General features: G+C 42.7%; 53 protein-coding genes and 1 pseudogene (2 of these 54 only partly in view). 25 read left to right on the plus strand and 29 right to left on the minus strand.

Annotated features, from left to right (window positions below; all coding sequences use genetic code 11):
• Nucleotides 1-1,852, plus strand: the 3' portion of a protein-coding gene (locus A587_RS0105785) for an alpha/beta hydrolase family protein (protein WP_017216796.1). The gene continues 44 nt to the left of window position 1, outside the view; the window shows 1,852 of its 1,896 coding nt (coding positions 45-1,896); the start codon falls outside the window, past its left edge; the stop codon is at nt 1,850-1,852.
• Nucleotides 1,853-1,948: 96 nt separating this feature from the next.
• Nucleotides 1,949-2,893, plus strand: a complete 945-nt coding sequence (locus A587_RS0105790; RefSeq protein ID WP_017216797.1) for a hypothetical protein — start codon at nt 1,949-1,951, stop codon at nt 2,891-2,893.
• A gap of 62 nt (nt 2,894-2,955) precedes the next feature.
• Here the strand turns inward: A587_RS0105790 and A587_RS0105795 are convergent, their stop codons facing one another.
• Nucleotides 2,956-4,662, minus strand: a complete 1,707-nt coding sequence (locus A587_RS0105795) for an alkaline phosphatase D family protein (RefSeq protein ID WP_017216798.1) — start codon at nt 4,660-4,662, stop codon at nt 2,956-2,958.
• Between the two features lie 106 nt (nt 4,663-4,768).
• Complete coding sequence (locus A587_RS0105800) at nt 4,769-5,692, minus strand: sensor domain-containing diguanylate cyclase (RefSeq protein ID WP_017216799.1); 924 nt, start codon at nt 5,690-5,692, stop codon at nt 4,769-4,771.
• A 203-nt stretch (nt 5,693-5,895) separates the two neighbouring features.
• Here A587_RS0105800 and A587_RS0105805 point away from each other — a divergent pair, with 203 nt between their 5' ends.
• The 3 genes from A587_RS0105805 to A587_RS0105815 all read left to right on the plus strand — a co-directional run bounded on the left by A587_RS0105805 (nt 5,896) and on the right by A587_RS0105815 (nt 10,755).
• Complete coding sequence (locus tag A587_RS0105805; protein ID WP_017216800.1) at nt 5,896-7,071, plus strand: efflux RND transporter periplasmic adaptor subunit; 1,176 nt, start codon at nt 5,896-5,898, stop codon at nt 7,069-7,071.
• A 2-nt stretch (nt 7,072-7,073) separates the two neighbouring features.
• Nucleotides 7,074-10,247, plus strand: coding sequence for an efflux RND transporter permease subunit (locus A587_RS0105810; RefSeq protein ID WP_017216801.1), 3,174 nt, complete (start codon nt 7,074-7,076; stop codon nt 10,245-10,247).
• 139 nt (nt 10,248-10,386) lie between these two features.
• Nucleotides 10,387-10,755 (plus strand): MliC family protein, encoded by a 369-nt coding sequence (locus A587_RS0105815; protein WP_017216802.1) that lies wholly within the window; start codon nt 10,387-10,389, stop codon nt 10,753-10,755.
• Nucleotides 10,756-10,807: 52 nt separating this feature from the next.
• On the opposite strand, the gene A587_RS0105820 is transcribed toward A587_RS0105815, so the two are convergent.
• From A587_RS0105820 to A587_RS0105905, 18 genes are all read right to left on the minus strand, one after another.
• The gene (locus A587_RS0105820; RefSeq protein WP_017216803.1) at nt 10,808-11,236 is read right to left on the minus strand and encodes a hypothetical protein; all 429 of its coding nucleotides are present in this window, start codon (nt 11,234-11,236) and stop codon (nt 10,808-10,810) included.
• 101 nt (nt 11,237-11,337) lie between these two features.
• Entirely contained in the window at nt 11,338-12,249 is a 912-nt protein-coding gene (gene secF / locus A587_RS0105825) for a protein translocase subunit SecF (protein ID WP_017216804.1), read from the minus strand.
• Between the two features lies 1 nt (nt 12,250).
• Nucleotides 12,251-14,083: a protein translocase subunit SecD gene (gene secD, locus A587_RS0105830; protein WP_017216805.1), complete on the minus strand. Its 1,833-nt coding sequence runs from the start codon at nt 14,081-14,083 to the stop codon at nt 12,251-12,253.
• Between the two features lie 117 nt (nt 14,084-14,200).
• Nucleotides 14,201-14,677, minus strand: coding sequence for a hypothetical protein (locus A587_RS0105835; protein WP_017216806.1), 477 nt, complete (start codon nt 14,675-14,677; stop codon nt 14,201-14,203).
• Between the two features lie 143 nt (nt 14,678-14,820).
• Nucleotides 14,821-15,096, minus strand: coding sequence for an HU family DNA-binding protein (locus tag A587_RS0105840; protein ID WP_010377204.1), 276 nt, complete (start codon nt 15,094-15,096; stop codon nt 14,821-14,823).
• 154 nt (nt 15,097-15,250) lie between these two features.
• The gene (locus A587_RS0105845; protein WP_017216807.1) at nt 15,251-15,775 is read right to left on the minus strand and encodes a DUF2878 family protein; all 525 of its coding nucleotides are present in this window, start codon (nt 15,773-15,775) and stop codon (nt 15,251-15,253) included.
• The gene (locus A587_RS0105850; protein WP_017216808.1) at nt 15,747-17,009 is read right to left on the minus strand and encodes an SAM-dependent methyltransferase; all 1,263 of its coding nucleotides are present in this window, start codon (nt 17,007-17,009) and stop codon (nt 15,747-15,749) included. The genes A587_RS0105845 and A587_RS0105850 overlap by 29 nt, the downstream gene beginning before the upstream one ends.
• Nucleotide 17,010: 1 nt before the next feature.
• Nucleotides 17,011-17,742: a DUF1365 domain-containing protein gene (locus tag A587_RS0105855; protein ID WP_026000890.1), complete on the minus strand. Its 732-nt coding sequence runs from the start codon at nt 17,740-17,742 to the stop codon at nt 17,011-17,013.
• The gene (locus tag A587_RS0105860) at nt 17,739-18,992 is read right to left on the minus strand and encodes an NAD(P)/FAD-dependent oxidoreductase (protein ID WP_017216810.1); all 1,254 of its coding nucleotides are present in this window, start codon (nt 18,990-18,992) and stop codon (nt 17,739-17,741) included. The genes A587_RS0105855 and A587_RS0105860 overlap by 4 nt, the downstream gene beginning before the upstream one ends.
• A complete protein-coding gene (locus tag A587_RS0105865; protein WP_017216811.1) occupies nt 18,985-19,701 on the minus strand; it encodes an SDR family NAD(P)-dependent oxidoreductase in 717 nt (238 codons plus the stop codon). Before A587_RS0105865 ends, A587_RS0105860 begins: the two co-directional genes overlap by 8 nt.
• A complete protein-coding gene (locus A587_RS0105870) occupies nt 19,698-20,123 on the minus strand; it encodes a nuclear transport factor 2 family protein (RefSeq protein ID WP_017216812.1) in 426 nt (141 codons plus the stop codon). The genes A587_RS0105865 and A587_RS0105870 overlap by 4 nt, the downstream gene beginning before the upstream one ends.
• A 6-nt stretch (nt 20,124-20,129) precedes the next feature.
• The gene (gene phrB / locus A587_RS0105875) at nt 20,130-21,509 is read right to left on the minus strand and encodes a deoxyribodipyrimidine photo-lyase (RefSeq protein WP_017216813.1); all 1,380 of its coding nucleotides are present in this window, start codon (nt 21,507-21,509) and stop codon (nt 20,130-20,132) included.
• A gap of 2 nt (nt 21,510-21,511) precedes the next feature.
• Nucleotides 21,512-22,471 carry a YbgA family protein gene (locus tag A587_RS0105880; RefSeq protein WP_017216814.1) on the minus strand — a complete coding sequence of 320 codons (960 nt, stop codon included), beginning with the start codon at nt 22,469-22,471 and terminating at the stop codon, nt 21,512-21,514.
• 15 nt (nt 22,472-22,486) lie between these two features.
• Complete coding sequence (locus A587_RS0105885) at nt 22,487-23,137, minus strand: ChrR family anti-sigma-E factor (protein WP_017216815.1); 651 nt, start codon at nt 23,135-23,137, stop codon at nt 22,487-22,489.
• Nucleotides 23,134-23,754 carry a sigma-70 family RNA polymerase sigma factor gene (locus A587_RS0105890; RefSeq protein ID WP_010377183.1) on the minus strand — a complete coding sequence of 207 codons (621 nt, stop codon included), beginning with the start codon at nt 23,752-23,754 and terminating at the stop codon, nt 23,134-23,136. The genes A587_RS0105885 and A587_RS0105890 overlap by 4 nt, the downstream gene beginning before the upstream one ends.
• Nucleotides 23,755-23,814: 60 nt before the next feature.
• Nucleotides 23,815-24,387: an LON peptidase substrate-binding domain-containing protein gene (locus A587_RS0105895; protein ID WP_010377182.1), complete on the minus strand. Its 573-nt coding sequence runs from the start codon at nt 24,385-24,387 to the stop codon at nt 23,815-23,817.
• 80 nt (nt 24,388-24,467) lie between these two features.
• Nucleotides 24,468-24,788, minus strand: a complete 321-nt coding sequence (locus A587_RS0105900) for an MGMT family protein (protein ID WP_017216816.1) — start codon at nt 24,786-24,788, stop codon at nt 24,468-24,470.
• Entirely contained in the window at nt 24,754-25,668 is a 915-nt protein-coding gene (locus A587_RS0105905; RefSeq protein ID WP_017216817.1) for a LysR family transcriptional regulator, read from the minus strand. Before A587_RS0105905 ends, A587_RS0105900 begins: the two co-directional genes overlap by 35 nt.
• A 100-nt stretch (nt 25,669-25,768) precedes the next feature.
• Between A587_RS0105905 and A587_RS0105910 the strand changes: the two genes are divergently transcribed.
• Nucleotides 25,769-26,848 carry an efflux RND transporter periplasmic adaptor subunit gene (locus A587_RS0105910; RefSeq protein WP_017216818.1) on the plus strand — a complete coding sequence of 360 codons (1,080 nt, stop codon included), beginning with the start codon at nt 25,769-25,771 and terminating at the stop codon, nt 26,846-26,848.
• A 1-nt stretch (nt 26,849) separates the two neighbouring features.
• A complete protein-coding gene (locus A587_RS0105915; RefSeq protein WP_017216819.1) occupies nt 26,850-29,915 on the plus strand; it encodes an efflux RND transporter permease subunit in 3,066 nt (1,021 codons plus the stop codon).
• Between the two features lie 86 nt (nt 29,916-30,001).
• Here the strand turns inward: A587_RS0105915 and rnd are convergent, their stop codons facing one another.
• The 3 genes from rnd to A587_RS0105930 all read right to left on the minus strand — a co-directional run bounded on the left by rnd (nt 30,002) and on the right by A587_RS0105930 (nt 33,927).
• Nucleotides 30,002-31,132 carry a ribonuclease D gene (gene rnd, locus A587_RS0105920; RefSeq protein ID WP_010377171.1) on the minus strand — a complete coding sequence of 377 codons (1,131 nt, stop codon included), beginning with the start codon at nt 31,130-31,132 and terminating at the stop codon, nt 30,002-30,004.
• Between the two features lie 77 nt (nt 31,133-31,209).
• Nucleotides 31,210-32,862: a long-chain-fatty-acid--CoA ligase FadD gene (gene fadD / locus A587_RS0105925; RefSeq protein WP_017216820.1), complete on the minus strand. Its 1,653-nt coding sequence runs from the start codon at nt 32,860-32,862 to the stop codon at nt 31,210-31,212.
• Nucleotides 32,863-33,054: 192 nt separating this feature from the next.
• Nucleotides 33,055-33,927 carry an alpha/beta fold hydrolase gene (locus A587_RS0105930; protein ID WP_017216821.1) on the minus strand — a complete coding sequence of 291 codons (873 nt, stop codon included), beginning with the start codon at nt 33,925-33,927 and terminating at the stop codon, nt 33,055-33,057.
• A 188-nt stretch (nt 33,928-34,115) separates the two neighbouring features.
• On the opposite strand from A587_RS0105930, the gene A587_RS0105935 reads away from it, so the two are divergent.
• Nucleotides 34,116-35,408, plus strand: coding sequence for an alkaline phosphatase (locus A587_RS0105935; protein ID WP_017216822.1), 1,293 nt, complete (start codon nt 34,116-34,118; stop codon nt 35,406-35,408).
• Nucleotides 35,409-35,485: 77 nt separating this feature from the next.
• Here the strand turns inward: A587_RS0105935 and A587_RS0105940 are convergent, their stop codons facing one another.
• The 4 genes from A587_RS0105940 to A587_RS0105955 form a co-directional block, all read right to left on the minus strand.
• Entirely contained in the window at nt 35,486-35,782 is a 297-nt protein-coding gene (locus tag A587_RS0105940) for a hypothetical protein (RefSeq protein WP_017216823.1), read from the minus strand.
• Nucleotides 35,783-35,826: 44 nt separating this feature from the next.
• Nucleotides 35,827-36,513: a tRNA (adenosine(37)-N6)-threonylcarbamoyltransferase complex dimerization subunit type 1 TsaB gene (gene tsaB / locus A587_RS0105945; protein WP_017216824.1), complete on the minus strand. Its 687-nt coding sequence runs from the start codon at nt 36,511-36,513 to the stop codon at nt 35,827-35,829.
• Entirely contained in the window at nt 36,503-38,341 is a 1,839-nt protein-coding gene (locus tag A587_RS0105950; RefSeq protein ID WP_017216825.1) for an ATP-dependent DNA helicase, read from the minus strand. Before A587_RS0105950 ends, tsaB begins: the two co-directional genes overlap by 11 nt.
• Before the next feature lie 333 nt (nt 38,342-38,674).
• Nucleotides 38,675-39,019, minus strand: a complete 345-nt coding sequence (locus tag A587_RS0105955; RefSeq protein WP_017216826.1) for a hypothetical protein — start codon at nt 39,017-39,019, stop codon at nt 38,675-38,677.
• Nucleotides 39,020-39,297: 278 nt separating this feature from the next.
• On the opposite strand from A587_RS0105955, the gene A587_RS0105960 reads away from it, so the two are divergent.
• Nucleotides 39,298-40,302, plus strand: coding sequence for a hypothetical protein (locus A587_RS0105960; protein WP_017216827.1), 1,005 nt, complete (start codon nt 39,298-39,300; stop codon nt 40,300-40,302).
• 92 nt (nt 40,303-40,394) lie between these two features.
• Here the strand turns inward: A587_RS0105960 and A587_RS0105965 are convergent, their stop codons facing one another.
• Nucleotides 40,395-40,643 carry a hypothetical protein gene (locus A587_RS0105965; RefSeq protein ID WP_017216828.1) on the minus strand — a complete coding sequence of 83 codons (249 nt, stop codon included), beginning with the start codon at nt 40,641-40,643 and terminating at the stop codon, nt 40,395-40,397.
• A gap of 336 nt (nt 40,644-40,979) precedes the next feature.
• Between A587_RS0105965 and hisG the strand changes: the two genes are divergently transcribed.
• The 12 genes and pseudogenes from hisG to A587_RS0106025 all read left to right on the plus strand — a co-directional run bounded on the left by hisG (nt 40,980) and on the right by A587_RS0106025 (nt 51,518).
• Nucleotides 40,980-41,879, plus strand: coding sequence for an ATP phosphoribosyltransferase (gene hisG / locus A587_RS0105970; protein WP_017216829.1), 900 nt, complete (start codon nt 40,980-40,982; stop codon nt 41,877-41,879).
• A 4-nt stretch (nt 41,880-41,883) separates the two neighbouring features.
• Entirely contained in the window at nt 41,884-43,179 is a 1,296-nt protein-coding gene (gene hisD / locus A587_RS0105975) for a histidinol dehydrogenase (RefSeq protein WP_017216830.1), read from the plus strand.
• A complete protein-coding gene (gene hisC / locus A587_RS0105980; protein ID WP_017216831.1) occupies nt 43,172-44,239 on the plus strand; it encodes a histidinol-phosphate transaminase in 1,068 nt (355 codons plus the stop codon). Before hisD ends, hisC begins: the two co-directional genes overlap by 8 nt.
• Nucleotides 44,236-45,297, plus strand: a complete 1,062-nt coding sequence (gene hisB, locus A587_RS0105985) for a bifunctional histidinol-phosphatase/imidazoleglycerol-phosphate dehydratase HisB (protein WP_017216832.1) — start codon at nt 44,236-44,238, stop codon at nt 45,295-45,297. Before hisC ends, hisB begins: the two co-directional genes overlap by 4 nt.
• Complete coding sequence (gene hisH / locus A587_RS0105990; protein ID WP_017216833.1) at nt 45,294-45,884, plus strand: imidazole glycerol phosphate synthase subunit HisH; 591 nt, start codon at nt 45,294-45,296, stop codon at nt 45,882-45,884. The genes hisB and hisH overlap by 4 nt, the downstream gene beginning before the upstream one ends.
• 11 nt (nt 45,885-45,895) lie before the next feature.
• Nucleotides 45,896-46,630, plus strand: coding sequence for a 1-(5-phosphoribosyl)-5-[(5-phosphoribosylamino)methylideneamino] imidazole-4-carboxamide isomerase (locus A587_RS0105995; RefSeq protein ID WP_017216834.1), 735 nt, complete (start codon nt 45,896-45,898; stop codon nt 46,628-46,630).
• The gene (gene hisF / locus A587_RS0106000) at nt 46,612-47,385 is read left to right on the plus strand and encodes an imidazole glycerol phosphate synthase subunit HisF (RefSeq protein ID WP_017216835.1); all 774 of its coding nucleotides are present in this window, start codon (nt 46,612-46,614) and stop codon (nt 47,383-47,385) included. The genes A587_RS0105995 and hisF overlap by 19 nt, the downstream gene beginning before the upstream one ends.
• Entirely contained in the window at nt 47,382-47,993 is a 612-nt protein-coding gene (hisIE, locus tag A587_RS0106005; protein ID WP_017216836.1) for a bifunctional phosphoribosyl-AMP cyclohydrolase/phosphoribosyl-ATP diphosphatase HisIE, read from the plus strand. The genes hisF and hisIE overlap by 4 nt, the downstream gene beginning before the upstream one ends.
• 218 nt (nt 47,994-48,211) lie before the next feature.
• Nucleotides 48,212-48,712 (plus strand): hypothetical protein, encoded by a 501-nt coding sequence (locus A587_RS0106010; protein ID WP_017216837.1) that lies wholly within the window; start codon nt 48,212-48,214, stop codon nt 48,710-48,712.
• Between the two features lie 391 nt (nt 48,713-49,103).
• A pseudogene (locus A587_RS23840) lies at nt 49,104-49,895 on the plus strand (dermatopontin-like protein).
• A 117-nt stretch (nt 49,896-50,012) separates the two neighbouring features.
• Nucleotides 50,013-50,774 (plus strand): glycosyltransferase family 25 protein, encoded by a 762-nt coding sequence (locus A587_RS0106020; RefSeq protein ID WP_017216839.1) that lies wholly within the window; start codon nt 50,013-50,015, stop codon nt 50,772-50,774.
• A gap of 195 nt (nt 50,775-50,969) precedes the next feature.
• Nucleotides 50,970-51,518, plus strand: a complete 549-nt coding sequence (locus A587_RS0106025) for a YkvA family protein (protein WP_010377130.1) — start codon at nt 50,970-50,972, stop codon at nt 51,516-51,518.
• A gap of 92 nt (nt 51,519-51,610) precedes the next feature.
• Here A587_RS0106025 and A587_RS0106030 read toward each other — a convergent pair whose 3' ends face one another.
• Entirely contained in the window at nt 51,611-53,389 is a 1,779-nt protein-coding gene (locus tag A587_RS0106030) for a M61 family metallopeptidase (protein ID WP_017216840.1), read from the minus strand.
• Between the two features lie 178 nt (nt 53,390-53,567).
• On the opposite strand from A587_RS0106030, the gene A587_RS0106035 reads away from it, so the two are divergent.
• The 4 genes from A587_RS0106035 to A587_RS0106050 form a co-directional block, all read left to right on the plus strand.
• Nucleotides 53,568-55,100, plus strand: coding sequence for a GGDEF domain-containing protein (locus tag A587_RS0106035; protein ID WP_017216841.1), 1,533 nt, complete (start codon nt 53,568-53,570; stop codon nt 55,098-55,100).
• Between the two features lie 103 nt (nt 55,101-55,203).
• Nucleotides 55,204-56,547: a nucleotide 5'-monophosphate nucleosidase PpnN gene (ppnN, locus tag A587_RS0106040; RefSeq protein WP_010377123.1), complete on the plus strand. Its 1,344-nt coding sequence runs from the start codon at nt 55,204-55,206 to the stop codon at nt 56,545-56,547.
• A 5-nt stretch (nt 56,548-56,552) separates the two neighbouring features.
• The gene (gene xni / locus A587_RS0106045; RefSeq protein WP_010377121.1) at nt 56,553-57,323 is read left to right on the plus strand and encodes a flap endonuclease Xni; all 771 of its coding nucleotides are present in this window, start codon (nt 56,553-56,555) and stop codon (nt 57,321-57,323) included.
• 139 nt (nt 57,324-57,462) lie between these two features.
• Nucleotides 57,463-57,671: the 5' portion of a DUF3192 domain-containing protein gene (locus tag A587_RS0106050; RefSeq protein ID WP_010377120.1), read on the plus strand. Its footprint extends 175 nt past the window's final position; only the first 209 of its 384 coding nucleotides appear in the window; it begins with the start codon at nt 57,463-57,465; its stop codon lies beyond the right edge, outside the window.

Below are 57,671 nucleotides of genomic sequence, written 5' to 3' on the forward strand. Positions count from 1 at the left end.
CTCTGTTAACGCCCAGTTACCCGTAGAGAGTTACGCGCAACTCCCTAATATGAGTAAAGTTTCACTCTCACCCAGTGGTAAAGCAGTTGCGTATTTACAAAATTATGAAGGAAATCTCGTTCTTACTGTTCATGACCTAAAAACGCATAAAAAAAACTATATATTGCAAACTGATAATAAAACGATAGCACTTGGTTGGTACGATTGGGCCAGCGATGACATGCTCTTATTTGGTGCTAATTACACCAAAGTGCAGCGAGGCGTAAAGTACACAACATCTCGTTTATTTAAATTTGATTTAAAAAACCCTACGGATGAATTGATTCAAATCAACCGTGCTTATCGCAATGAAATTCCTGCCCAATTTCAAGACGATGTCATTAGCATACTGCCAGAACAACCAACCAAGATATTGGTACAAACTGACTTCGATATGGCAAACAAGCCGAGCGTTTATATCTTAGACATAGCTAAAGATAGACGCGAGAAAGTTGTTCGAGCAAGAAGAAAAATATCTAGCTGGATAGCCGATCAACAAGGCAATGTAAGAATGGGTTATGGGTTTGAAGGGATCCAAGCTTATTATATGCTCTATGATAACAAAACGAAGGATCTAACCGATTTCTACACTTTTCAGGCTCGTGGCCCAGAAGCTATTCGTATTCTTGGATTTGATAAAGATCCAAATATCATTTTTCTAACCGCACTTCATAATGGTAAAAATGCGCTGTTTAAAGCAGACATTACTAAGCGCCCGCTTTTACCTCAGCTTATTTTCTCCGATCCAGACTATGATTTTGATGGCAGTCTCATTTATTCACACGACGGTAGAGCCATAGGCTTCAGCCATTCCAATCTTGATAACTCGAGAGTCTATTGGGACGAAGACCGCAAACTCCTACAACGCTCACTCAAGGCGGCATTACCAAGCTACGACACCGTTGTAATAAGTATGAGCGCGGATAATAAAAAATACATTGCGTACGGCGATTCTGACCAAGACTCTGGTACGTACCTGATTGGTGACAGGGAAACCAGCTCTTTAGCGGGGTTAGGACGTTTATATCCAGATATTACTGGTGACAATTATTTGGGCAAACAAAGGGTATCGTTTAAAGCCCGTGACGGCCTTGAAATTGAGGGTTACTTAACCCTACCTAAAGCATTCGATGCGGCTGCTCCCACAATCATCTTTCCACACGGTGGACCATACTCTCGCGACTACGCTGGCTTTGATTATTGGTCTGAACTATTGGCAAGCCGAGGCTTTGTGGTTTTCCAACCTAACTTTAGAGGCTCTTTTGGTTATGGCTTTGACTTCTTTAATGAAGCAAATCAAGGTTGGGGAGGAAAGATGCAAGATGACTTACAAGATGCGGCAAACTGGTTGATTGCAGAAAAGTATGCACTCAAAAATAAAATTTGTATAGGTGGTGCGAGTTACGGCGGCTATGCGGCACTAATGGCTGTGGTAAAACATCCTGAAACGTTTCAATGTGCAGCAAGTTTTGCTGGTGTTACAGACTTAGAATCGATAGTCAGTCGAGCGCGCTTTTTCACAAACAAAGAGCTTGTTCGTGACCAATTTGGACAAGATACTGATAAACTTGAGGCACAATCTCCTGTTAACTACGCTAAGCAGATTAACCGCCCCATGTTACTTATTCATGGTGATGACGATAAAGTCGTGCCTGTGAATCATAGTCGTGACATGGCAGATGAACTTGAAGATCATAACAAGAAATTTAAATACATAGAGCTCGAGGATGGCAACCACCATCTGAGTTATCAAGCACATAGAGTGAAGACGCTTACTGAGTTTTTAGCTTTTTTCGAAAAACATCTTAAGTAGTAAAGCGCCGCAATTAGCGGCGTTTTTTATTGAGAGAGCGACTTCTTCTGTCACAGAGTTGATGTATGATAGGGGCTAACATAAAGGAGAATTATTGTGCAGCTCGTTAAATTATTCGTCATGGCAGTGATGCCTATGCTCAGTGTATTTCAGGCCTCGGCTACGTCATTTTTAGTCTTTGGTGATATGCCTTATACGGAGATAGACAGACGCATGCTGATGCCAAATGGTGCACTGCGTGAAAAGGTAAACGATATACAGCATGATTTTATGGTGCACGTAGGTGATATGAAATCCGGTGCTGAGCCCTGTACAGACCAGCTGCTTAAAGATAATTATGCCCTGATCTCAAGTGTGAGTAGCCAACCTTTTGTATTCACGCCCGGCGACAATGATTGGACTGACTGTGACCGCGAAACTCTGAACCCTAGGTTTGATGAGTTAGAAAGATTGGATTTCATCCGTAAACACTTTGCGGTGCAAATACCTAACCTTCCAAAGTTTAAACGTCAGCAAACAGTGCCTGAAAATCAATCTTGGATAGTGGATGATGTGCAGTTTTTAACTTTGCATGTACCTGGCACCAACAATGGTCGCAGACAAATCTTATTATCCGATAAAAAAGTAGTGCACGAAGAGTCTCATCGTCGTGATGTAGAGAATATGAAGTGGTTGGATAGCTTGCTAACACCAAGCCATAAAGCCGCGGTGATATTTCTACAAGCTGACCTGTATCAAAAAGAGAAGCACTCAGGACGTTGTGATAAAAACTCAAAAGCTAAGTGCGATGGTTATCAGTTATATCGAGAGACACTTGAAGAATATGCGGCTCAACTCAGTTATCCGTTGCTGTTGATACATGGAGATACGGGAGAGTTTTGCTTTTCTGAACAGTCAAAGAATTTATGGCGTCTTAACGCCCCTGGCGACTTTCAATATTTAGATATTGCAAAGGTTAAAGTTAAGGGAGGTAAAAAGAAGCCGTTCAAGGTAACCCCCCTTCTTTCGCAAGATAAAATAGCTAAATGCAAGGGACTGTAAAGCCCCTTTACACGCTTTTTACGCTGCTTTACAAGAAGCCTAGCGCGAATTGCTTGCCGTACCTACAGTATAAGCTCGCGCTGTTTGTTGTGACTTTCAAACTGCTCTTGCTTAACTGTATTGACAAAATGCCACTCACTTTCCACCTTCTCTTTTGTGAAATTAAGCGTTAAATAACCACGCTGATGAATATTGGCATATTCAAGATCATCGACTAGTAATTGCAATACCTCAGCGAATTGTAGCGCCTGCTCATCGCCTAATTGCAAGTAATACTCAAGCCCCGGAGAGCTGACAGAAGCTGTCGCATATTCTTGACCACAAATGACTCCGCTTGCATCGCAGAGCTTACCAGACCACGCGTTGTGTGTATCTCCTGCAACGACTACTAAATTTTTATTGGCCGCTTTTGCTGTTTGTAAAATTACTTCTCGTTCAACCGGGTAGCCGTCCCATGCATCCAAATTATAAGGTGCGGTAAACGTGACTCGTGCTTTTTCTTGTTCTGACAACGTTGAGTCACCAGCAAGCATTCTCCCCTTTATTTGAGCTAGCTCTGTTAATTGCGTCGACATTTGTGCAGAAGGGTTGGCAAGAGACATGAGCAGCTCGGCTGGGATCATCATTTTGGTCATCAATACTTGTTGCCCTAAGACTTGCCATTTCGCCGCAGATGTCTTTAAGTTATCTGTGAGCCAAGTCAATTGGTTTACGCCCAATAGCTGTTGTGAAGGCGCGGAGAGATCCGCCTGAAATCCGGCAAAATCCACTTGTCCTGTTGTAGGGTCAATATAGTCTTGATAGTCGAGTGCTTTTGCGCGGCTCTCATGACGAGTATCTAGCATATAAAGTGATAACAAGTCGCCAAATTCAAATTTACGATAGAGGCTCTCAAGTTGATCCTTAACCATCGGACGCACAGGCATCCATTCATAGTAGGCTTGCAGGGCCGCAAGCTTTCGGGCTGTGTACTCCCCTTCTCCTTCGTTATGGTTTTCAGCGCCATCCATGTATGAGTCGTTACATACTTCATGGTCATCCCATACTGCAATAAATGGCGTACTGGCGTGGAGAGCTTGCAGACCAAGGTCCGTACGATATTTTGCGTAGCGACGACGATAATCATTTAATGAAATAATCTCGCTCGCATTATCTGCATCCAGCCCTCGCCCCATGGCGTCGGCATTTTCAGTGGCATACCCACCCATACCATATTCGTATATGTAATCACCTAAATGCAACACAGCGTCTAAATCGCTGCGTTTTGCAGCCTCTGCGTAAACATGAAAGTAACCAGCCGGATAATTTGCACAAGACATGACGGCAAGTTTTACCTGAGTTACATCGTTAACGGGCAAGGTTTTGCATTTACCTATGGGGGAATGCGTTTCCTTAGTGACGAAGCGATAAAAGTAGCGGCTATTTGCAGTCAGGCCATTAAGATCTACTTTAACGGTGTAATCGTTTTTTGCTAATGCGGCGAGCTGGTGGCTTTGTAGTAAGACACCAAAATCTTCAGATTCTGATACTTGTAGAGTGACATCCACACTGTTAGGTGTACCCTCAGGAGTGACTCGCGTCCACAGTATAACGCTATCAGCTAAAGGATCGCCACTTGCGACACCATGGTTAAATGCGACAGCAAAATCGTTGCTTGCAACCGCTTTACTATCACTGCTGCCGCAACCTACTAACGAGACGCTAATTGTCGCTGCGCCAACGCCCATTAATGCACTTTTAATAAAATCTCGACGGGTAAAACTTGCCATTATTATTGTTCCTTAACTGCAAAATGCGCCATATTGGGCGCACTTATCTACTACTTGAAGGAACTAGCTTAGTTAAGCATTATTACAATTTAACGATTGGTCTTAATTAGTGCGGATTTGGAACAACGCGATTTCTGCCACTGCTTTTGGCTTCTAGTAACATCGTATCTGCACGACGAATAATGCTTTCAACGCCAGACTCACCTGCGCCAAATTCTGCAACCCCAAATGAACTGGTAATATCGACCTCTTCACCGACTGCAATTTGAAATGATGCCTGCTCTATCATAATGCGTGCCCGCTCGGCGACTAAGATTGCCCCCTCTAAGCCGGTATTCGGCAGTACCAGAGCAAATTCTTCTCCACCTAGTCGAGCTATTAAATCCGTGTCTCGTAACATTTCTGAGAGTAGCGAGCTTACATGAACCAGCACTATGTCCCCTGCTTCATGGCCAAATTGCTCGTTAATTGCACGGAAATTATCGAGGTCGGTCAGTATCACACTAAATGGTGTTCTGTAACGTTCATATAACCTAATTTGACTGTCAATTTTATCGCTTAGCTGCCTACGACTGGCGACGCCCGTTAATGGATCAGTTTTGGTAATAAAATCAAGTTCTTTACGTAAGTGATCGAGTTCGCTATGCATTGCTTTTGTTGTGGTGATGTTATCTCCGTAGATAACAAAGGCATCATCTTGCAGCGAAAAACATCGTAATCTGAAGAACTCACCGCTTAAGGTATCAATTTCAATTTCTGGATAGTCTAATTCACAGCCGTTGCTTAAGCCTAAAAACCATTCCGTGAGTTCATCGCCGTCGATTCTGTCATCAAACGCATCGTCTGTTTGTGGGTCGAAGATATTACTCAGTGTACGCCCTGTTATGTGAGACGAGGGTTGTCCGATTAGCTTTGTCATTGCTTTATTACAAAATTCAAGAATCGACTTGTTGCTAACAATAGCAACTGCATCGTCACTTTTATTGAGCACGCCACTCAGTAGGGGTTGTAAATGGTTAGCGTTAGACATAATTCAATTCCGTTAGGCTTTTTGTTATTTTAAATCAATCGGGAAGATTTATCTTAGATCTCGCGCAAATCACACAAAAAAGACATTTTGATTTCGTTATTTACATCGATTGATTCTAATTTGACACCAATCATATTCCATTTCACTTATATTTAATGCAACAAATGAAACGTATAGTTACCTCCATACACAAAGGAGGAACTATGTTAAAACCAACGCAACTCGCAACGATTATTTCTGCTTTGCTACTGCTAAGTGCATGTGGCGAAGCTGAGCAGGCAAGCAGTCAAACTCCGCCTCTTCAACCAATTGATGTAGCAGCAACACCGCAAATTAGTATTGCTGATTGGCACACCTATACAACACGCCTCTCTTCTCCAAACGAAGTCGCACTTCGCGCTCGGGTCACAGGTGTGATCAGCTCGGTAAACTTCAAAGAAGGAGATACGGTGCACCAAGGCGATGTTTTATTTGAGCTGGACGATAGAACTTTCTTGGCTGAGGTTGCCAGCCTTGCCGCACAAGTGAAACGTGCCGAAGCAGCCCTTTCGCAAGCAAAAAGTGAGTCAGCGCGTGCGCTTCGTTTAAGCAAGCAAAAAGCGATTTCAACCGAAGAAGTCGATGCCCGTGTTTCGCTTACCGCACAGCGTGAAGCCGAACTAGATGCACTTCGCGCTTCATTTAAAGCAGCTCAGTTAAACTTAGAGTTTAGCAAGATCACAGCACCAATCAGCGGTAAAATTTCATTTGCAGAGGTCACTCAAGGTAACACCATTAGAGCAAACGACACTTTGCTCACTACGATAGTCGCAACCGACAAGATGTATGCGTACTTTGATATCGACGAGCGCACTTGGAATAGCCAGTTTGCATCAGTGACGGAAGGTGAGCCGCTTCCTGTGAAATTACAGCTATTGGGCCGTGAGTCACAGCCAGTCATGGGTGAGCTAGACTTTATTGACAACGCCATTGATGAACACTCCGGAACCCTAAAAGTACGCGCTTCTTTTGATAATCACAGTGGACAATTACGACCTGGCTCGTTTGCGCGAGTGAGTCTTTCATCCGGTGAGCAAAACGATCGAGTATTAATTCCAGACCGCGCCGTGGGTACAGATCTTAAAAATCGTTTTGTTCTTGTCGTCAACGACGCTAATACACTTGAATATCGGCTAATCACACTGGGTAACCGCTATGGCGAATTTCGTGCTGTTGAGTCGGGTTTAGCCGCAGGAGAGCGTATCGCTGTTAATGGTCCTGCGCGTGTAGGACCAGGCATGCCGATAAGCCCAAATTCCGTGACGCTTACCTTGCCAGATAACATTGCCACAGAAGTGGTTGCGATGACGCCAAGCGATTCTTCACAAGGATTAAACTAATAATGAAATTTTCCCATTTTTTCATTAAGCGCCCTATTTTTGCGGCGATGATGTCGCTCGTGATATTAATCGCAGGGGCCATTTCCCTATTTCAGCTTCCCGTGAGCGAGTATCCAGAGGTGGTGCCGCCGACGGTTGTGGTATCTGCAACTTACCCCGGTGCAAACCCAAAAGTCATTGCTGAAACCGTTGCAACGCCACTTGAGCAAGAGATCAATGGTGTTGAGAACATGCTGTATATGTTTTCTCAAGCAACCAGTGATGGTCGTTTAACGCTTACCGTGACTTTTGCACTTGGCACTGACCTTGACCGTGCCCAAGTTCAAGTGCAAAACCGTGTAAATAGCGCTATTCCAAGGTTACCGCAAGAAGTACAACGTTTAGGGGTTGTGGCTGAGAAGGCGTCTCCAGATCTCACTATGGTGGTGCACTTGGTATCGCCAAGTGGCTCGCATGATACAAGCTACCTCTCTAACTATGCCGATATTTATGTCAAAGATCAGATTGCGCGTTTGCCGGGAGTTGGTGATGTAAAGCTATTCGGCGGCGGTAAATACGCGTTGCGGATATGGCTAAACCCCGAGCAATTGGCTGAAAGAAACTTAACCGCAAGCGATGTGGTCCGAGCAATCCAACAACAAAACCGCCAAGTAGCAGCTGGCTCTTTGGGTGCTCAACCCACAACCAATGAAAATCAATTTCAAATTCTGTTAAACGTTAAAGGCCGTTTGGCAGATACCAGTGAATTTGACAATATTATTGTTAGCGTATCGAGCGATGGTGCGATCACCAGACTTAAAGATATTGGTCGAGTTGAGCTTGGACAAGATAACTACGCATTAAGAGCGTTGCTAGATGGTAACGAAGCGGTGGCAATGCCGATTTTTCAGCGTCCTGGCTCTAATGCGATAGAGCTGTCGGATCAGGTGCGTGAAACCATGAAAGAGTTATCCACACGTTTTCCTGAAGGGGTTGAATACGATATCGTTTACGATCCGACAATTTTTGTTCGCGGCTCAATCGATGCGGTAATTTCTACATTATTAGAAGCCATCGTACTTGTGGTATTGGTCGTTATCTTATTCTTGCAAACATGGCGCGCTTCTATTATTCCGCTCGTGGCAGTGCCGGTATCGTTAGTTGGTACCTTTGCCGCAATGCAGTGGCTTGGTGTTTCTATCAATACTTTGTCGTTGTTCGGTTTGGTACTCGCAATCGGTATCGTGGTCGATGATGCCATCGTCGTGGTTGAAAACGTTGAGCGTAATATTGAAAACGGCCTTGCGCCCTTTGAAGCAACTAAACAAGCAATGTCAGAGGTGACAGGCCCTATTATAGCGATTGCGTTGGTGCTTTGTGCGGTGTTTATTCCAACTGCATTTATTACCGGCTTGTCAGGTCAGTTTTACAAACAGTTTGCACTTACGATCACGATTTCGACGCTGATCTCGGCATTTAACTCATTAACATTATCACCAGCGCTAGCTGCACTACTATTAAAGCCGCACGGTGCTAAACCAGACAAACTCACAGTGGTGTTAGATAAATTGTTTGGTCAGTGGTTATTCAAACCGTTTAATCGCTTTTTTGATAAGGCCGCTCACGGCTATGTTGGACTGGTAAAAAAACTTATTAGACTGAGCACCATTGTTTTGGTGGTTTATTTAGGGTTAATTTTTGCTACTACTAAGTTGTTTAGCACCATCCCAGGCGGCTTCATTCCTCAGCAGGACAAACAGTATCTTGTTGCGATTGCCCAGCTGCCAGACGCTGCAAGTTTGGATAGAACAGAAGCCGTTGTACGTGAGATGGAACAAATTGCACTACAGACTCCAGGCGTTTTACATTCCGTGTCTTTCCCTGGGCTTTCAGTAAATGGTTTTACAAACAGCCCAAATAGCGGGATTGTATTTGTTGCCCTAGATAAATTTGAAAATCGCACATCGCCAGAGTTGTATGCGTCGTCAATCGCTGCGCAGCTTAATCAGAAGTTTGCCATCATAGATGAAGCGTTTGTCGCGGTTTTCCCACCGCCACCAATACAAGGGTTAGGCACCACTGGTGGTTTTAAACTGCAAATCGAAGATAGAGCAAACCTTGGCTTTGAGAAGCTATTCTCTGACTTACAAGCAGTGATCGCAAAAGCGCAGCAGCAACCGGAGCTAATGGGACTGTACTCAAGCTTTAGGATCCAAGTACCACAAATGGACATTGATATCGACCGTGAGCAAGCAATGGTACAAGGCGTACCGCTCGAGGAAGTGTTTAATGCATTACAGATCTATTTAGGTTCAATGTACGTCAATGACTTTAACTTATTTGGTCGCACTTATCAGGTTACCGCTCAGGCTGACGCTAATTTTCGCTCAGATCCTGCACAGATTCTGTCTTACAAAGTAAGAAACAACTACGGTCAAATGGTGCCACTTGGCGCGGTACTCAAAGTCACGCCGACAACGGGGCCCGATCGCGTTATGCACTATAACGGGTATCCTACTGCCGAGTTAAATGGCAGCCCTGCGCCCGGATACTCTTCGGACCAAGCACAAATGGCAATTGAAGCGGTGCTAAACGAAACGCTTAGCGAAGGCATGGCATTTGAGTGGACTGAAGTCACCTATCAGCAGATCCTCGCGGGTAACGTGATGGTGTATATCTTCCCTCTTGTTGTACTCTTGGTGTTTATGGTTTTGGCATCGCAATACGAAAGCCTAAAGCTACCATTTGCAATCATTCTCATTGTGCCAATGACCATACTGTCAGCATTGGTTGGAGTGTGGCTAACAGGCGGCGATAATAATATCTTTACCCAGATTGCTCTTATCGTTTTGGTTGCTTTAGCGTGTAAAAACGCAATCCTAATGGTGGAATTTGCCAAAGAAGAGTACGAGCAAGGCAAGACTAATTTGGAGTCAATTATTGAGGCATGTAAACTACGGTTACGTCCTATTTTGATGACGTCGATTGCCTTTACCGCAGGAGTTGTACCTCTGGTACTTGCAACCGGTGCGGGTGCTGAAATGCGCGAAACCATGGGGATTGCAGTATTCTCAGGAATGATAGGGGTTACCTTATTTGGTCTATTGTTTACGCCTATTTTCTTTATGGCGATGACTAAGCGATTATACACGCCAAAAATACGCGAAGCGCAGAGTACTATTCCAGTAAACGATTAATAACTTGTAATCATGTTTAAAGGCCCATTGGGCCTTTTTTATGCTGCTTTTTATTGCCTTGTAACCGCACTATTCACCTTAACTTCATCCGTTTACGCTAAATTATCAGATACCGTCTTTTTCTCGCCGGAGTCTGTTTATGAAATCTCAAATTGCCTTTGCTGCTTTAATTACCGCTGTTCTCAGTGCATGTGGCGAGGACATCTCAAATCGTAAAATTGAGCTTAGTGAAACACTTAGCCGCTATCAATGTGATAATGATTCGGTGATAAAGGTTGACTACAACGACAGTGATAAGGCTACTGTCCATTTTAACGAACAAGTGGTTAAGATGAAGATTGCTCGTTCAGCCAGCGGTGCAAAATATCAAGGTGATGGGTTTGTGTGGTGGACAAAGAATGACGAAGGTATGTTGCTTAGACAGGAAGAAGATAAAAACAACCGCATCATCGCACGTTGCGAGATGCGGCCCAATGAGGCCTTAACAGTGAAGGCGCAATCAAACTGATTATAAATGCTCGTCCCAATAGGCAACGTCACTTATATAGAATTAGGATGTCTTATACCGACAACTTTTCAGGTGTAGCTAAAGTACTTTTTACAAACTCAATGGCAGCGCTTACATCAGCAAATAAAACTTGATCTAATGGCTCTGGCATGCCAATTTCTTTGCGCATTTTTTCAATCTGGCTTTTCGCAATTGCCGACTTCAACACATACGCAGCACTAATACAGCCTAACTGTAAGCAGCGCTTTGCTGTGTTTACCAGTAACTTATAGGCTTCTGGTGTCGCAGCTATGGCCTTTTCGGAATAACTCACGTAACCCCATGTCGAAGAATGGATCTCAGTTCGACATTGCTCTAATGCCCTAGAAAAATAATGGATCATAGACTCATTAATATTTCCTTCGAAACAGGCAAAGAGGATATTTTGCTCGGCCCAGAGGGTTACTTTACCGCACCGAGTTTGATAACTATATTTTGACATTAATCCTTATCCGGCTCCTTTCGAAGTGCGGATTATACATCAGCACGACAAGGTTAAAAAAGAGCAATTGCTACTTTTTTAACCTAAATCGTATATAACGCTTATGGCTCAGCGAGTTGCTGTTTCGCTGCCTCAGATTCTTCTTTTAGGTAGTTGTTAAACGACAAGCCTAAAAACTGCGGTAAAGTTGCGCTAATTGCCAAGGAAGACAAAGTACCAATGAGAATGCCACAACACAACGCCATGGCAAAACTATTAAGTCCTGCGCCGCCTAACCACCATATCGCTAACACCGTTGTGAGCGTCGTTAATGAGGTGATAAGCGTGCGGCTCATTGAATCCTTTATCGCTTGGTCTATGGTATTGCCCACAGGACTGGTTTTCCACTGCTCTTCGAACAAAAGCTCTCTAACTCTGTCACCAATCACAATCGAATCGTTGAGTGAGTAACCAATAATCGCCAGCAGCGCTGCAAGCACGGTTAAGTCAAACTCTACTTGCGTTATTGCAAACAAACCTAGCGTCACAATCACATCATGAAAAAGTGCGATACTTGCAGAGACTGCCAAGCGCCACTCAAATCTAAACGCCAAGTAAATCAATACACTAAGTAATGCGAATATACCTGCAAGGCCACCTTGTTCGATTAACTCATTACCCACCTGCGCACCAAGATAACTGGCGTCTAATACGCTTGCTTGCCATTGTGTTTCAAGTCCTTCTATCCACTGTTTGACGTGTGCTTCATCGGTGGACTCAGGGGTTTGGAAAACTCGCCAGCTACCATCGTTTTGCAGATCAATTCGCGCATCTTGAACACCAAGCTCAGCTAGCTTGTTTTGCATTTCTGTTTGGCTCTTTTGCTTGGGTAAGTCGATAACCGTAACGTAACCGCCGGTAAAGTCTTGGCCTAATACAATGCCTTTTTGGGTGATGGCTATGAGACTTGCAAGGACAAGTAACAATCCAGAAATTAGCCCGACGAATCTTGCCTTTTGCGTTTTACTTGTCATTTTACTTTACGCCTTTACGTGATTTTGAATAAAGAGATTCTGATAACATACCGGAGACGACCACACCAGCGAAAATACTGGTTACTATGCCCAGCGCCAAAGTGATCGCGAACCCTTTTACTGGTCCATAACCGATACCAAGTAAGATAAGAGCAGTTATCATCGTGGTTAAGTTAGCATCGATAATACTCGACATAGCTTGTTGATAACCTTGCTTTAATGCAGTAACCATCCCGATGCCTTTACGTTTTAATTCGCGAACTCGCTCAAAAATAATCACATTGGTGTCGACGGCCATACCGATAGTCAAAACTAGGCCCGCAATGCCGGGTAAGGTAAGCACAACACCAGGAAGCAGCGACATTAATCCAATCAGGCAAACTAAGTTTACCAGTAATGAGGTAATGGCCACTGCGCCTAGCTTGCGATACCATACTGCCATAAACAGCAAAGTCAGGCTTAGCCCTAACGCCAAAGCTTTAAAGCCGCTTTCAATATTCTTTTCGCCCAATGAAGGACCAATGGTTTGCTCTTTCACAATGGTGATTGGTGCGTCAAGAGAACCCGCCCGCAACAATAATGCTAACTCCTGCGCGCGTTCCATTGACTGCATATTGGTAATACTGAATCGGGTATTTAATACTTGTTGAATAGTGGCTACTGAAATCACTTCCGTTTTGCGCTTAATCTCTCCTTTTGTATCCGCGTAATATTCGCTGAATACGGTGGCCATTGGTTTACCAACATTGTTTCTAGAAAATCGGTTTATCTTTTCACCGCCTTGAGAAGATAAGAATAGTTGCACTAAAGGCTTTCCGTATTCGTCTCTTCCTGCTGTTGCGGACTCTATTTCATCCCCGCCAAAAATGGCAACTGGGTCGACTGAAACCAAAGCGCCAGATTTATCCTTTAATTTTTGACCTCCCATTTCTTGTAATGCATGAAATGAAAGCTTTGCTGTTGCGCCGATAATACGTTTGGCTTGTTCTGGGTCTTGCACGCCAGGTAGTTCAATTCGTATATAATTAGTGCCTTGACGTTGTGTAACCGCTTCTGTGATCCCGAGTTCCTCAATACGCGAGCGTAAAGTAGACATCGCTTGGGTCATTAACTGCTTATCGAACTCTGCTTTTTTCGCTTCGGCAAAACGGAAATTCACTTTCGTTAAACTGCCTTGTTTATGAGTTGTACTGGTAAATTGTGGATAGAGCTCGCGCAGTGTCGCAGTAAGCGCAACGAGTTCATTTTGCCCTTGCGCTTTAGCAATGACCTCAACCTGCTCGCCACTGATAACTTGAGGAATAGACAGGTTACGATAACGATTTTTGATCCGTAGGCTATTGGCTTCGTCTGCGAGTGACTGCAGTTTATTTTGCGCCGCTTGTTCTGTGTCCACCTTGAGTACGAACAACACACCGCCGTCCAAGTCTAGTCCTAACTTGATAGGTTTGAGTCCTGTGCTTTCTAACCACTGTGGCATCGTTGAAGCACTAACAACCTTAACACTTAGCTTTGAGTGAGACTCAGCCATATAAGCACGCGCTTCGGCGGTTAGCGTGCGGTTTTCAAGTTCAACTAAATAGCCACCTTGATGAGACTCGATTTGCTTGACTTTGAATCCCTCGCCTTCTAGTTGAGATTTAAGCTCAGGCAGCGACAGAGACACAACCTCGTTACTACTTGCTTGAATTTGAATTAAATTCTTATTGGGATACACGTTTGGTAGTGCACAAAGGATCAACAAGAACACAATAAGCGCAGTAAAAAAACGTTTTGCACGCGCGGTGGCTCCACGAGAGGTTGATGCCCTCGTTGGCGAGTTTATATCTTTCATATTTTTCTCATTATCTATCTGAGCGATACCGATTTGCTAACGAATACTGGCCATACAGACGTTAGGTGCTGGTATCAAAAACTACTATTTGGGTGCTTTATTGGTAGTAGATAATGATTAAGAGGCGAAGTTGAGACTGCCTTTGAAGGTTAAGTTTGCCGGCTTACAGTTGTCGATAAAGCCATTATTTGGCCGAGTATCACACATATACCAAGGTACAGGTTTAGGTCTATTTATGTCATAGACTGAGGCCGGTATATATTTTTCTGCTGCAAGCTCAAATACAAGCGCATATTCGGCTTGTTGTTTAGGATGCAGAAAATAACTAGGGTGGCTAGTACGCTCACGTTCCGGCAATAAGCCCTTTTCGTGATGCGTGGTTTCACCACTGAGCTTTATTGGACTCGCAGGACTTGGCTTACTGGGTAACTGATTGGCGTCAGCGAGGCCCTTTTGGGTGATGTTTTCGAAGCTTGTGCTGTGCGTATCGGGAGTATGGGATAAGTGAGTATCAGGCGTTCCTGTCGCGCACGCAGCAGCTACCCATAACAACATGAGTAATGACATAACGGCGAAAAGGTTAGAACGCTTCATGAAAACTGATTAAACAACTTATTAGATAAAAATACGAGATTGGGGTGATAGTAGCAAATTCAAGATAGCGCTATCAAATATAATGAATATGAGAGGCATAAAAAACCTCCAACTTGGGAGGTTTTTCTTGTCCAGCGAGTGGATTAAGGATTTACTTGGTCTTTTAGGCCTTTACCTGCTTTGAACGAAGGAATATTCGCAGCTGGGATTTGGATTTCAGCGCCAGTTTGTGGGTTACGACCAGTACGCGCAGCGCGCTCTTTTACTGAGAATGTGCCAAAACCAACTAAAGCAACAGAACCGCCATCTTTTAGTGTGTTAGTTACTGCGCCAGTAAACGCTTCTAAAGCACGTGTTGCCGCTGCTTTTGAAATCTCTGCGTCTGCCGCCATCTTTTCAACTAGTTGAGCTTTATTCATTATTAGATTCCTATAACTTTATAATTTGCCTAAGCAAAACCTATGTTTATGCATTTTGCGTTTATGTGCAACCCCAAAATTGCGAAATTCGACGAAATATTTATTATTTTATTGCGTTTCGCCCCGGATCCTGTGGGTTTGTAATCAAACGCTATCAATTTGCTGGCAACTGCGCAAGCTTTGTACCCCATAAAATGCGATTAAAACTCACTATCAGATAGAACCCCACACTCCACAGTGCGCCAAATTCTGGCCAAAAAATGTACCAAGGCATTGAGATAGAAACTACATCAAAGTTAGCTGCACCAAGATAGCTAGGTGGCGCGCAGACCAAAAATACCACTAATAATATCGGCGCTTTGAGCGTTAATAGTTTGGAAAGCGCATTATTTATTGTCAGCACCAATGCTATCCACAAAACCCAAAGCCAAAGCGGAAGTAATTCACTACCTTGGTAATTGATGAGCTGAGTTTTGACCGCAATCAATTCAATGCTCATTCCTATGGCGGAACCTACGAGTGCAAGCACCAAATTGAGACGCTTATTTTGGTGCCCTGCGAGCATGACGAGACAGCCTGCCAACATCAACCAAAGCGCGTCTGCTTGAAAAAATAATGCAGCAAACCAAATACTTTGGAAGAGTAGCGCGTTAGTAATCCAATGTTTGAGTACAGACATTTGACTGGTATCTTGGTTTTCTGGCGACTAAATGCACGGCACTAGTTGCTCTTTGTTTAAACGCCCCTTCGCAGTAGCATAAATAAAATTGCCAAAGGCGATAAAAGCGTTCATCGAAACGTTTGCTATCAAGCGAAGGCCATGCTTTTTCAAACCGAACACGCCAGTCGTATAGCGTTCTAGCATAGTGCAGACCGATATCATGGAGTTCGTGGACAACCATATCGGTGGAATTTACGATTTGTTTGCTCATTTCACTCACGGAAGGAAGACAACCACCAGGGAAAATGTACTGCTGAATGAAATCCGATTGCTTGAGGTAATGCTGGTAACGCTGGCAAGCGATGGTAATGGCTTGAATCAGCATTGCGCCTGTCGGTTTTAGCAAGTCGTTGCATTTGGCAAAAAAGCCCGACAAATATGCGTGTCCAACCGCTTCAATCATTTCAATAGACACCAGCTTGTCGTATTGGCCATCCAATTCACGATAATCTCGTTTTAGTAGTGTGATTTGCTGCTGCAACCCTTCTTTTTCAATCAATGCTTTCACGTACGCATGCTGCTCTTCCGAAATAGTTGTCGTGGTTATATGGCAGCCATAGTTTTTTGCGGCATAGACTGCAAATGCGCCCCAGCCGGTACCAATCTCAACAACTTTGTCAGTTGGCTGAAGATCCAAGCGCTCACAGATCGCGGCTAACTTATGTTGCTGTGCTTCTTCAAGCGATGCCTCCTTTGAAGGATACACGGCACTAGAGTACAGCATTTCTTCACTTAAAAATGATTCATAAAGGTCGTTACCAAGGTCGTAGTGGGCGACAATATTACGCTTTGAACCTTGTTTTGAGTTTTTGTTTTTGAGATGTTTTATCTTATTTGCAATGCCGGAGAAAAATGCAAACTTATTCTCAAAGGCATCCAGCTGAGCTTGGTTTAGGACGAAGATCTCAATCAGTTTGGTTAAATCCGAACAACTCCAGTGACCAAGAATGTAAGATTCGCCAGCTCCGACACTGCCGCCAAGCGCAAATAGCTTATACATTTGCGCTGAATGAACATGAATATCAACGCTTAAACTTGTTTCTGACTCTCCAAAACAGTATTTTTGGTCGCCTTCGACAAGTATCACTTTTCCGGTTTCTAAGGTATTCAACGCGCCAAAAACGAGCTTTTTGTACAATCTATCGAATGTAGAAAGCGAAATTGATGAGGATATTGTCGTGGTATTTTCCATCTTATACTCTTCCGGGGTGCCCAACAAAAGGCACTTTTTTTAAAAATAACTTCAACGCTTGCCAGTAGATACCTTTAGCTATGCTCCATGTCATTGCAGGAAACCGCTTGAGCAATTGATTAATATTTGCTTCATTGAGCTCCTGCTTTTTGAGCGTCATCGTGGCATCAAATAGCAATTCGTCACCTTTTCTGTTTTCAATATGGATTAGCGTATTGCTACCGGGTGGCTTCACTTTCCAATGGTAGTGCATATCCAAATTCATAAAAGGTGATACGTGAAATTGCTTTTTAAAGTTCACTTCTTTATTTAATTCAACTAAATAAAAATGACGCTCGTTCCAAGGCGTATTACTTACTTCAGCGAGCATATGGCTAAAACCGGCACCCTTTTCGTCTTCAAAAAAGTAGAAATTAACCGGACTGAAGTAAAAGCCTAAACAGCGTATTTGCGCCATTAAATATACTTTTGTTTGTGATGAAACGGGTTTGCCTAGCGCATTTGACTTAGCACGTGCGCGATCAACTAAGCTTTCACCTTCTGTGAGAATATAGTCAGCTTGGTTGAACTTAAGCAGCTTTAAGCCGGATGTACCAAACTTCGATGAAATACTACTGAGTGCGTCAAGTTCACCTAAGTCTAGCCACATCATATACATGGGGTAAGAAAAATCATGTTCGGCATGGGCGAATCGCCGATGCCGAACTTTGCCCACCAGTATTGCACTGTTCAAAATGAAATACCCAATTGCTCGGCCACATCTACTGCACTTCTCACACCATCTTCATGAAAGCCGTTGAACCAGTACGCACCGCAAAAATAACTATAGTGTTTACCATCAATGTCGGCTTTACGTTTTTGAGCCGCAATGCTGGTGGTATTGAAAACCGGATGATGATAGACAAAGCGGTTGATCACTTTGTCTTCAGCTATCCCTTCATCATGATTTAACGTGACACAGTATTGATGTTTGGCGTCAAGCCCCTGCAGTATATTCATTTGATAGGTGACGACAGCGGCTTTGTCCGTCGCTTCGTTTAATAAATAGTTCCAACTGGCCCATGCCAGTGGACGTTTTGGCAATAAACGGGTGTCAGTGTGTAGCACCACTGAGTTTGCAGTATAAGGAATTGCACCAAGTATCGCTTGTTCATCCCTCGATGGGGTATTTAGTAATGCTAAAGCCTGATCACTATGACATGCAAAGACTACTTTATCGAAGTACTCATTACTGCCATCTTTGAAGATGATGGTCACACCAGACTCATCACGAACCACTGTCTCGATGTCGGCATTAAGCACAATATTGTCTTTAAATTCTGCCACTAATGGTTGAATGTACTCCCTTGAACCTCCCGGGATAACATACCATTGAGGGCGGTTTGTTATGTCCAAGAGCCCATGATTGAAGAAAAACTGGACAAAGAATTTAGCTTCAAAGTCGAGCATTTCTTTGATACTGGTTGACCAGATAGCGGCGCCCATCGGCAAGATGTAGTGCAGCTTAAAAAACGCATTAAATTGGTGTTGCTGTAACAGTTTGCCAAGCGTTTCAACACCTCGATAGTCGTCTTTTTCATACAATGACTTACAAAGACCATTGAAACGCACAATATCCTTCAGCAATCGCCAGAAAGTTGGCCTCAGTAGGTTACGCTTCTGTGCGAATAGCGTACGGAGTGAATGGCCATTGTACTCAAACTTGGATTGACTATTGTGAACACTAAAGCTCATTTCGGTTTCTTGGCGACTAACACCAATTTCAGCCAGCAATTTTTCAAACTTTGGATAGGTTCTGTCATTAAATACGATAAAGCCAGTATCAATTGCGAGCTTTTCACCTTGGTATTCAATATCAATAGTTGCCGTATGTCCGCCAATATAATCATTTTTTTCAAAGACTTTCACGTCATGTTGACGACTTAACAGGTATGCTGCGGTCATACCTGAGATACCGCTTCCAATTATTGCAATCTTAGCCACGGGCTATCCTTTTAGCGAGAGGTAACCACAACGAAAACGGCAGTAACCTTAGAAGTTTTAAAAATAGAGTAAATCTTTTTGGGAAATGTATTTCTTTGCTGCGCTTTTCTATGCCTTTGCTAATGTAACCCACGGCCTCATCGACACTTACAATAAATGGCATCGGAAAGTCGTTTTTATCTGTCAACGGCGTTTCTACAAATCCAGGGTGAACTAAGGTGACATCAATGTCTTTTAATGTTGCTGTCAGGGTGCGCGCTAAATAGCTGACAGCCGCTTTCGACGCACCGTACGCTTCGGCACGAGGTAAAGGTAAAAATGCACTGCTGGAACTTACGATACAAAGTTGCCCACCTGTTTTCATTTTTGGCAGTAATACGTCTAGGCAATGGCCGAGTGAGATGACGTTGATATGCATTACTCGCTCAAACAAATGGCCGTCAAATTGGTTGGGATTATCGATATACTCACAACCACCTGCGTTGAGGATCACGAGATCCAAGCCGTCAAGATCTTTGAAGTTGTTTTCTATCTCATCGCGGTTTGTTAAATCAAATGCTTTGCTCTTCGCGCCTACGCTGTTTTCTAATTCGCCTAACGCTTCTTGGTTGCGGCCACAAGCTGTTACTTGATGGGACTGTTTTGTGTAAAATTCAGCAAGACCTTTACCTATTCCTGATGTTGCGCCAGTAATTAAAATGTTACTCATGCCGTGACCCTTTTATCTAATAGCCGAATAACACCACCGAGTAGTGGGACTTGGCGATACAGCATTTGCGCACTGTCAAAGTAATCCCGATGTTGCGCCACTTTTTCGCCAATAAAACTCAAACGGCTATGACCATCGACCTCTATGATCTTACCGCCATTTAGCTTGGGGTGTTGATAGGACATAGTCCAGTAGATAAAGCTGACGTCATCAACTTGATAGGCGTTCGTAACAAGAAATTCGATTTCAGAGACATTCTCATATAACCCCTGAAAATAACTCGTTAGCGCATCAAGTCCTTGAATTTTATGAAAAGGATCCACGAAACTAATGTCCTCGGTGTAGATTGAAGCCAATTTACCGAGGCAGTATTTGTCTATTTCATTATAAATTGCCACGAATCGCTGCGTTCTGTGATCCATACCTATTTAAACCTTAAATGCGTCAAGTGCTCTCGCCCTTGCTTCTTTATGATCAACCAGCGGCTCTACATAGTCGTCTTTTCCGCCAAATGCCGTTAAATAGTCATGAGGAAAATGAATATGCTTTGCTGGAACATTTTTCAATTCAGGCACATATGTACGAATAAAGGAACCATCGGGATCAAACTTTTCGCTCTGCGTGATGGGATTAAAAATACGAAAATAAGGCTGCGCGTCACACCCCGTACTTGCAGCCCACTGCCAGCCACCATTATTACTGGCAAGGTCGCCATCTATTAATTTTGACATAAAATAGGCCTCGCCTTTACGCCAGTCGATGAGCAAGTGTTTGGTTAAAAAGCTGGCAACAATCATGCGTAGCCGATTATGCATCCAGCCAGTTTTATTGAGCTGACGCATTGCGGCATCGACAATCGGATAGCCAGTTTGACCATTACACCAGAGCTCAAATGCTTGGCTGTCGTCACGCCACCTAACCGCGTTATATTTATCGTTGAAATTAAAACCTTTACATAAACGCGGGAAAGCGACGATAAGATGGCGATAAAACTCACGCCAAATGAGTTCGTTCACCCAACAAAACTCTGGCTTACTTGGGTTTTCAAGCACTTCAGGATAATGAAGTTGGATCTGTGCGATGAGCTGCTTGGGCGATACAATGCCTAATGCCAAGTATGGACTGAGCCCTGAAGTTCCTTTGATTGCAGGGAAATCACGGTCATCTTGGTAGTCTGCTAGTTTGTCCTTAATAAAACGATTTACAATCGTGACAATGGCATTATCATCCGCTGGCCACTTTTCAGATTCATTGGTCATCTCGAAGAAAGTTGGCTTTTTGAAGTTTGCCTCATGTTGTTTGTCCAATGGCCAGCTAGAGAAGTGAAATTGCTGCCCTACAAAACGCTTTAACCATGCTTTTTTAAAGGGGGTAAACACCTTGAACATCTCACCGGAGCCAGTAATCACAGAGCCCGGTTTGGCAACGAGATCGCCATCGAATAATTTTAACGCGATCACAGTTTCACACGCTTCATCGCGGGCCACTTCATTTACTTCGTATTCTTTATTTGCATATAAGCAATCAATGCCTTTATCGTCACAAACAACTTGAAGCTGCGCCGGCAGCTCAGCGAATGTGCTCGCTTCAATGATATGTAGCGTAATGCCAAATTCACTAAGCAGGCTGCCAAGTTCAAGTAATCTGCGCTCAAGTAGGTCGAGCTGAATACTGGCTACGTTGTGTGATTGCCACTGTGGCTTGCAATAAAAAAAGAGCGCATCGCGTGCGCCCTCATTCACGGCTTCAATCAAAGCCTCGTTGCCGTAAACCCTGAGATCACGGCGAAACCAAAAAGCTGTTTTCATTATTAAATTCCGAATCTTAAACGCAGTTCGTTGGGGTATGGGTCAAAGTACACTTGGCTTTGCAAATACGCTTTCGGATGCACAGTAAGATGATGCTTGAGCAAGGTCAACGGTACATATAAAGGTACAATACCTTTGCGATATTGATCTATTGCACTGCACATCTCTTGCTTCTCGATGCTCGAAAGCTCGTTCTTAAAATATCCCTGTAGATGCGTTAACGTGTTTGCTTGATTTTTGCGATTGGCAGGCTTGCTCAGTGCTGACATCAAACCACTGATATATTTATGTTTCAGCGTGTCTCTATCAAATTGCTTGCCATCACCAAGTAAACGCCCTAAATCTTTATAGGCTTGGTAGTTATGGCTCATCAACAGATATTTGTGCTTGGCGTGGAAATTCGTCAGCTCGTGTAGGCCGATGTTTTCCGACTGAGTTAGTTCCTGCCAGCTTTTATAGACGAATACCCGCATTACGAAGTTTTCTCTGAGATGCATGTCATTCAATCTACCATTTTCCTCGCAAGGTAAAAGCGGATTGTGTTTTATGATTTGCTCAGCAAAAATACCAATACCTTCAGATGTGTTACCAGTTCCTGCTTCGTTATAGACCTTAACACGCTCCATTCCGCAGCTTGGGCTTTTGGCGCAAAACACAAAGCCGGAAAGGCTTTGTGCCTGAGAAGTTGAAACCTTTTCGCCAAACTCCTTGAGCTTTGGTGCGACATCTTCTTTACCATCAGGGCGACTAACTTTGATAATGTCGCCTACACGGATCTGTCTGATGGTTGGCCTTGGAATTGGCATGCCTATCGCAACTTCCGGGCAAAAGCGCACATACTCAACATGTTCGGCGAATTCATCCATACAAAAGTTTGAACGCTTGTGGCCTGAGTCAAATCGTACTTTGTCTCCGGCCAAACACGCGCTAATGCCAATTTTTATTGGTGATGAAAATTTCATTTCGCAACTATTCCTTTAATAAATCAACTTACCAATTGGGTTTAACAGCTTACTTAAGCCTTTATTAAAGTGTAGTGCACTACTTACCACGGTAAAGCACAGGCAGCCTTCTTTAGTGCGCGGAGAATGATTATGTTTGCCGTCTTGCCAAATAAAGTCGCCCGGTACGTATTCCCCAGCTTCATCTGCAAAATCGCCGTCAAGTAACAAGGTGATCTCAAAGCCCGTGTGGGTGTGCTCTGGAATTTCGCCTTCCGCACCAATTTGTAAAAGACTTGAGCGTAAGTCGCCGTCTTCTAGCAATAACCGAGAGCGGGCTATTTTGCCTACACCTGAAAACTTGGTGCGATCGATATTCGCAATAGCCCGAGGTAACTGAACATCCCTGCCCTGATAGTTAAATGTGGGTTGGATATATTCTTTCACTTCGTCTATTTCGTCATCCAGTGTTATCGCTTGCATCATCGCCTCGAAATCGCTGCTTAGTGCAGAATCAATGTCTCCTCCAAGCTGAACTCTCGCTTCTTGCGCTTCAAGCTGTTGGGTCTTTTTCTGGCAACAAGGACATAGCTCGACATGTGCTGCAATTGCAACACTGATACTCGCAGGCAAGTTGCCTTCGACAAATTGGCTTAATAATGAATCATTAGGGTGATGCTTAATCATGCTTGATCTCCCATTTCAGCGCGAAGTTTTTGTAAAGCAAGCCGTAAACGTGACTTAACTGTCCCGACAGGTATATTAAGATGTTCTGCCAATTGTTCTTGAGACATTTCTTGAAAATACACGCCTTTGACTATGTCTCGTTGTGCTGGCGGCAACTTGTTGATGTATTTTTGAATTTGCGCCGTTTGCAAGTGATCTTGAAAACCGTCGTCGTCAGCCTGTGAGTCTTGAATTATCGGCCAGATGTCTTCACTGATGTGTTCTTCTTTATTACTCTTCATCTTGCGCAGTGCATCGAACGACGCGTTACGCATTACAGTATAAATCCACGTTGTGGCTGCACCTTTGTCATGATGATAAAGGTGTGCTTTACGCCATACTGACGTCATCGTATCTTGTACAAGCTCCATCGCTTGGGCATCATTCCCAAATTGTTTCACACCAAAGCGCCTGATTTTTGGCGCAAAGTACTCGAACAAGAACGCAAAAGCTTTGCGATCTCGTTTTTCTGCAACTTTAACCAAAGCGTCTGATAACGCTTGAGAGGGAGTTTCTTGCACTGCTTTGCGAGTTCCTGACTGAACGTTGCAATCTGTGGATTGCTGTTGGCCTAACATAGCTCACCTTCCAATTTATAATTATAAGCAGTATTACGCTGGAAAACTTGGCATGGATCACTATTTTTCATCTAATACAGTATGTAAGAACTCTGCCACCTGTTCAAATGTTTGTGCTTGTTTTATTTTCAGTTTTTGAGTCATAGAGATAGGTAAGATTTCCAACCAACGATAAGCAACCCAAAGAGGCTGAGTAAAATGCTTGTCACGGTACAAATCATCAAGGACCGGGTTGGCGATAAAAACACTCTGAAGCTTATCAACAAGAGTTTCGTCAACTAGACTAAATGCTTCTTCGCTACATTGCCATGGCGGCCCATCAATAATGTCACAATCACCGTAACGCAAAGATTGCGAGTCTACTTCCACATTGCTGATCGCGACGCGCGATAATGCCTCAACATCAATGAGCAGCTGGCCATCATCATCTTGTGAAAAGTCGACGATTTTAACGTGCACGCCTTCTTTTGACACATTGTTCTGTGTGTCCGCGAGGTATGGGCATAACACAAAACCTTGCTCTGTTTTAGCGGCCTCCTTTACCATATATAAGTAGCGCTGCTCAAAGATCCGCAAGCGGGTGAACCCGCCTGGAAGCAAGAATATTGGCAATGGAAATAAAGCGAGTTTCATAATTCCCGTTCAAATATACAAAAACTAACGATAATTACGACTGCCCTATTTATCTGGATCAGTTAACGCTAAATTTATAACTATTCCCAAACACAGTGTTTAGCTATCACGTTACTATTTGAGAATGTGACACCCTCAGCTTGCAAGCGCGATTTTTGCTCTTGAAATTTACTACTGTCTTGAGGAAAAGAAATACGCCGTTGGCTATTTACTACTCTGTACCAAGGTAAAGTTGAACCGTTTGGTAGGTTTTTTAGCAATTGACCTACTTTTCTCGCATGTTTTGGGGAGCCTGCTAATCTCGCTATTTGCCCATACGACGCAATTTTTCCAAATGGGATACCGCCAATTACGGTGAAGACTTTTTCAGCGAGTTCTTGTTGAGGATTGCTGCTTTTCATATTGAATATTTAACTCTTTTAATTTGTCCCAAAAATATCTTGCTACTGGCCCATGGTGGGAAATATGCAAACGATACGCGTGGATCTCGGCTTCAAATTCATCCTTTCTATCGAACACCCTCACTTGTTGCAAAACACCAGACTCTAATTCTTCTCTACAAAGGTCAAGACCGATTAAGGCATAGCCCATACCTTGCAATAAGTATCTTTTTATTGCCAGTGCGTCATCGAGTTTCATTACATTGTTACTATTTCTGTATGCCAAGCGCTCACTATCAAACTTGAATTTACTTTCTTTCATTGCAAGAGACGGGTATTGCGCAAGCTCCGAAAAACTAAGCCCTGGTGGCATATAGCCCGTTAATGAGACTAAGCCTAATTTTACGTGTCCAATCGGCATTGATTCTAAATCGCCAGTTGAATGAAAAAGGTCAAACCAAGGCCCTATGCCAAGGTTTGCAATCCCCTGTGTGACTTGCTCAAGCGCAAAAAAACGTTTACCACTTGAGATGTTCATTTCAGTTGCGGGAAACTTAATGAAGGCATTGCCTAATACTTGATCAATCTGGTTTTGATATACGATCGGTTCGTAACAGATGTTAAAGCTTGGTTCATTACCCGCCGCGAATTCAGTCGCGAGTAATGACAAATCTCTATGATGATTAAGCAATTTTTCGGCTTCAAAATAAAATCGACGACCTTGCTCTGTTAACACATTGCGATATTTCTCACGCTCAAAAAGGGCAAATCCCAAAGATTGTTCTAATCTTTTAATTGATTGAGAGACCGCAGGCTGTGTCTTATGAAGCTTATTTGCCGCTTCGGTAAGGCTAGGCGCTTCAACAACGGTGCAAAACGCTGCTAAGTCCGAAATCTTCATAAATAAATCTTATGCAGTATAGAATGTTTTATAATTTTTATTTTATATGTAATTCCATTATTCTGCACGCATTAAAATTGACGTTGTCATGGAGAACAATATGTTAAGAGTGTTTTCTGGAATTGTGCTGGCTACCCTATTAGTGGGTTGCCAAGAGCAAGCAGAACAAGCCCCAACAGAAGCCCCTAACCGACCGGTTAAAATTCACACGGTTTCGGATCCCAATAGCAGCACGCTTCGTAGTTTCCCTGCTGAAGTGGTGGCAAATCAAGGCTCCTACCTAGCCTTTCGTGTGAATGGTGAACTTATCGAGTTTCCAGTTCTCGCAGGCCAAGATGTACAAAAAGGGCAATTGCTAGCAAAACTCGATCCTGAAGATTTCAACCTGCAATATGAACAACGTAAAGCCCAATTTGAACTGGCTAAATCGCAGTTATCGAGAATTAAACCGTTATTTGAAAAAGGCATAGCGACTAAAGCTGAGTTTGATAAAGCAAATGCAGACAAGCAAGTTGCCGAGTCTGCATTTAAAATTGCTAAAACAAACCTCGAATATAGTGAACTTAGAGCACCGTTTAGTGGTACTGTTGCCAAGGTATTTGTCAAAAATTACGAAAACGTCGTAGCAAAGCAAAATATTCTTCGCCTTGAAACACGCGATATGATGGATGTGGTTATTCAAGTTCCTGAGCGCATCGTTGCACGTGTTGATAAAGATTCTGATTACAAACCGACTGTTGTTTTTGATGGCTATCCAAGTAAGTCTTACCCACTTACGATTAAGGAATGGGATACGCAGGCAGACCCTGCAACCTTAACCTACAAAGTCGTATTTAGTCTTCCAATCCCCGAGGACTTCAATTTGTTCGCAGGTATGACTGGCCATGTTTACGTTGACCCAAGCAAAATTACGAACCGTGAAAATACGGCAATCATAGTACCTAACCAAGCAGTTTTCTCCGATAAAAAGCAAGGCACAGAGGGAAATAGTTACGTTTGGGTATATCAAAGCGATAAGCAGACCGTAACAAAACGCGAAGTCACCGTTGGTCAACTTAATCATACCGGTATTGAGGTATTGTCGGGTCTTGAACCTGGTGAAGAAATTGTTGCTGCGGGTGTGCATTACTTGCAAGAAGGCGCAAAAGTGAGACCTTGGACTAAAGAAAGAGGTCTGTAATATGAGTTTAGCCAAATGGTCAATTGAGAATAAGGTTATCAGTTGGATGTTTGCCTTGCTCCTGCTTATTGCTGGGGCGGTATCCTATTTGGGCTTAGGCCAACTAGAAGATCCTGAATTTACGCTAAAAAAAGCCATGGTCGTGACCATGTATCCTGGTGCATCGCCACAACAAGTGGAAGAGGAAGTCACCTTCCCGATTGAAAATGCAATTCAGTCTCTGCCGTATGTTGATTATGTTACTTCGATTTCTTCTCCCGGTAAGTCGCAGATCACTGTTGAGATGAAGAGTAAGTACCGTAAGAAAGACTTACAACAGATCTGGGATGAGCTGCGCCGTAAAGTAAATGATCTCTCGCAGAAGCTACCGCCAGGTGTTAGGCCGCCAAGCGTTATCGACGATTTTGCTGATGTTTACGGTGAACTCTACGCGATAACTGGCGAAGGCTATTCGTATGATGAGCTAAAAGACTACGTTGATTTTTTAAAGCGGGAATTAGTGCTAGTTGAAGGTGTGAGTAAGGTCACTGTTGCGGGTGAGCAGCAAGCACAAGTGATCGTCGAAATATCAACACAAAAACTGTCACAACTAGGTATTGCGCCTAGCTACATTTTCTCGTTGTTACAAGCTCAAAATACGGTATCTAATGCGGGTAAAATACGAGTTGGAGACGAGTCTATTCGCCTACACCCTACTGGTGAGTTTACAGACGTTGCTGAGCTAGAGGGGTTACTTATCTCAAAGCCAGGCGCCAAAGAGCTTATTTATTTGGGTGATGTGGCAAAAGTGACACGCGAATATGCAGAAGTGCCGAATCATATTACACGTTTTGATCAAAAGCGTGCACTGCTGGTTGGGGTTTCTTTTACCTCTGGTGTAAATGTTGTTGAGGTGGGTAAAGAAATTGAACATCACTTACAGCAACTAGAATATCAGCGCCCATACGGTATTACGATCAACACGGTTTACAATCAACCAACAGAAGTAGAAACCTCGGTTGACGGTTTCATCGTTAGCCTTTTAGAGGCTGTTGCCATTGTAATTATCGTTCTGCTTATCTTTATGGGTGTAAAGAGTGGCATTTTAATCGGCGGTATTTTGCTTATTACGGTGCTGGGTACCTTTATCTTTATGAAGATATTCGCCATTGATTTACAGCGTATTTCATTAGGTGCTTTGATCATTGCACTGGGGATGCTAGTCGATAATGCCATTGTAGTGACTGAAGGCATTTTGATTAACATTAAACGGGGTCAATCTAAAGTAAAAGCTGCTGTGAACATTGTTGAACAGACAAAATGGCCACTTCTTGGCGCAACCGTTATCGGGATCACTGCATTCGCACCGATTGGTTTAAGCTCCGACGCCAGTGGTGAGTTTGCTGGTTCTTTATTTTGGGTGTTGTTAATTTCATTACTACTAAGCTGGGTAACTGCAATCACACTGACACCATTTTTTGCCAATATGATGTTTAAAGGACCGAAGGAAAAGTCATCAGATACCAGTGAAGAAGACGACCCTTATAAAGGTGTGATCTTCACCGTTTATAAATCCATGCTGACCTTCTGCCTTAAAAATCGTGCTATTACCATTATTTCTATGGTACTGCTATTAGTTGCTGCAGTTGTTGGCTTTAAATCGGTTAAGCAGTCTTTCTTCCCGGCTTCAAATACACCGATGTTCTATGTGGATTATTGGCATTATCAAGGTGCCGATATACGCAGCACGGCGAAAAATGTTGAGAAAATAGAATCCTTTTTACTGGCCGATCCGATGGTTAACGAAGTGACGGCAACGATTGGTCAAGGCGCACCTCGTTTTATGTTGACCTATTCGCCTGAAAAACAATATGACGCTTATGGTCAGTTAATTGTACGTGTAAAAGACCGCGATGCAGTAGTGGCTATGATTGCCAAGCTTCGTGATTATGAGCTTGAAAATGAGCTAGATGGGCGTCTCAAAATAAAGCGCATGGAAATTGGTCCTTCAACCGACGCAAAAATTGAGGCTAGGTTCTCGGGACCAGATCCTGTTGTGTTACGCCAACTAGCTGAAGAAGCCAAAGGTATTATCAGCCAGGACGATAAAGCGTTTAATATTCGTGATAACTGGCGACAGAGAACCAAGTTGATCCGCCCGCAGTTTAATGAATTGAAGGCGCGTCGTTTGGGGATCAGTAAATCTGACTTAGATCAGTTGCTACTGACTTCGGTGTCAGGTAACAAGGTTGGGTTATATCGAGATGGTACGCAACTGTTGCCTATCATTGCACGCTCTCCAGAGGAAGAGAGGCTAAATGTTGAAAATCTTGGTGACTTACAAATATTCAGCCCTGTCCTTAGTGTCTACGTGCCTGTTTCACAAATCGTGGATGATTTTAGTGTCACTTGGGAAGATAGCCTGATCATGCGCCGCGACCGCAAACGTACCATCACCGTAATGGCTGATCATGATGTTATCGGCGATGAAACCCCAGCTAAGTTATTTGCAAGAGTCAAAGCGGATATCGAAGCCATTGAACTACCCCAAGGGTACGAAATGCAATGGGGCGGTGAGTATGAGTCGTCAAGCAAAGCGAAGAAAGCTATTTTTGGCTCATTACCAATCGGTTATTTAGCGATGTTTATGATCACTGTATTGCTCTTTAACTCGGTGAAAAAACCATTAGTGATCTGGTCTACCGTGCCGCTTGCTATTATTGGGGTAACGGCAGGCCTCGTATTACTACAAGCACCATTTAGCTTTATGGCACTATTAGGCTTGCTCAGTTTATCCGGCATGTTGATTAAAAATGGTATAGTACTGATGGATCAAATCAATATCGAAATTGACTCTGGTAAGTCCCCTTACCAAGCGGTATTTGATTCTGGTGTGAGTCGTGTAAGGCCGGTGTCTATGGCTGCAATCACAACCATACTGGGTATGATCCCGCTATTATTTGACGTGTTCTTCCAATCCATGGCGGTCACCATTATGTTCGGTCTTGGTTTTGCGACCATACTGACGTTGATTGTATTACCTGTGTTACATTGTGTGTACTTTGGTATCGAACAACCAAAAGACTAGTTTAGTAACATCCACCTTCTTAGGAAGGTGGATGTTACTATCGCTTTCGCTTTTTATCTCTCACCTTTTAATCGACAGGAGTGCTGCTACTGCCACCAACTGTCTAACTTATCTCCGACAAGCTCAGCTCTCCAGCCTAAAGCAAGATCGGGTTTCATCAGTAATTGCTTTTCTTCCGGTGACTTTTTCCAAGACCAGCTGATCACCTGATTGATTTGTTTTTTCGAAGCAAACACATCAACCGGAATATCGTTAGTTTTGGCAACTTCGGCGATAACCTGCTTGATATCCTTGCATGCTGCTTTGTAACCTTTAAAGTCGATAAGTCTTCTCACGCGCTGTGGACAATCTTGTTCACTCACTTCTTTTGCTTTTTCTATACAGGCAAGAATTTCTTTACCAGAGCGATTGACTTCCATTGGTTCAACACCTGGAACATTGCGCAAACTGCCCAGTGAGCTTGGACGACGTTTGGCAATTTCTACCATGTTATGTTCTTTAAGCACGAAGTTTAGCGCTAAGTTCTTTTTCTCTGCCTTGGCTCTGCGCCACGCGGCAAGTTCTTGTAGGGTAGCAAGATCTCTAGGCTTAAGTTGCCACACGTTTTTGACATCGAGATAAAGCACTTCATCTGGTTGACGGAAGCTTCTCTTTTGGGCTAGCAACTCACTCTCTTGAAGCACTATGTTAAATAGCTGCTTTTCATTTACTCGAGCTTGAATAGTCTCAAAACATGGTAGTAAATGATATACATCGGAGGCGGCGTAATCTAATTGGCTTTGAGTTAAAGGGCGGCGTAACCAATCTGTTCTGGATTCACTTTTGTCAATGTCCACGTCTCTAAGTTGCTTCACCATATTAGCAAAACCAATACAACTACCCTCACCTAACAACTGTAAAGCAAACTGGGTATCGAATATTGGTGATGGGATAAAACCTGCAAACTTTAGAAATACTTCGATATCTTCTGATGGAGAATGAAGTACTTTTAAGACACTAGTATCTGAAAATAATGTCCACAGCTCACTAAAATCTATATCGGCTAGTGGATCGATAAGAGCAAGGTGATTACCATCAAAGATCTGTAACAGAGCAATTTCTGGGTATAGGGTGCGGCGACGCATAAATTCGGTGTCGACGGCGAGCACTTTGGCTTTCGAAATAGACAAGACAAATTCATCTAGTGCTGTTTGGCTTTCAATAACTTGATACTGCACTGTTACTCCCATGCAATTTACATAACTAGCCATATCGCGCTAGCTATAAAAAAGCCGGCTAGTGCCGGCTCTATTTGTTATTCTTTTAACGCTCTACGCAGTATTTTACCAACGTTAGTCTTTGGCAGTTCATCTCTAAACTCAACTAGCTTTGGTACTTTATAGTTCGTTAGATTATCTCGGCAATGTGCAATTATATCTTTTTCTGTCAAAGATGGGTCTTTTTTAACAATAAAAACTTTAACTTGCTCACCACTAACCTCGTGTGGCACACCAACCGCCGCAACTTCTAACACGCCTTCGTGCATAGCAACGACTTCTTCGATTTCATTAGGGAAAACGTTAAAGCCGGACACTAAGATCATGTCTTTTTTACGATCAACGATGTAGAAGAAACCATCATCATCATAAGTAGCGATATCACCTGTTGCAAACCAGCCGTCTTTTAAACATTCGGCGGTTGCGTCTGGACGGTTGTAGTAACCAGCCATCACCTGCGGACCCTTAACACACAGCTCTCCAGGCTCACCTTTAGGTGTTTCATTACCGGTGTCATCAACAATCTTAATGTCAGTGCTTGGTGCAGGCAAACCAATAGAACCGTTGTAGGCTTCAAGATCATGTGGGCAAATAGTAACTAGCGGCGCACATTCTGTAAGGCCATAACCTTCCATCAGCTTTGATTTTGTCACCTTTTGCCAGCGCTCAGCGACAGGGCGTTGTACAGCCATACCACCACCTAGAGACATTTTCAGGGTTGAAAAGTCGAGGTCGGCAAACCCTGGCGTGTTTAATAGGCCATTAAATAACGTGTTTACACCGGTGATAGCGGTAAATGGAACTTTTGCCAACTCTTTTACGAAGGCCGGCATATCTCGAGGGTTAGTGATCAAGATATTATGACCACCGTACTTCATAAAGGTCAAACAGTTCGCTGTTAATGCAAAGATATGGTATAGCGGTAGCGCCGTGATGACGACCTCTTTTCCTTTAACTAATACTGTATCTAAACAGCCAGAAACTTGCTCTAGGTTTGCTACCATGTTGCCATGAGTAAGCATCGCGCCTTTAGATACGCCAGTTGTACCGCCAGTGTATTGCAAGAAGGCAAGGTCACTTAGCGTCACATCAGGTTTCTGATATTTTGTAGGATCTGCTGCAATTACTTCTTTGAAAGGAATGGTATTTGGCAGGCTAAAGTCAGGCACCATTTTTTTGAAGTGCTTAACAACAAAGTTCACCAAGTGCTTTTTGAAGCCACCTAACATGTCACCAATTTCTGTCAGCACTACGTGCTTCACACTTGTTTTTGGTAAAGCCTGCTCCAGTGTATGGGCAAAGTTTGCAAGAATAAAGATAGCTTTTGACTCGGAGTCATTTAGCTGATGCTCTAATTCGCGTACGGTGTAAAGCGGATTGACGTTTACAACGGTACAACCAGCACGTAATACACCTAAAATAGTAACTGGGGTTTGTAACAAGTTTGGCATCATGACAGCAACTTTATCGCCCCGGCCAAGTTTCAATTCATTTTGTATATAACTAGCAACTGCTTTGGTTTTTTCATCAACTTGCTGATAAGTCAGTGTCTTACCCATATTGGTGTAGGCTGGATACTGAGCATAATCTGCAAAACTTTTTTCAAATAATTCAAGCAATGAGTTGTAATGCTCTGGGTCGATAGTTTCAGGCATACCTTCTGGGTAGCGCTTAAGCCAGATTTTTTCCACTCTTAGCTCCTGTGTTCTCGTTATTTTTATATTCACCCTAAACCATAAACGATGTAAGGCACTTTAACAATTGAGCAAATACTCTAAAAACGCCATATTCCCACAATATCTGAGGATTTACAATCTAGATGCTGTTGAAACGTGGGCTTTAGCGCTCTTTGTGAACTTTTCTTTCCATGATTAGTTTATTCTTTACGCTCCTTCAGTTGTAAACGATGTTTTGTCGCAGTTTTGGTGTGCCTCAATTAGCTTATAGCAAATTTCCGGGTTTTCCATATGGCAATGGTGGCCACCAGGTATTTTCTCAAGCTTTAGTGAGTCGAAACAGCCTTTAAATTGACTATATTGTCTGACAATCATGTCATAGCCTTGTTCCGCTAACACCAATAAGGTTGGAATGGATATCCCATTAAGCGCCGATTTTGCTTGAGAGATGGAATACCTAAATCCAGAGTGATGCTTTAGTCGGGGATCCAATCTAAGTTGCACGCCATCAGGATGCTGCTGGGTATTTCTTGCCATAAGCAGCGCCGCTATTTCTAAAGAAACATCACTGACTTTACTACGCAGTTGCGCAAGTGTATTTATATCAGGATAAACCCGTGGTTCAGATTGTTTTAATTTATCTCGGGAATTAAACGCATTAATGAGCTGGGTTTTGGTATCACTCTCTGAGGTACTCACGATCCCTATTCCCTCGATTAGTACTAAAGATAAACAACGTGTTGGATAGCAGCTTGCAAACAAGTTAGCTATCATCGCCCCCATAGAATGACCAACGATATGGCACGTTTTGATCTGTGCCAAATCTAAAAAGCACTTTAAGTCATAGACATAGTCGATAAAGTAATAAAAGGCGTCGGCACTTTTCCAATCGGAGTGTCCATGACCTGGTAAGTCAAGCGCGATATGTGTGTATTGTGTATTGCAAAATGGCGTAAACGGCACAAAACTGTTGCTGTTGTCTTGCCAACCATGAAGGTAGATAACGGTTTGCTTTCCCTCTCCCCAGCTTTGGTAGGAGAATGGCCCGATTTTTTGTTCTTTTATCGCATATAGAGACATCGACGAATTCTTTTAGTGTTCATTGTACCATCATTGATTTATCATCTTACCGTGACATATTTGAACTTACTACTTTGATTTGTTGAAAATATTTTTATCGAACATCCATTCTATTAAGAATGTGTTTTAAATCGATCAAATAGTAGAGAATCACATACCTCTATCACAATAAGTACACGGGAATAACAATGAATTTCAAAACTAGCCTTTTGGCCTCATTTGTTGGATTAGTATTTGCGGCTCCGACATTGGCTGCTCCAAAAAACATTATTTATATGATTGGCGACGGTATGGGGCCGGCTTACACTACGGGCTACCGTTATTTTAAAGATGACCCTTCAACGAAAGTGGTTGATCCAACGGTTTTTGACTCTATTTTGGTTGGTATGGCGCATACCTACCCAGACGACGACACGGTTGTAACAGACAGTGCTGCGGGCGCAACCGCCTTAAGTACAGGAACTAAAAGCTATAATGGCGCAATTGCGGTAGATACCCATAAAGAACATTTGGAAACGATGCTTGAAGTGGCGAAAAGAAAAGGTAAAACAACCGCGCTTGTTGCAACATCGCAAATTAACCACGCGACACCTGCAAGTTTCGCGTCTCATAATGAATCACGTCGTAACTATGACGATATTGCCAATGATTACATCGACAATAAAATCGCAGGAAAATTACCTGTAGATCTTATGCTTGGTGGTGGCACTAAATACTTCATTCGTGAAGATAGAAACCTAGTTAATGAATTTAAAGATGCAGGTTATCAATACGTCGATGCTTTATCTAAGCTAGATACGCTAAATAAAATTCCTGCGATGGGTCTGTTCGCAGAAGTAGGTCTGCCATTCGCAATTGATGAAGAGCCGCAGCGCCTAACTAAAATGACTAAAACGGCATTATCATTATTGGAAAACCAGAATGATAAAGGCTTCTTCTTAATGATTGAAGGTAGTCAGATTGACTGGTGTGGACATGCCAATGATATCGCTTGTGCTATGCATGAAATGGACGACTTTGCAGAGTCAATTAAGTTGGCAAAGGCTTTTGTCGATAACAACCCTGACACTATCTTGGTGATCACAGCAGATCACTCTACCGGTGGATTAACGCTTGGTGCGAATGGTCAGTATCGCTGGGAGCGTGATATTATCGCTAAAGTGAAAGGTTCAGCGGGCGAGATAGCAAAAGCACTCGCAAAGACAAAAGACGTTAAAGCAACATGGCAAGATCTCACAGGTCTTGAGTATGATAGTGCGACTGAGCTAAAAGTAAAAGAAGCACTTTCACAAGGTCCGAAGGCGCTTAGTGTTGTCGTTAAAGAGGCAATTAGTGATGCATCTTTCACTGGTTGGACAACGGGTGGTCACACCGCTATCGATGTACAAGTGTTTGCCCATGGAAAAGGTAAAGAAGCGTTCATCGGCTCGCAAAACAATACCGCAATTGCTGATAAACTGATTGGATTTATTAAAAAGTAAAAATCTTCATTTACTTTCAAAAACAAAGAAGGTCAGCATTTGCTGACCTTCTTTGTTTTCAATTCTTGGAAGAGGTATTACGCGTAAACAGAAACGCCAATCATACTTTTGATCTCATCTCGTCTTGCTTCCGTTGCAATTGCTTTGTATTCACTAATTGCTTGTCCAGTACGAAAGTTAGGGCGGTCGTAGATAGTCGAACGTTGCTGAGATTGGAACTGCTCCACCAACGCAATGCCCTTTTCACTGGTTTTGATCTGAGCGGTATTGAGCTTAGCCGTATTTCCTTCTTCAATAGCAGGGCTCACCGCCTTTTTAGGCTGTGGCTTTACTTGATATGTACCTGCTTGTTGAATGATTGAATTTAGTTTCACGGTTTAGCTCAATAAATACGAAGTGCTTGTATAAAAATACGCCTTTATTCTCGACCTGGCAACTTTTTCCACGTCACAGTATCCCTCACATATTGCGGCTGGGCGTCAGCTGCATCCACAGATAAGCCTTGTGTGAAACTATCGTCAGCTATAAACAGCATGTAATAAGCATCAGGTAACGTGATATTGTCAATGATTTCGCATTCAAGCTGTGTGGCAAGCTCTGAGAATGCTTGCCATCCTGTACCAACACCGGCCGCACCACTTGATGTGAAGTCGATATTTTCAGGTTTAATAACTGTTTCTTCGGTGCTTGGTTGAATAACACCACGAGTTTCGCCGTTGTATTGGCATAAGTAGATCTCACCCATACGTGCATCTATTGCCGACACTACGCTGGACTTGCCTGCTTCCATGTATGCCTGTTGCGCCATCGCCTGCAAAGTTGAAACACCAACTAACTTAAGACCTGAAGAATATGCTAAGCCTTGCGCAACCGCTGTACTTATTCTCACCCCAGTGAAGCTGCCAGGCCCACGTCCAAATACAATGCCATCAAGCTCACTAAGGGTGATATCGGCTTCGCGTAAAATACGTTCAACTAAGGGAAGTATCTTTTGGCTATGCTGCTGTGGGCAAACCTCGAAGTGGCGAATAAACTTGCCTTCATAGTGCAATGCAATACTGAGTGCTTCGGTGGAGGCGTCTATGGCCAACAGGTTATTTTTCATTTTTATCAATATTCTCTAAAAATCGAATTGCCTTGTTTAAGTCTCTCGTGCGAGACATATCAGGCAAACTACTTAAAAACGTCTGGCCGTATTTTCTCGTAACTAAGCGATTATCGCAAATAATCAGTACACCTTTATCGTTAGCATCACGAATTAATCGCCCAACCCCCTGTTTCAACGCGATAACAGCTTGGGGGAGTTGTATTGCATCAAAGGGTTCTAATCCACGCATTTCAGCGTCTCGCATGCGCGCTTGCAACAAAGGGTCATCTGGTGCAGCAAATGGTAGCTTATCAATGACAACACAACTCAAAGTGTCACCTCTCACATCCACGCCCTCCCAAAAGGAGGCTGTACCAAGTAGTACGGCGTTACCGTGACGAATAAATTGCTCTAAAATTATCCGTTTCGATGCTTGACCCTGCATAAAAATGGGATATTGCAGTGCCGTATTCAGTCCTTCGTACACTAAATGCATCGCGCGATAACTGGTAAAGAGTAAAAATGTACGCCCTTTTGCAGCTTCAATCACCTGTTTTGCAAGCTTTACCAGCGCATGTGGCATTAAGTCGTCACGGGTTTCTGGCAGATAGCGTGGCAGGCATAGTAAGGCTTGCTGCTTATAATTAAATGGACTATCAACAATAAATTGTGAGGTTGGTTTAAGCCCTAAGCTACGACTAAAATGCTCTAGGGAATTATCAACGGATAAGGTGGCGGAGGTAAATACAAAGCTTGCCTCTGTGGTTTTGACAATTTGTGCAAACTTACTTGATACATCAAGCGGCGTGATATGAATAGATAAAAAGCGTCTTGTGGTTTCGAACCAGTAACTAAATCCAGTTTGACTGGTATCAAAGGCTCGTTCAAACTGATTTTTAAAGGTCATGACCTTTTCAAATGGGTGTTCTATTTTTTCGCTTCTATCCAGACAAAGTTTAAGCACTTTATAGAGAAAGTCTAAGTTAGCAATCACTCGATGCATGGCATCGCAAATCGGTTTATTCGACAGCGCCTCACGCCAATCACCACGGGCACCATCGCCACCAAATACCAAACGCAAATCGGCGACGCTGGTTTCCAATTTATTGAGTGTTTTGCCTAGTTGCAACATATCTGGAATATCAGAACGATAGATCACTCTTAAATCGTTAATAAGCGCTTGTAAAGCTTTAGTGCTGATAGTCTCACCAAAGTAGTCACTGGCTATTTCTGGTAATTGATGTGCCTCATCGAAGATATAGCTATCCGCGGTTGGCATTAGCTCCGCAAAGCCTAAATCTTTTACGGCCATATCGGCAAAAAATAAATGATGATTGATCACCACAACATCGGCATCGACTGCCTTTAATCTTGCCTTTCGGATATAGCAGTCTTCGTAGTCTGGGCACTCTTTTCCTAAACAGTTATCTGCAGTTGAGGTAACGTAGGGTAGTACCTTTGCGTCTTCTTCGATACCGACACAGTCTGCTAAGTCTCCACTGTGTGTTTCAGAAGCGAACTTTGCAACCATGGCAAGTTGGTGCATCACATCTGGGTCGTCGGTTGGCACATGGCTTAAATGCTGTGATAAACGGTAAGGGCAAAGGTAATTGGCTCTACCCTTTAGCAAAGTGACTTTTTTACCACTGCTAAGCACCTTTTTTAGGGTCGGTACGTCACGATGGAATAATTGCTCTTGCAAGGCCTTAGAGCCGGTTGAGACGATGACTTTACTTTTAGACTGAAAGGCTGGTATGAGATAGGCAAACGTTTTCCCCGTCCCTGTTCCTGCTTCGGCGACGCATTGTCCACCATTTTGTATGGTTTCTTCTACCGCAATGGCCATATCAATTTGGGGCTGTCTTGGTTGATAGCCCGGGAAATGCTGGGCTAAAGGCCCCGTAGAAGAGAAAGTCGTAGATACAGCCAAAGTAATGTAGTTTACAAACAGACAGGTCGCGAAATTGTATGTGGCTAAGCAGCAAATCGCAACCGCTGTTTGGCAATAACTGAGTGTTGATACCAATTGAATTAATTCTCTAATCAATTTGAAGGGTGAAATAGCATATTAGCTTCGTTAAAAACTTCTCATTTAGAACACTAAATAGCAAAGTTTTTGCCTAGCTACTAAAGCTATTTCCCCGCTTCAAAATAGATCATTTACTTAATACAACTGGTATTACCTGTTAAGTTGTCGTTTAATCTTAATCATGCCTATCCCACAAATAGTGAAATACACGAGATACAAAGTGATGCGGTTAGGCCAAGTAGGCTCTGGTGAAGGCATGATAACACGCAAGTAATCGTTCAAAACCAGCATACCGACACCGACAATGATGGCTGTCAATTGAAAGTGGTGGTGATTGGCTGAAGAAATGGTAAACAAGGAAACTAGGAGCAGTGCAAGGCTTAAGTAAAATGCTAAAACAGCCATGCTACCGGGCACAACACTTGGGGCTAACGCTAGTGCAGATAGACCTACAACGAACCAACCTACGAGATTTTTTACTGATTTATACGACATGTTATTTCTCCTTAAATAAATGGTCGTTAATTTATGCAACCTTGTTTGATGTATTGAATACAAACAGAACTATCAAATGTATCGGTATCGAAACAGAACATGGCGAGTGTATCGATAATGGCACGCAAAATACAGTAAGAGTAACGCGATAACAGCCTACATCATATTGATTGTATGTATAAAAATATAAAAAGTAAAAGCTGGTATCAAAACTGCAAATTAAGCTTACGTTAGAAAACACACAATAGTGATAATGGACACACTAAAAAGGACACAACATGTTTATTAAGTCGCTTATATATACCTCTTGCACGGTTATTATTTTGTATAGTGCTTTAACATATGCACAGCAACTCAATTCTCAAATAACGATGCTTGAGTCTGCTTTTTATCATCGTCAATATCAGCAAGTCACTAAAATCATTAACACACTGAAAGATAAAGAACTTGATGCTGAAATAATGGCCGTGTCAGTTGCGGTTGCGCAAAAAGATGATAATAAAGAAGCACTGTTAAACACCTTGATTAAGCGTCATATAGACAATGCAAAGGTGCATTTTACTGCTGGTAATTTATGGTATCAAATTAAGCAACAGTCAAACCTTTTTAATAAACTTAGCTTAGTTGAAAAGTCTAACAAGCACTTTATAAGAGCCGCAGAATTGGCGCCAAATAATCCTGAGTACTTAGTATCTGCAGCGAAAGCATTAGCTATAGAAAGTGGTTTTTGGGATTCTGAAAAAAAAGCATCAAAAGCAATAGTTGATAGACTAAAAGCAATGGATAACCGTTACTATAACTTGGCTTTTATGGATTACTTACAAAACACACAAAATGAAGAGTTGGCCCTAAAAACGGTAGCTTCTGTGGGTCAACATTATGCGCAAGATATCGTTTTGATCCATCGAGCTGCTAACTTATTGTGGACTTTCTCAGCGAAAGACGCAGCGCAGCGTTTATTCACTAACGGGTGCCTGATTGAGCATATTTCACTAAGCCAACTACCAATGTGGAGAGATGCTTGTGTTTCATCGGCTTATTTAGCGCTTCAGCAACACGGGGATAAGCGTAGGGCTGTTGACGCTATGGAACGCTTATTGGGAAAAGAGCGAGTACAGGATGAGCAGCATATAGAGTATTTAATGCTTCAGGCTGAGTTGTACCTGGAGCTCAAACAAAGCGAAAACGCTAGAAGTACGTACCTTCAGGCATTGAACCTCACCAAGGTGCGCTCAACTGAGCGAGATATTCATCGGGCTCTCGCTGGACTAGACGATACATAAGCTAGGTTCGAAAAAGCGAGTGGGATATGTTGGGGAATAGATAAACTTTGGTATTGAAAGATGTTCAACAGGTTATTTTATGCAAAATAAATCTACGCCCATGTATCTAGATTCTCACCCTTGTGTTCTTCGTGAGATTTTTCCTCCTCCTCATCTTCTTCATCTTCGCTTTCTTTAATTTTGTCATGCTCAGCAGCTTGGCGTTTAAGTTCGATCTCGGTTTTTAGATCTTTCTTAACTTTTTCAATCTTATAGTGCTGCACACCAGCTACATGAAATGCAGACTTATGAGTTACATCTAGCCGTACGATTGGGCCTAAAAAAGGTTTAAATGCATCCATCTGTTCCCCCACTAACCTACTGTTGGTCTTACTTATTATCGGCTGTTATAAGCTATTCTTTAATTTGCGTTAAAAAATGATTGCCAAGTAGAACAAAATTATGTTTATCTATAAATGAACTTTTTGAACAGCAGATATATTACAAAGGTAACATCATGCTAATGACACTGACAGCAATTCATCATCACCATCATCATACGGGATAACCTGTCAGTTATTTCGCTGGTGGGTTATTCCTTAAAGGAACCTCCGGCGAAGCAAAAAGTATAGTTAAAGTTTATTTCGCCCCGAGGTTCCGCCTCGGGGTTTTTCGTTTAAAGAATTAGGAAATAAATAATGAGCAACAGCAACCGTTTAAGAATCGCAATCCAAAAATCAGGCCGTCTTTCAAAGGATTGCCAAGCCCTACTCAAACAACTTGGTGTAAAACTAAACCTACGTGAACAGCGTTTAATTGCCCACTCTACCAACATGCCTATTGATGTACTTAGAGTACGCGATGACGATATCCCTGGCCTTGTAATGGACGGCGTTTGTGATTTAGGCATTGTTGGCGAAAACGTTTTAGAAGAAGTTCAAGCTGAACGTGTTCGCAACGAGCAGTTTGCTGAAGTCACTAAGCTTTCAAAACTGGACTTTGGCTTTTGCCGTTTAGCGCTGGCGTGGCCACAAGAGCTAGGTCAACAGGAAAAAGCGTGGTTTAACGGCAAACGCATCGCAACCACCTACCCTGAGATTTTAAAGCAATATCTAAAACGTGAGAACATCGATGCTAGCGTGGTCATGTTAACGGGCTCGGTAGAAGTAGCACCTCGAGCAGGCCTTGCTGACGCGATTTGTGACTTAGTATCAACCGGTGCAACGCTTGAGGCTAATGGCCTTATGCAAGGCGATACCATCTTAGAATCTAACGCTTGCCTCATTCAAAATGCAGCATTGACTGAGCAAAGTAAGCTTGCGTTGATCGATAAGCTAATGCCACGCCTTAAAGGGGTGAAACAAGCAAAAGAAAGCAAGTACATCATGATGCATGCACCAAAGAATAAGCTAGATGAAGTATGTGCGTTACTTCCAGGCACAGGCCAACCAACTTTACTTGCACTTGCTGGCAGCGATGAATATGTAGCACTTCATATGGTCAGCTCTGAAACCCTATTTTGGGAGACGATGGAAGAGTTAAAAGTGCTTGGTGCTAACTCAATTCTCGTCATGCCAATTGAAAAGATGATGGAGTAACAGCATGTTTGATTGGCAGCAAGCCACCAGCGAGCAACGCAGCGAATGCTTGAGCCGTCCTGCGGTCAAAGTGGGTGATAAGGTAAAAGCAACTGTTGAAAAGATAATTGATAACGTCGCTCACAACGGCGACAACGCATTACTTGCTTATGCCGAGCAGTTTGACGCCCGTGTTAGCCCAAGAATACGGGTAACGGGATCAGAGCTTATTGAAAGCGAATTTGCATTAACACCTGAACTTAAAAGTGCTATTGACCAAGCGTATAGCAACATAAAGAAGTTTCACCAGTTGCAGTTACCACAAAGCAAGAAAATAGAGACTCAGCTAGGCGTGACCTGCGAGCTCAGATATCAAGCGATAGAAGCCGTGGGGTTGTATGTACCTGGTGGTAGCGCGCCACTGCCTTCTTCTGTCTTGATGCAAGGGGTGTGTGCGCAGCTAAGTGGTGCAAAAACAATCGTGTTGGCGACACCAGTCAAAGGTGATTGCCAAATACATCCTGCGATTTTGTATGCGGCTAAATTGTGTGGCGTTACCGATGTGATTGAGTGTGGTGGTGCAGGAGCAATTGCTGCCATGGCGCTAGGTACTAACAGCGTACCAAAAGTGAATAAAATTTTTGGTCCAGGCAATAGCTTTGTCACAATGGCAAAACAGCTGCTTTCTCAGTCAGTGCCGGGACTTGCGATTGATATGCCAGCTGGCCCTTCGGAGGTGTTAGTGATTGCAGATAAGGGCGCTAACCCAGAATTTATCGCCGCCGATCTACTTTCTCAAGCGGAGCATGGGGAAGACTCGCAAGTCATATTATTAGCGTCTGACAGTCAACTAATAGAAGAAACTAAAGCTGCAATCGAGCGTCAACTAAGCAAGCTTAGTCGCGCTGATATTGCCAGAGCTGCGTTAAAAAATAGCACGCTGATTTTAGTTGAGAGCATAGAGCAAGCATTTGAGATCTCGGCAGAGTATGGGCCAGAGCACCTTATCTTACAGATAAGAGATGCAGAGCGTTTCCTGCCGCTAGTAAAAAACGCAGGCTCAGTGTTTGTTGGTGACTATACGCCAGAATCAGCAGGTGACTATGCGTCTGGCACCAACCATGTATTGCCAACCTATGGTTATTCAAAAACCTACTCAAGTTTAAACCTAATGGATTTTTATAAGGCTTACACAGTACAAACCATCACAAAAGAAGGCCTGCGTGGTTTGCGCTCTGCCATTTTACCTTTGGCACAAGCTGAGGGACTAGATGCACATGCGAACGCCGTCAAAGTGAGGTTGGAGAATAATAATGACTAATATTGCGCTACCAAATAACATTGAAAAGCTTAAGGCCTACAGTTCTGCGAAAAGTGCAAAGCTAACAGGTACTACGTGGCTCAATGCCAATGAAAGTCCATACGCTCGTGTGCTTGAAATGCGCTTTGATAACTTAAACCGTTATCCGGATCCGCAGCCACAAACGGTAATTGATGCCTATGCAGGCTACGCAAAGGTCGAGCAAACAAATGTATTGATGACACGTGGTGCCGATGAAGGCATTGAGTTATTAGTACGCACATATTGTGAACCGGCTAAAGATAGTATTGCAATCTTTACCCCTACTTATGGTATGTACAAAGTTACGGCAGACACCCACAACATCGCTATTAATGAATTAAGCCAAGATCAGCTTGCCAATGACGATGTGGATACACTAACCGCTGCAATTGGCGACGCTAAACTTGTCTTCGTTTGTAATCCAAATAACCCAACCGGTGCAATGCAACCTGCCAGCAAAGTCGCTGCACTTGCTGATAAGCTTAAAGGCCGTGCAATCGTGGTCGTTGATGAAGCGTATATTGAGTTCTGTGAAGAAAAAACCTGCGTTGAGCTTATCAAAGAGTTCTCAAATGTTGTTGTGCTACGCACACTATCTAAAGCGTTTGCACTGGCAGGACTTCGCGTTGGCTTTATGCTAGCGAGTGAAGCGCTATTGGCACCAGTGAGAAAAGTGATTGCGCCCTACCCTGTTTCTACAGTTGTGGCACAAATAGCAGCAACAGCGTTAACGTCAGATGCGATAACGCAGATGCGTCGGCAAGTCTCTATTTTGAACCTAGCAAAAAAGAAGCTTATACAATGGCTACAAGACAGCGAGTTCGTAAGCGCAATATTATGCGGCGAAGGCAACTTTGTTACTTTACAGCTAACCGACAAACAGTTTGTGGAGCAAACGATGCGTCAAGGGTTAATCATGCGGCCATTTGTGCTGTTTGGCGAGGACAACTGGTTGCGGATCTCTATCGGCAACGAGCAGGAATTAAAACAAGTAGAAAACTGGCTGAAACAATGCCAAGTCACTGAGGAAGTATCATGAGCGCCCCCTATTTATTCATCGACCGCGATGGCACTATTATTGAAGAGCCAATAACCGATAAACAAGTGGATAGTCTAGAGAAATTGGCACTATTACCCAATGTGATCCCAGCGCTATTACAACTGCAATCATTTGGTTACAAGCTAGTGATGGTATCTAATCAAGATGGCCTCGGCACAGATAGCTTCCCTCAAGCTGATTTTGATGCGCCTCAAGATAAAATGATGCAAATCCTAACAAGCCAAGGTATCCGTTTTGAAGAAGTGCTGATCTGTCCTCACTTTGACGAAGACAACTGCCAATGTCGCAAACCTAAAACAGGATTACTCACTGAACTGATGCGCTCTGGTAAAGTGAACCTTAGCAAATCATTTGTTATTGGCGATAGGCAAACCGATATTCAGCTTGCAGAAAACCTCTGCATTGAAGGTATTCTCTACGAAGATAACTGGCCCGCCATTGTGACGAAGTTAACCACCTTAAATCGCAGTGCACACATTGCCAGAAATACCAAAGAAACACAGATTTCGGTAGCGATAAATTTGGATCAACAAGCCAATGGGCAGATTTCAACAGGGCTTGGTTTTTTCGACCATATGCTAGATCAGATCAGAACTCACGCTAACCTTGGTTTGAATATACAGGCGAAAGGTGACTTACATATAGACGAGCACCACCTTGTAGAAGACATAGGGATTGCCCTTGGTCAGGCTTTTAAGACCGCGCTTGGCACAAAATCACAAATCGCACGTTATGGATTTGCGTTGCCTATGGATGAATGTAAAGCAGAATGTCAGTTGGATTTATCTGGACGCGCGTCTTTTGTACTTAATGCTGACTTTACACGAGATAAAGTAGGCGACTTGGATGTACAAATGGTTGAGCATTTCTTTAAATCCTTTGCGGATAATGCGGCTGTGAGTTTAATTTTGAGCGTGAGCGAAGGTAATGCCCACCATCAAGTTGAGGGCTTATTCAAAGCATTTTCTCGTGCTATTCGCATGGCAATTGCAACGGATGCGTCACAGCAAATGGCAAGTTCAAAGGGGTGTTTATGATTGCAATTATTAATACTGGTTGTGCCAATATTAACTCAGTGCGTTTTGCATTTGAGCGCCTTGGTGTCACACCTGAAGTGATCACGGCACCTGAGAAATTAGCCCGCTTTGAACGAGCAATTTTACCTGGCGTCGGCCACGCCAATGTAGCAATGAAGCGCTTAAATGAGCAAGGCTGGGCACAGGCAATAGCTGACTATCAACGGCCTTTGATGGGTATTTGCTTAGGGATGCAGCTACTTTGTGAATCGACAGAAGAAGGTGATATTCCGTGCTTAGGTCGCATTCCTGGTAAGGTTGAGTTGTTAGAGACTAACGAGCTAACTGCACCGCATATGGGCTGGAATAACCTATGTGTGATGAAGCCTCATGCGCTCACTACAGGGCTCAGTGAACAAGACCAAGTGTACTTTGTACACAGTTTTGCGCATACCATCAATCAATCGACATTGGTTTCGGGTGAGTACGGTCAAGTATTTTCTGCAATTGTTGCAAACGACAATTATGCCGGCATGCAATTTCATCCAGAGCGCAGCAGCAAGGTTGGCGCGCAGCTTTTACAAAACTTTATTAATTGGCAGCTATAAAAGGACGAACAATGATTATTCCCGCTTTAGATGTATTAGAGAACAATATTGTTCGTTTGTATCAAGGCAAGTATGAAACCGCACAATTTTACCCATTTGATTTAGCCGAGCGTTTACTTGAATACCAAAACGCAGGCGCAGCTAAGCTACATTTGGTGGATTTAGAAGGCGCTCGTGATCCGAGCAAAAAGCAATGGCGCACTATCCAAGCGGCGACTAAGGCTTTATCTGTTCCCTTTCAGGTAGGCGGTGGTATTCGCAGTATTGACGACGTAAAGCAATGGTTAGATGCCGGAGCCGCCCAAGTGGTGATAGGCTCGATGGCGGTCGATAAACAGCAAGAAGTTGCTGCATGGATTAAAGCATGTGGCGCCGATAAATTTGTGATAGCGCTTGATGTTAACAAAACCGAAAGTGGCTGGTCCCCTGCCACTCACGGCTGGCTAAATGATGCGAAAAGCGATCTATTCGAGCTATTAGATTTTTATGTTGAACAAGGTGTAAGTGATTTTTTATGCACGGATATCAGTAAGGATGGCACGATGACAGGTCCATCGTTTTCCTTATACGAAGACATCACTAAGCATAACAGTGGAATTAAAGTACAAGCATCTGGCGGCGTGAGCTCTCTTGACGATATTGCACGGCTTGCAAAGCAACAAGTAGGTGGAGTGATACTTGGCAAGTCGCTACTTGAAGGTGTATTTAGCGTTGAGGAGGCTTTAGCATGTTATCAAAACGCATAATTCCTTGTTTAGACGTAAAAGACGGTCAGGTCGTCAAAGGTGTTAAATTTCAAGGCCATGAAGTCGTCGGTGATATTCTTGATCTCGCCCAGCGTTATAGTGAGGCAGGTGCTGATGAACTGGTATTTTATGAGATCAGTGCTAGCGTCGAAAAGCGTTTGCTCGATGTGAATTGGGTAGCTGAAATTGCCAGACATATAGATATACCGTTTTGTGTGGCTGGTGGGATTAAATCAGTGGCTGATGCGGCTCGAGTGCTTGAGCAAGGCGCAGATAAGATCTCCATTAATAGCCCTGCTATTGCGAGGCCTAAACTCATTAAAGAGTTACATGACGAATTTGGCAAGCAATGTGTTGTTGTAGGCGTAGACAGCTTTTATGATAAGCAAACTCAGGAATATTTAGTATACCAGTTAACTGGCGACCCGAATGCGGCAAGTCGTACTCGATATAAAACGCAAGAATGGGTCAAACGAGTTCAAGATCTTGGCGCCGGAGAGATTGTACTTAATTGTATGAATCAAGATGGCGTGCGTAATGGCTATGACATCGAGCAACTCAGTGCGATTAGAGCGCTGTGTAAAGTGCCACTTATCGCCTCTGGTGGCGCGGGCAGCATGCAAGACTTTGTTGATGTATTTAAACAAACTAACGTCGATGGTGCCTTGGCTGCAAGTGTATTCCATAAAGGCGTGATTGAAATTCCAAAGCTCAAGCAGTTCTTAATAAATAATGATGTGGCAGCACGACAATGATAATAAATAAACAAAACATAGTAGAAGTCGATTTTGATAAATCAACACTCATTCCCGCTATCGTACAAGATGTATCAACCGGGGTAGTATTGATGCAAGGCTTTATGAATAGAGAAGCCCTTGAAGTGACATTAGAAAAGCAACTCGTTACTTTTTATTCGCGTTCAAAATCGCGTCTTTGGACCAAAGGTGAAACCTCAAACAATGTTTTAACCTTGGAGGAGGTGCATACCGATTGCGATAAAGACAGCCTGTTGATTTACGCAAAGCCGCAAGGTCCAACTTGCCACCTTGGCAGCGAAAGCTGCTTTGCGGACACCATGCCAGAGCTTGCTTTTTTAGGAAAGCTTGAGCGAGTGATTGCCCAGAGGAAAAATGCATCTCCTGAAAGCAGCTATACTGCCTCTTTATTTGCTAAAGACTTAAGTCGTAGTTGTCAAAAAGTTGGAGAAGAAGGTGTTGAGGTGGCGCTAGCGGCGATGAAAAACGACAATGAAGAGTTGCTCAATGAGTCCGCAGACTTACTGTATCATCTTATAGTCCTACTACAGAGACAAGGGCTTACGCTCAGTGACGTGGTCAATACGCTCAAAGATAGGCATAAGTAATTTGCGCTTTGGGTAAGTAACCATTTCACCTACTTTTCGTTGGCTTGTTTCAGGCATTGTACAGTAACAAGCCAACCTACCACAATCGAAATAAATCTGTAATTAGATCAACTCCTGTTCATATAAATAAGGTAAACTTCTCATAGTCTTACAACTATGCAGTGGCAAAATATTAGTCTAACTTTAATGGTGCGATTGCGAACAGTATGGAACGATTTATGAAAACAAGATTACTTGGTCTATTGCTGGCAGGGTTAACTGCTGCCGGATGTTCAACATTGAGCCCTGAACAACAGGAAAAGTTGGATGATATGTCGGGGTGTGAAAAGCTAAATACGCTTCTAAATGCTTCTGCAAATGGGTTTTCTGCGCTTAAAGGCGCTGAAGTCGGTGCAAAGTTAATGAACTCTTGGCAGGCTAAGGCACACCTAGTTGGCAACAAGTGCCAAATTATTGAAAGTACCGCTGGTAAAACAAAATACACTTGTTCAGAGCAGTTTAGAGAGTACGAAAACGCAGTAAAAATCCATAACTATGCGCAGAGTCTCGCAAAGCAATGTTTAGATCACTCTTGGGTTGGTGATAGCCAAAAGAGTGGCCAGCTAATGCGTACGAACATTATGTCACCGAGCTCTACTAGCAAAATTGCAATTGAACTAGGCAAAGGCCTCGACAGAGTCACGCCATGGATCGTTACGTTTAATGTGACTGAAAAATAAAACGTAAAATACGGAGAAGCGTTGTCCTTCTCCTACTCTGTCCCCCTAGCATTTCTCCTTTGCAATCCCCTTCACATTGTCTGTTTGAGCGTTAATAAATTTTTAATTGTTGCTTTACTCGGTTCTAATGTCGCTTCGCGTGGCGTCTTTTATATGAAAATAGTGAATAGTAATTGTGGTGTAACGCGATAAAAATTTAGAAAAAATATGCAGTATATATTTTGAGCGGGGGTGGGAGCTGCAACAGTCTATATTTGATTGATGCTGATTATGCATTTCTTTGGTTTTGATGTGTTAATAAAAAACTTGTTTATTAAAAAAAGTAGCATTTAATTCAGCTGCTATTTTTGTTGTTAGCGCTAAATTAACTACTATTTTTAAAGGAATTAAGATGAACACATTGATAAAGTTGTCTGCTCTATCCCTCTCTATTGCGATGTTTTGTAACCCTGCTTAGGCTAATGAACAAGCTAAGCCATTTGAGTATACAGTAAATGGCAGTGTATATGAGATCCCCGCTTCTCAAGCTAATAATCTAGACGAGATAATTGCGCTAATAGAAACTAATAACGATGTTTCAGGTTATGACGTTACTGAGACTAAGTTAGCAAAAACTGAGCGCACAGAAATTGCCAGTGATTTTTCAACGCTAGCTGGTGGTAACTTACGTGTTTATAGTGAACTCAATACGGGGTATTTAAATGATTTTGACCAAGCATTTACTTACACTTGTCCAAGTAATATGTTTATTAAATCAATCTCAAGCTACCACCAAGATAAACAAGAAGACAGACGCTTTAGCTTAGTCTGTGCAAAATTTACAACGGATAGCGGTAGTCGCATTTATCGTAAAACGACAAAGTGGAGCGGTTACGTAAATTCATATGATCAAGCGTTTAACTTTGTTTGTCCTAATGGTCAATTCTTTGTCGGAATGTCAAGTCGCCACGATAATGGCATAGAAGACCGTTTGTTTAACTTTAATTGCGCATCTATGGCAACCTCTAGCACAGGCGCTGCACTATTCGCTGAATCATGTATTACAACACAATACACAGGCTACGACCAACCTTGGACATTAGGTGGTAATGGTGCAATCATCGGCATGTCAAGTCGCCATGATAACAGAACGGAAGACCGTCAGACTGCAGTGAGTTATTGCTCAGCTGCGAGTGACTGGTAGTACTTTCCTTATAGAGTAGGGTTGATACCCATACTCTATGTCAGAATTTCGTCATTTCACTGTCATATAAAAGTCGCACACTCAAAATGTAATTAGTTAGCGGATTTAAGACTCATTGTGACCAAACCGAATATTTTTCTCATCAATTTAGATTCTTGTACTGATAGACTCAAGGAGTCTACTTTCCAGTTTGATAAGTTCTCACTGCCCTTTGAAAGAATAAGTGCTATAAAAGGTGCAGAGCTTGGCGCAGACGTTTTAGATACGAGCTATTGTAAGTTAAAAAACGCTAAGCAATACTACCGACCTTTAACGTTAGGAGAGATAGGCTGTTATTTAAGTCATATAAAAGTACTGAGCATAATCGTTGAGTTAGAACTGCCCTATGCTTTTATTTTTGAAGATGATTTCCAACTGCACGACGACTTAGCACAGATTGACCAAGTGATCGCTTCATTGCCTTTTGAATGGGATATGATCAAGCTATTTCAATCTCAAAAGAACAAACGCACCCCGATTGCAAGCTTCCCGCTAAATAAATCGTTATCGTTATTTATGCAAAATAAAGTACCCGCCGGAACCGTTGCCCAGCTTGTAAGTCTCAAAGGAGCAAAGAAAATATTATCCAAATCAATTCCTTTCGGCAGACCGATTGATATTGATTATCAACATTTTTGGGAAAAAGATCTAAGTGTATTCGTAATGAGTCCTTGTCCTGTTAGCCATGGTGAAAAGTTTGCGAGTACCATAGATAGAGCACCAAGTGTTACAGGAGCAAAGCGGTATTTTTGGCGTAAGCAGTTGCTACAGATAAATAAGTTTATAAAAAACAAGTTTTATCGCGGGCTGGTTCTCAAACGCTATCTGCAACACTTCTAGTTATATGGTGTGAAAGCCGCTGTACGCCTTTTGAACAATGGGTTTTATACTTGTACGTAATAGAGAAAAATTCGTGTTAAAAGTGTAATTTATGGGAAGACTTCTGAAAAAGATGTGCTAGTATCTAAGATTATTGCAATAAGTTTAACTTTTTGCTTAAACCATTAATAATAACAACGTTGAGGGAGCACAGACGTGTCTATAGAAATCAACTTTGAACTCTCTGATTCAGATCTTGAACACTTCCGTGGAATGATGAAAGCTGCTATTGAGAAAAATGGCGATGTAAGTGATGCCGAAATTATTGCTAAAGCGCGTGATTTAGTGGCAACGATGGAAAAATCCAACCTTCCTGAATTTGTAAGCACTCGTCTAATTTCTTTACAAACGCTAATTGACGCAGTGTTAGATGAAGAATGGCAAATGCCAGAAGATGAAAAGCGCGAGATCATGGCGTCTCTTGCATACTTCAGTGAGCCAGAAGATATCGTTCCAGATCATATTCCAGTATTAGGCTATGTCGATGATGCGATTATGATTGAACTTGTGTTACAAGAACTGTCGCTAGATTTAAAAGCATACCGTGAATTCTGTGGTTTTAGAGCTACTGAAGAAGCAAGACGTGGTGATAACGCTAAGGTCGATCGCGAAAGCTGGCTTGCAGGTACACGTTCTCAGATCCGCTCTTCTATGCGTAGAAGTCGTTCTAAAAACCGTTCACGCTTCTTCTCTCGCATTATGTAAGTTAAGTAGCCCTAAGTTAAGCTGATTGAGATTAAGCTTAGGACTGTGGACTAAAAAAGGGCTGATAATCATCAGCCCTTTTTGATTGCGTATTATTTTATTTCATTTGGGTGAGAAACCCCCATCCATGCTCTATAAAGTAGCGCTTGCTTGCTTGATGGATTAGGCGTAAATGTTATCTTTTTAGGCTTATCATGTTCGCGGTTAAGCTTGATTTTTGTATTCATCAACTTATCTCGACGGATAAAGTCTACCGCGATTGTTTGACCAGGCTCAAAGTTTTCTAAGCTCGCTTTTAAATCTTTACGAACATGGTGCTTATCAAATGCAACGATAAGATCGCCTGCTGTTAACCCTGCTTGCCATGCATTTCCATCTCGAGCTACATGGGTCAACTCCAGTAATTCCCCCTTTCGTCTTGCCATACCATCTATGCCCGCAATCACTTTTGCCGACTCTGGATAATCATAAACAAGCCCCACTTCATCGAATAACTTGTCAAAATCTATGTTCGCCGGTGTCTCAACATGTTTATTCCACCAAGTACTGTAGTCTTGACCGGTAAGCGCTTTTAGGATGTTTTTAACATCTTCACTGGTAAAGCTATTTGGCAGTTTATGCTGTTGGTAAAGTGCTTTATGAACGTCACGGTAGCTAATTTTTCCGTTTGACTTTTCGAGTAAGTCGATGTCAAGTGCCATGGACACCAACGCACCTTCTGAATAGATATTGGTACTGTAATTTATGCCATGATCGCCACCTTGATTGATCCATTTATCAAAGCTCGTTGCTGCTACCGACTGAACATGACGACCAGGAGTTTTCAAATGACGATTAACACGCTTAGTCAGCATTTTAAGATATTCGTCATTGGTGGTGATCCCTGCACTTAGCAGCAAATAATCCTCAAAGTAGCTGGTTGAGCCTTCAGCTAGCCACAACAAATCCGTGTAATTTGGTGCGACGTAATCATAAGGAACCATGCCCGCTGGGCGATAGTTTTTAACATTCCACGTGTGGATGAATTCATGTGCTGCTGTAGAGATAAAACCAATATAGTCATCTCTTTCTTTAAAACTGTCTCTATGTCTTTGAATAATCGTCGAGTTTAAGTGCTCTGTTGCCCCTCGTGCACCACTGGTTGCATGCACCATAAAGACATAACGGTCATAAGGATAATCGTGCCAAATGAGCGTGCCGGTTTGAACGAGTTTTTTAAGATCCGCGAGCATTTGGTCAGCGTCATAGTTACCCTCGCCCCAAATAACTAATTCATATTTGCGGCCATCTACTTCAAATTTGTGTAGCTGATTAATACCAGTTTCAATAGGGGAATCTAACAATATGTCGTAGTTATCAGCTTTGAAGCTGTGTTTTGAATCGGCAAAGTCCATACCAGAGACTGAGCGCCAGCCTTTAGGTACATTGAGTTCAACAGAAACAGGCTCAGATCTGAAAGATTCACTAAACATCAAAAAGCCAGATGCATCGATAAACGCATGGGTGTCATCGATGTGTCTGGCTCGAAGACCTAACTCATTGGCATAAACCTGATATTTAACCGTTAATTCTGTAGGTTCGCTTAGGTGTACGCGCCATGTGTTTTTATCAATTTTTTCCCATTTTTGTTCTTGCCCGCTTTGAGATTGTGCATCAAAAAAGCGTACACCGTTGGCTAAATTCAATATTTCGTAGCGGCCTGTACGCCAATCTGGAAGTTGCACATCAATGCTTGATTGTGAGGATTTAGGAAACTTAACTTCTACTTCTGCAAGGTGATGCTGTGGTTGTGTAATTGAAATACGGTAGTCGACGTCAGCATAAACACTAAATGTTGCTGCACATGCTAAGGCTATAAGACTTTTCTTCATTATTTTTGTATTGGTAATTCGAGATAAAATCAATTTACCAAATCAGCGACTTACACGCTAAGTAATATCGATGAGTAAACAGCAAACTCCGATACTTTACCTCGTTAAATTTCTGCGCATAACAGCTTAATTTGTTGTAGACTTAGTAACTAAGAGATTATTTTATGATTGGAAATCTGTGACTGATAATGCCGTGATGCTTGAGCAAAAATTAAAACAAGCCATAGAGGCTAGAAAAACGCTTGAGGATGCAAGAAAACAACAAGTAGAACTCCTTACTCAGTTTGCTGCAAAGTTATCCTTAGCCTGCAAAGGGCAAGATGTTTCACTTGATAATCAGTTAGCTAAGTTTCGCCTTGCACTTAATAAAGGCGTCGATTTTGAGCTGCTTGTGCCTTTTATTGACGGAATTTCCGAGCCGCTAAAGTCACAAGAAGTGACCAATTCAAATAATCAAAAAGCGTTGCAAACAGCAATTCAGCAAAGCGGAAAGTTACTGCAGAAGCTCAAGGGATTACCAGATGAGTCGCGCAGAAAGTTGCGTCACTTATTGGATGTGGAACTTGAAGATATCAACTCTACTAATGCCTATATCCCCGCGTTGGAGTCTTTGGTTTCTATCTACCATACGGTTCTACAATCAAAAGTAGAAACTACTGAAGAAACATATAATACTCACCACCCTGAATTAGCTGCTGAGCTTCAAGCTTTGATCAACGAGTTAATTTTCGAAGATGAAGTTATAGAAAAGGTCAAAGATATACGTGCAAGCGTTGCTGAAAACAACAGTTTAGATAATTTATATTCAGCAGCGACAGAAATCATTAAAATTATTGCGCAAACGATTGCCAAAGAGCGCCAGTCCGCTCAAGGTTTTTTGGTTTCACTGAATCAAACACTGGAAGAGCTACATCGCTCTATTGTTGAAACAACGGCGCGTTCAAAATCAACATCTAAAGAATTACAGTCGTTAAACAATAAAATAGAATCAAAAATTCAAAACTTAAATCAGCAAACCCAAAACGCCAGCTCAATAACAGAGCTCAAAGCCTTGGTCGACAATGAGTTGAAATTATTGAGTGCTGATTTGATAGAGCGTGAAAAGCTTGAAAAAAATGAGCGAGAGGCGCTACTAGACTCGTTTGATGCAATTAATAATCGTATTAACACCTTAGAGTCTAAAGTTTCAAATTATAAAAAGCGACTTAGCGAACAAAAGTTCAAAAGCCTATTGGATAGCTTAACTAAGTTACCAAATAGAGCGGCTTTTGATGAGCGTCTAACTCATGAAATGCACCTATTTGAGATAAACGATTCAGATGTGACGCTGGTTGTTATCGACGTCGATCACTTTAAATCTATCAACGACCGTTATGGACATAGTGCGGGCGACAAAACTTTGCAAGTGATTGCACGAGCCCTTAAAAAGTCTATTAGGAAAAGCGATTTTATCGCACGCTACGGCGGCGAGGAATTTGTCTTACTAATGCCGGGCATGCCGCTCACTCATGCGCAAAAACCGCTTGAAAAAGTAAGGCAAGTCATTAAATCTATACCATTCAAATTTAAAGAAAAAGAAGTTGAAATTACGATTTCTCTCGGCGCTACTCAGTTTGTCAAAGGGGATACTGCCCTGAGCGCCTTTGACCGAGCTGATGCAGCGCTTTATGAAGCGAAAAATAGCGGGCGAGATAGATTGTGTTTTAAGTAAATAAAGTTAACTCGGGTAAAGGCTGAGTGGCGAGGCATTATACTCGCCCCCGCTTTGCTTGGTTATACCAATTCGCTGCGCATTACAAACAAGGAGTAAGCCTATGCAAGTAGAGCTAAACCCAACTGGGGTTCTTAACCTATTATCAAGATTGGAAGTCGATTTACTTCAGCAGTCAACCACAAGTGAGAGATATAGGCTTTTTAGAAATTGTGCATTGGCGGTGTTGAATGTAGGTAGTCATACCGATTCCAGCTCTGAAATCTACGATAAATACGAAAATTTCGATATCCAGTTACTCGCACGCGAGCGAGGAATAAAAATTGCGTTAAGCAACCCCCCAGAATCAGCTTTTGTCGACGGTCAAATAATTACCGGTATTCATGAGCACATATTTTCCGTGATCCGCGACATACTTTTTATTTGTCAAAAATACCACGGTGAGAATAAATCGCCGGTAGAAATTACGCATATGGTTTTTGACATGCTGCGTAACGCTGATGCACTTGAAGTGAATAAAGACCCTAACATGATTGTCTGTTGGGGAGGTCATTCAATCAATGAAGTTGAATACAAATACACTAAGGAAGTGGGTTATCAACTTGGTCTTCGTGGCCTAAACATTTGTACTGGTTGTGGACCGGGCGCAATGAAAGGCCCGATGAAAGGAGCAACAATTGGTCATGCTAAGCAACGGATCTCGAACAATCGTTATTTAGGTCTTACTGAACCCAGTATTATTGCCGCAGAACCGCCTAACCCCATTGTTAATGAATTAGTGATTTTGCCTGATATTGAAAAACGTCTAGAAGCGTTTATACGCATTGCGCATGGCATCATTATTTTCCCTGGCGGTGCTGGAACAGCTGAAGAGCTGCTTTATTTACTGGGTATTTTGTTACATCCAGAAAACGAAAAGCAATGTTTACCTGTGATTTTAACAGGCCCTAAAGAGTCGGCAGCATATTTTGAAGAACTCAGTGCCTTTGTTGAAAAAACACTCGGGAAAGAAGCGCTGTCTAAGTTTGAGATTATCGTAGACAATCCAGAGCTGGTAGCCAAAAAGCTCAAACAATCTATGGCAACGGTGCGCGAGTATCGTAAGTCTGAAGGTGATGCCTATTACTTTAATTGGACATTAAAGATTGAAAACGATTTTCAACATCCATTTGCACCAACACATGAAAATATGTCGGGCTTAGACTTACACCTAGAGCAACCAAAACAATTACTGGCCGCTAACTTAAGACGTGCTTTTTCTGGTATTGTTGCCGGTAACGTGAAGGATGAAGGTATTACAGCAATTAAACAGCATGGTCCGTATGAATTAAGTGGCGATAAATCCTTGATGGCCGATATGGATAAGCTGCTAGGTGCATTTGTAACTCAGGGGCGAATGAAGCTACCTGGGAGCAAATATATACCGTGTTATAAAATTAAAGCTTAGAGTGAATGAATAATTTGTTGTTAATAGATGCGCTTAACCTTATCAGGCGCATCTATGCTGTTAACGAACCAAAAGGTAATAAAGAACAAGAGGCCCATATAAAGGCCTCTTGTCTTCGTGTAGAGCAAGCTACTCGTAGCTTGTTACGTAAAACGGGGGCGACACACGCCGTCGCGGTCTTTGATGGTGATAAGAGTTGGCGTTATCACTTTTACCCAAAATATAAAATAAGCCGTCAACCAATGCCCGAATTCCTAAATCAGAACCTCGATAAGTTTTCAGAAGCGTTCGCAAGTGTAGGTATTAAATCATTTAATCCCGAACATGATGAAGCTGACGATGTGATAGCGACGCTTGCTTGTAAAGCCGCTGCCGCCAATGTCAACTGCACGATAGTATCGACCGATAAAGGCTTCTTACCCCTGATAAATGAAGCTATCTCTGTGTACGACTATTTCAAAAAGTCGATAATTTCTATTGAAGATATCAAAAGTCGATTTTCTGTGACCCAAAATAAGCTCGAAATGTTTTGGGCACTAAGTGGCGACAAGACGAACGATATTCCTGGTGTTACAGGGGTTGGGGTCAAGACGGCGCAAGAGCTGCTGGCAAAACATGACGACTTTGAAAGTATGCTAAAAGATGAGACCGTAAAGCCTGCTGCAAAAGCAAAATTAGAGGCCGGAGCAAGCGACTATGTTACCAGCCTTGCACTGGTGACACTAAGAAGAGATATTGAAATTGGCTTTAGTTTGAAGGATATACGAGTGGTTTGAAAGGACTTTTGATTGGCAATGTACTACATCGTCGCTAAGCGCTAGGCGAATGTAGATGACTTTGATATATTGCATACAAGCGTATCTCCGTTTTTGCAGATACAAGGTCCGTTTTACCCATTCTTTATTGAGCAGTTAGATGATTAGGAAAATACTACAGTACATATTTCTTGGCCTTGCGGTTTACGTTACTGTGGTGTTTCTCGTGATCAATTATTACAAAGATGACCCGCAAGCGATGATTTGGCAGGACCGAGAAGCGTTTAACAATCGTTTCATTCGTAATCTTAGCCTTGAAAAGCCGACTGAGTTAGACACTGTGTTGGATACCTTGGGTAGCCCAGATCT

Source organism: Pseudoalteromonas sp. NJ631, assembly GCF_000276645.1.
GTDB lineage: Bacteria > Pseudomonadota > Gammaproteobacteria > Enterobacterales > Alteromonadaceae > Pseudoalteromonas > Pseudoalteromonas piscicida.

What these genes read in the sequence shown, in the direction of transcription:
- A587_RS0105950 (WP_017216825.1), bottom strand. Translation starts at nt 38,341, where the DNA reads ATGGCCATTGCGGTAGAAGAAACCATACAAAATGGTGGACAATGCGTC.
- A587_RS0105890 (WP_010377183.1), bottom strand. Translation starts at nt 23,754, where the DNA reads ATGTTAGGCCAACAGCAATCCACAGATTGCAACGTTCAGTCAGGAACT.
- A587_RS0106010 (WP_017216837.1), top strand. Translation starts at nt 48,212, where the DNA reads ATGAAAACAAGATTACTTGGTCTATTGCTGGCAGGGTTAACTGCTGCC.
- hisB (WP_017216832.1), top strand. Translation starts at nt 44,236, where the DNA reads ATGAGCGCCCCCTATTTATTCATCGACCGCGATGGCACTATTATTGAA.
- A587_RS0105905 (WP_017216817.1), bottom strand. Translation starts at nt 25,668, where the DNA reads ATGAAGATTTCGGACTTAGCAGCGTTTTGCACCGTTGTTGAAGCGCCT.
- A587_RS0105885 (WP_017216815.1), bottom strand. Translation starts at nt 23,137, where the DNA reads ATGATTAAGCATCACCCTAATGATTCATTATTAAGCCAATTTGTCGAA.
- hisC (WP_017216831.1), top strand. Translation starts at nt 43,172, where the DNA reads ATGACTAATATTGCGCTACCAAATAACATTGAAAAGCTTAAGGCCTAC.
- A587_RS0105840 (WP_010377204.1), bottom strand. Translation starts at nt 15,096, where the DNA reads ATGAATAAAGCTCAACTAGTTGAAAAGATGGCGGCAGACGCAGAGATT.
- A587_RS0105955 (WP_017216826.1), bottom strand. Translation starts at nt 39,019, where the DNA reads ATGTCGTATAAATCAGTAAAAAATCTCGTAGGTTGGTTCGTTGTAGGT.
- A587_RS0105910 (WP_017216818.1), top strand. Translation starts at nt 25,769, where the DNA reads ATGTTAAGAGTGTTTTCTGGAATTGTGCTGGCTACCCTATTAGTGGGT.
- A587_RS0105820 (WP_017216803.1), bottom strand. Translation starts at nt 11,236, where the DNA reads ATGTCAAAATATAGTTATCAAACTCGGTGCGGTAAAGTAACCCTCTGG.
- ppnN (WP_010377123.1), top strand. Translation starts at nt 55,204, where the DNA reads ATGCAAGTAGAGCTAAACCCAACTGGGGTTCTTAACCTATTATCAAGA.
- hisF (WP_017216835.1), top strand. Translation starts at nt 46,612, where the DNA reads ATGTTATCAAAACGCATAATTCCTTGTTTAGACGTAAAAGACGGTCAG.
- A587_RS0105850 (WP_017216808.1), bottom strand. Translation starts at nt 17,009, where the DNA reads ATGGAAAATACCACGACAATATCCTCATCAATTTCGCTTTCTACATTC.
- A587_RS0105900 (WP_017216816.1), bottom strand. Translation starts at nt 24,788, where the DNA reads ATGAAAAGCAGCAATCCTCAACAAGAACTCGCTGAAAAAGTCTTCACC.
- A587_RS0105835 (WP_017216806.1), bottom strand. Translation starts at nt 14,677, where the DNA reads ATGAAGCGTTCTAACCTTTTCGCCGTTATGTCATTACTCATGTTGTTA.
- A587_RS0105795 (WP_017216798.1), bottom strand. Translation starts at nt 4,662, where the DNA reads ATGGCAAGTTTTACCCGTCGAGATTTTATTAAAAGTGCATTAATGGGC.
- A587_RS0105815 (WP_017216802.1), top strand. Translation starts at nt 10,387, where the DNA reads ATGAAATCTCAAATTGCCTTTGCTGCTTTAATTACCGCTGTTCTCAGT.
- A587_RS0105800 (WP_017216799.1), bottom strand. Translation starts at nt 5,692, where the DNA reads ATGTCTAACGCTAACCATTTACAACCCCTACTGAGTGGCGTGCTCAAT.
- A587_RS0105930 (WP_017216821.1), bottom strand. Translation starts at nt 33,927, where the DNA reads ATGTCTCTATATGCGATAAAAGAACAAAAAATCGGGCCATTCTCCTAC.
- hisH (WP_017216833.1), top strand. Translation starts at nt 45,294, where the DNA reads ATGATTGCAATTATTAATACTGGTTGTGCCAATATTAACTCAGTGCGT.
- A587_RS0105870 (WP_017216812.1), bottom strand. Translation starts at nt 20,123, where the DNA reads ATGGATCACAGAACGCAGCGATTCGTGGCAATTTATAATGAAATAGAC.
- A587_RS0105960 (WP_017216827.1), top strand. Translation starts at nt 39,298, where the DNA reads ATGTTTATTAAGTCGCTTATATATACCTCTTGCACGGTTATTATTTTG.
- hisG (WP_017216829.1), top strand. Translation starts at nt 40,980, where the DNA reads ATGAGCAACAGCAACCGTTTAAGAATCGCAATCCAAAAATCAGGCCGT.
- secD (WP_017216805.1), bottom strand. Translation starts at nt 14,083, where the DNA reads ATGAAAGATATAAACTCGCCAACGAGGGCATCAACCTCTCGTGGAGCC.
- A587_RS0105865 (WP_017216811.1), bottom strand. Translation starts at nt 19,701, where the DNA reads ATGAGTAACATTTTAATTACTGGCGCAACATCAGGAATAGGTAAAGGT.
- A587_RS0105935 (WP_017216822.1), top strand. Translation starts at nt 34,116, where the DNA reads ATGAATTTCAAAACTAGCCTTTTGGCCTCATTTGTTGGATTAGTATTT.
- A587_RS0105965 (WP_017216828.1), bottom strand. Translation starts at nt 40,643, where the DNA reads ATGGATGCATTTAAACCTTTTTTAGGCCCAATCGTACGGCTAGATGTA.
- A587_RS0105810 (WP_017216801.1), top strand. Translation starts at nt 7,074, where the DNA reads ATGAAATTTTCCCATTTTTTCATTAAGCGCCCTATTTTTGCGGCGATG.
- A587_RS0105880 (WP_017216814.1), bottom strand. Translation starts at nt 22,471, where the DNA reads ATGAAATTTTCATCACCAATAAAAATTGGCATTAGCGCGTGTTTGGCC.
- hisIE (WP_017216836.1), top strand. Translation starts at nt 47,382, where the DNA reads ATGATAATAAATAAACAAAACATAGTAGAAGTCGATTTTGATAAATCA.
- A587_RS0105995 (WP_017216834.1), top strand. Translation starts at nt 45,896, where the DNA reads ATGATTATTCCCGCTTTAGATGTATTAGAGAACAATATTGTTCGTTTG.
- secF (WP_017216804.1), bottom strand. Translation starts at nt 12,249, where the DNA reads ATGACAAGTAAAACGCAAAAGGCAAGATTCGTCGGGCTAATTTCTGGA.
- A587_RS0105845 (WP_017216807.1), bottom strand. Translation starts at nt 15,775, where the DNA reads ATGTCTGTACTCAAACATTGGATTACTAACGCGCTACTCTTCCAAAGT.
- A587_RS0105805 (WP_017216800.1), top strand. Translation starts at nt 5,896, where the DNA reads ATGTTAAAACCAACGCAACTCGCAACGATTATTTCTGCTTTGCTACTG.
- hisD (WP_017216830.1), top strand. Translation starts at nt 41,884, where the DNA reads ATGTTTGATTGGCAGCAAGCCACCAGCGAGCAACGCAGCGAATGCTTG.
- xni (WP_010377121.1), top strand. Translation starts at nt 56,553, where the DNA reads ATGAATAATTTGTTGTTAATAGATGCGCTTAACCTTATCAGGCGCATC.
- A587_RS0106030 (WP_017216840.1), bottom strand. Translation starts at nt 53,389, where the DNA reads ATGAAGAAAAGTCTTATAGCCTTAGCATGTGCAGCAACATTTAGTGTT.
- phrB (WP_017216813.1), bottom strand. Translation starts at nt 21,509, where the DNA reads ATGAAAACAGCTTTTTGGTTTCGCCGTGATCTCAGGGTTTACGGCAAC.
- A587_RS0105895 (WP_010377182.1), bottom strand. Translation starts at nt 24,387, where the DNA reads ATGAAACTCGCTTTATTTCCATTGCCAATATTCTTGCTTCCAGGCGGG.
- tsaB (WP_017216824.1), bottom strand. Translation starts at nt 36,513, where the DNA reads ATGAAAAATAACCTGTTGGCCATAGACGCCTCCACCGAAGCACTCAGT.
- A587_RS0105915 (WP_017216819.1), top strand. Translation starts at nt 26,850, where the DNA reads ATGAGTTTAGCCAAATGGTCAATTGAGAATAAGGTTATCAGTTGGATG.